We start from the raw sequence: 57,671 nt of genomic DNA, 5'->3' as shown, positions 1-57,671 counted from the left end.
ATATACACTCTTGTGACAGGCGAATTCAACCATGCCGCAAGACGTTCCAGTCACTACTTTTGACGAGCGAGCCCTTGATATTTAAGGCGTTTGCGAGAACTCGGCCTCATCACCTCGTTCTTTTGAAGAGGAGCGGCAGAGTTAACGGAGGCTGCGTCGGCATGTCCCGTTGAAACCTCTTGGAAAGAAAATAAGGTTACCGAAACTTGACCATAGTGGGTCCGAGTCGGCGCCCGCATACCTGAGCGTCACCAACCAAAGTGTTAGAGTGCGCGCGCCCCGCGCGGACCCCGGCCAGGACAGCTGAATGTCGATCTCGAGCCTCTCCGCCGCTCAAATCTCGGCTCTGCCCGCCAGCGCCATCCAGGCGCTGACGACGACCGACATCCAGTCGCTCAGCTCCACCCAGATCGGGGCCATTAATGCCAGTGGCATTGAGGTTCTTGCCGATACCCAGGTCGCGGCGCTCAGCCAGACTCAGATAAAGGCCCTAACCACCACCCAGATCCCGAAGTTCGCGCCAAGCGTGGTCTTTGACGTCAGCCAACTGACAACCCTCAGCGGCCAGCAGGTCTCGGCCCTGACCTCCACCCAACTCGCGGGCCTGGACACCTCCCACATCAGCGCGTTGAGCGCGACCCAGGTGAGCGTCCTGTCGGCCACCAAGTTCTCGGGCCTGGTCGACACCCAGGTCGCCGCCCTTTCGACCACCCAGATCAAGGGCGTCACCGCCACCCAGCTTAAGGGTCTGACGACCACCGACATCGGCGAGTTGGCCAACACCCAGGTCCAGGCGCTGACGGTCTCGCAACTGGGCGCCTTGTCCGGCGCCCAGATCTCGACCTTTGACGTCACCCAGGTGGCTTCACTGTCCACCACTCAGATCGGCAGCCTGACGGCGACGCAGCTGAAGGGCTTCACGACCGCGGACATGGGCGAGCTCTCGACCACGCAGGTCGGTGCTCTGTCGGCCGTACAGATCGGCAGCCTGGCCTCGACCCAGGTTTCGGCTCTCGCCGACACCCAGGTCGCGGCGCTGACCGTCACCCAGGTTCGCGGCCTGACGACCGGCCAGGTCAAGGACATGACCAGCACCGACATCGGCAAGCTGCTCGACACTCAGGTCGGCGCCCTGACGGCGGTGCAGGTCGGCGCCCTGACGGCCACCAACCTCTCGACCCTTAACGCCACCCAGACGGCGGCGCTGAGCGCGACGCAGGTCAAGGCCCTGACGACCACCCAGGTGAAGGGCCTGTCCACCGCCGACATCGCCGAGTTGTCCGAAACCCAGGTCGGCGCCATGACGACCGCGCAGGTCGCGGTGCTGGCCAACACCCAGGTCCAGGCGCTGTCGACCACCCAGACTGGCGCGCTGTCGGCCTCTCAGATCGGCGCCCTGACCGCCACCAACATCTCGGCCCTGGCCGACACCCAGATCGCGACCCTCAACGAGACCCAGATCAAGGGCCTGACCGTAGCCCAACTGGCGGGTCTCAGCGCCGCCGACGTCGGCGAATTGGCTGCAACCCAAGTGGCCGCCCTGACGCCGACCCAGGTTTCGGCGCTCAGCGCCACGGGTGTGTCTGCGCTCGACGCGACCCAGACCGCCGCCCTGAGCACCACCCAGATCAAGGCTCTGACGGCGACCCAGCTGAAGGGCCTGACCACTGCTGACATGGGCGAGCTCGACGCCACCCAGGTAGGGGCGCTGACCCCGACCCAGCTGTCCATCCTGTCGACGACCAATATCTCTGCGCTGGACGCCACCCAGACGGCTGCGCTGAGCGCGACGCAGATCAAGGGTCTGACGGCCACCCAGATCAAGGGCCTGAGCGCCGCCGACATGGGCGAGCTCTCGACCACCCAGATCGGCGCCTTGACGGCTGAGCAGCTCAAGGCTGTGTCCGAGACCAATATCTCGGCGCTGGTCGATACCCAGGTCGCCGCCCTGAGCAACACCCAGGTCCAGGCCCTGACCACGACCCAGCTGAAGGGTCTGTCGACCGCCGACATCGGCGAGCTGTCGGCGACCCAGGTCGGCGCCTTGGCCGCGGCTCAGGTCAGCGCCCTGACGGTCACCAACCTGCAGCAACTGTCGACCACCCAGATCGGCGCTCTCAGCGCCACCCAGATCGGCGGCCTGTCGGCGACCAACGTCACCCTGTTGGCCGATACGCAATTCGCCGCTCTCAATGCGACCCAGATCAAGGGCCTGACGGCCGGCCAGGTCGGCGCCCTGACGACCGCCAATATCGGCTACCTCGCCGACACCCAGGTCCAGGCTCTGACCGCGACCCAGATCGGTTCGCTCAGCGCCACCAACGTCTCGGCGCTCGACGCGACCCAGACGGCGGCTCTCAGCGCCACGCAAATCAAGAGTTTGACGGCCAATCAGCTGAAGGGCCTGTCGGCCGCCGACGTGGGGGACCTGCTCGACACCCAGGTCGCGGCCTTGACCGCGGTCCAGATCGGCTCGCTGTCGGCCATGGGCGTCTCGGCCCTGACCCAGACCCAGACCGCGGCGCTGAGCGCGACTCAGATCAAGGGCCTGACCGGCACTCAACTGGCTGGCTTGTCGACCGCCGACATGGGCGAGCTGGTCGACACCCAGATCCAGGCCCTGACCGTGGTCCAGCTGGGCTCGCTGTCGGCGACCAACATCTCGGCCCTGAACGAGACCCAGACCCAGGCGCTGACGGCGACCCAGATCAAGGGTCTGACGACGACGCAGCTGAAGGGTCTGTCGACGACGGACATCGGCGAACTGACCGCCACTCAGATCGGCGCCCTGACCACCTCGCAGACCACGGCGCTGGGCGTCACCAACCTGCAGGCCCTGACGACGACCCAGATCGGCGCCATGAGCGCCGCACAGATCGGCTCTCTGAGCCCGACGGCCTTCTCAGCCCTGGTCGACACCCAGATCGCCGTGTTGAATGATACCCAGATCAAGGGCCTGACCACCTCGCAACTGACGGCCCTGACCGCCGCCGACATCGGCGAATTCGCAGGAACCCAAGTGGCGGCCCTGACCGCGACGCAAGTTTCGGCGCTCAGCGCCACGAGTGTGTCCGCGCTAGACGCCACCCAGACCGCAGCGCTGAGCACCACACAAATCAAGGCCTTGACGACGACCCAGCTGAAGGGTCTGTCGGCCGCCGACGTCAGCGACCTGGCCGATACTCAAGTCGCGGCCCTGACGCCGACCCAGCTTTCCAGTCTGTCCGCGACGGGCGTCTCGGCCCTCGACGCCACCCAGACGGCCGCGCTGAGCGCGACCCAGATCAAGGGTCTGACGACGACGCAGCTCAAGGGGCTGACCACCGCCGACATGGGCGAACTGCTCGACACCCAGATCGCGGCCCTGACCGGCGACCAGGTCAAGGCGCTGTCGGAAACCAACATCTCTGCCCTGAACCAGACCCAGGTTTCCGCCCTGACCGGTACGCAGGTCGCGGCGTTGTCGACGACCCAGCTGAAGGGCCTTTCGACGGCCGACATCGGCGAACTGTCGGCGACCCAGGTCGGCCAACTCGGCGCGGCCCAGATCACCGCCCTGTCGGTTACCAACCTGCAGGCTCTGTCCACCACCCAGATCGGGGGTCTCTCGGCCACCCAGATCGGTTCGCTGTCGGTGACCAATGTCACCCTGCTGGCCGACACCCAGTTTGCCGCCCTGAGCACTACCCAGATCAAGGGCCTGACCACGGCTCAGGTCGGGGGTCTCACCGCCGGCAACATCGGTGATCTGGCCAACACCCAGGTCGGCGCCCTCAGCGTCGCCCAGATCGGCTCCCTGAGCGCGACCAATGTCTCGGCCCTGGACGCCACCCAGACCGCGGCCCTGGACGCCACCCAGATCAAGGGCCTGACGGCTACCCAACTGAAGGGCCTGAACGCCGCCGATATCGGCGATCTGGCCGACACCCAGGTCGCGGCCCTGACGGCCACGCAGCTGGGCGCCCTGTCGGCCACCGGCGTCTCGGCCTTGGCCGACACCCAGATGGCTGTCCTGAACGGCACCCAGATCAAGGGCCTGACGACCACGCAACTGGGCGCCCTGACCAGCGGCGACATCGGCGAACTGGCCGACACCCAGGTGGCTGCGCTGACCACGTCGCAGTTGGCGGCGCTGAGCGCCACCAACATCTCGGCCCTGAACGCGACCCAGGTCGCCGCGATCTCGACGACCCAGATCAAGGCCCTGACCACGACGCAGCTGAAGGGCTTGTCGACCACCGACATCGGCGAGCTTTCGGCGACCCAGGTCGGCGCTCTGACCACGTCGCAGATCACGGCGCTGGACACCACCAACCTGCAGGCCTTGTCGACCACCCAGATCGGCGCCCTCAGCGCGCCTCAGATCAGCGTCCTGACGGCGACCAACATCTCGGCCCTGGCCGGCACCCAGGTCGCCGCGTTGAACGCCACCCAGATCAAGGGCCTGACAGCTTCGCAACTGTCCGGTCTGAGCGCCGCCGACATTGGCGAGCTGGCTGACACGCAGGTCGCAGCCCTGACGCCGACCCAGGTTGCGTCGCTCAGCGCCACCGGTGTGTCCGCGCTGAACGCCACCCAGACCGCTGCCCTGGACGCCACCCAGATCAAGGCGCTGACGGCCACCCAGCTGAAGGGTCTGAACACCGGCGATATCGGCGAACTGGCCTATACCCAGGTCGCGGCTCTCACGCCGACCCAGCTTTCCAGCCTGTCCGCTACCAACATCTCCGCGCTGGATCAGACCCAGATGGCGGCCCTGAGCGCGACGCAGGTCAAGGGCCTGACGGCCACCCAGATCAAGGGTCTGTCAGTCGCCGATATGGCCGAGCTATCGACCACCCAGGTCGGCGCCCTGACGAGCGACCAGCTGAAGGCTCTGTCGGAAACCAACATCTCGGCCTTGGCCGACACCCAAGTCGCGTCCCTGAGCAACACCCAGGTCCAGGCCCTGACCACGACCCAGCTGAAGGGTCTGTCGACCGCCGACATCACCGAGCTGTCGGCCACCCAGGTCGGCGCCTTGGCCTCGGCCCAGGTTGCGGCCCTGTCGATCACCAACCTGCAGCAGCTCTCGGCCACGCAAATCGGCGGCATGAGCGCCTCGCAGATCGGCGCCCTGGCGGCGACCAGCATCACCCAGCTGGCTGACACGCAACTGGCGGCGCTGAGCACCACCCAGATCAAGGGTCTGACCGCTGGTCAGCTCTCCAACCTGACGGCCGGAAACATCGGCGATCTGGCCGACACCCAGGTCCAGGCGCTCACCGCCACCCAGATCGGCGCCCTCAGCGCCACCGGCGTCTCGGCGCTCGACCAGACCCAGATGACCACGCTGAACGCGACCCAGATCAAGGGGCTGACGGCGACCCAGCTGAAGGGTCTGAGCACCGCAGACATCGGCGAACTGGCCGACACCCAGGTCCAGGCCCTGACGGTCGTCCAGATGAGCGCTCTGACGGCGACCAGCATCTCGGCGCTGAACGAAACCCAGACGGCGGCTCTGTCGACGACCCAGATCAAGGGCCTGACGGCGACCCAGCTGAAGGGCCTGTCGACCACCGACATGGCCGAACTGACGACCACCCAGGTGGCCGCGATGAGCGCCGATCAACTGAAGGCGCTGTCGGAGACCAATGTCTCGGCGCTGAGCGCGACCCAGGTCGGCGCCCTGGTCAACACCCAGATCCAGGCGCTGAGCACCACCCAGCTGAAGGGCCTGTCGGTCTCCGACATCGCCGAGCTTTCGGCCACCCAGGTCGGCGCCCTGAGCGCCGCTCAGGTCGGCGCCCTGTCGGTTACCAACCTGCAGGCTCTGTCCACCACCCAGATCGGCGGTCTCTCGGCCACCCAGATCGGTTCGCTGTCGGTGACCAATGTCACCCTGCTGGCCGACACCCAGTTTGCCGCCCTGAGCACTACCCAGATCAAGGGCCTGACCACGGCTCAGGTCGGGGGTCTCACCGCCGGCAACATCGGTGATCTGGCCAACACCCAGGTCGGCGCCCTCAGCGTCGCCCAGATCGGCTCGCTGAGCGCGACCAATGTCTCGGCCCTGGACGCCACCCAGACTGCGGCCCTGAGCGCCACCCAGATCAAGGGCCTGACGGCTACCCAACTGAAGGGCCTGAACGCCGCCGATATCGGCGATCTGGCCGACACCCAGGTCGCGGCCCTGACGGCCACGCAGCTGGGCGCCCTGTCGGCCACCGGCGTCTCGGCCTTGGCCGACACCCAGATGGCCGTCCTGAACGGCACCCAGATCAAGGGCCTGACGACCACGCAACTGGGCGCCCTGACCAGCGGCGACATCGGCGAACTGGCCGACACCCAGGTGGCCGCCCTGACCACCTCGCAGTTGGCGGCGCTGAGCGCCACCAACATCTCGGCCCTGAACGCGACCCAGGTCGCCGCCATCTCGACGACCCAGATCAAGGCCCTGACCACGACGCAGCTGAAGGGCCTGTCGACCACCGACATCGGCGAGCTTTCGGCTACCCAGGTCGGCGCTCTGACCACGTCGCAGATCACGGCGTTGGACACCACCAACCTGCAGGCCTTGTCGACCACCCAGATCGGCGCCCTCAGCGCGCCTCAGATCAGCGTCCTGACGGCGACCAACATCTCGGCCCTGGCCGACACCCAGGTCGCTGCGCTGAACGCCACCCAGATCAAGGGCCTGACAGCTTCGCAACTGTCCGGCCTGAAGGTCGCAGACATTGGCGAGCTGGCCGACACCCAGATCGCGGCCCTGACGCCGACCCAGCTGACCAGTCTGTCCGCGACCAATATCTCGGCGCTTGACGACACCCAGGTGGCGGCCCTGTCCACGACCCAGATCAAGGGTCTGACGACGACCCAGCTGAAGGGTCTGAACACCGCCGACATGGCGCAGTTCTCCGAGACCCAGGTCGGCGCCCTGACGGCCGATCAACTGAAGGCCCTGTCCGAGACCAACATCTCGGCCCTGGCCGACACCCAGGTCGCGGCCTTGAGCAACACTCAGGTCCAGGCTTTGACGACCACCCAGTTGAAGAGCCTGTCGACCGTTGACATTGGCGAGCTGTCGGCGACCCAGGTCGGGGCCCTGACAGCCGCCCAGGTCGGCGCCCTGACCGGCACCAATGTTCAGCAACTGTCGATCACCCAGGTCGAAGCGCTGAGCGCGACCCAGATCGCGGGCCTGACAACGACCAGCGTCAAGTCGCTGCTGGACACCCAGATCGACGCGCTCAACGCCACTCAGATCAAGGGTCTGACGGCCGCCCAGGTCGGATCCCTAACGGCGGGTCAGACCGCTGGCCTGGCGACCACCCAGGTCGCGGCCCTGGCCACGACCCAGGTCGCGGCGCTGGGAACCAACATCCGGACCCTTGACGCCACCCAGTTCGGGGCGCTGGCGGACACCCAGATCAAGGCCATCACCACGACCCAACTGACGGCGATGGACGATCAGGACATCGGGTCGGACTTCACCACCACCCAGATCGCCGCCCTGTCGGCGGCCCAGGTGGGGGCCTTCAGCCCGAGCATGCTGTTTGGCATGAAGGACACCCAGGTTGCGGCGCTCAGCACGACCCAGGTCAAGGGTCTGACGACGTCGCAAGTGACGGCCCTGAACACGACCCAGGCCGGCGCTCTGGCCGACACCCAACTGGCCGCGCTCAGCATCCTGCAACTGGCCGCTCTGAACACGACCAACCTGTCGGCGCTGAACGAAACCCAGGTGGCGGGCATCTCGGCGACCCAGATCAAGGGCCTGACCAACACCCAGCTGAAGGGTCTGTCGACCACCGACATCACCGAGCTTTCGGCGACCCAGGTCGGCGCCCTGACGACCGGCCAGATCACGGCCTTCGCCGCGACCGCCCTGCAGGCGCTGTCGACCACCCAGGTCGCCGCGCTCAGCACGTCGCAACTCGGCGCGCTGACGGCGACCAGCATCTCGGCCCTGGCCGGGACCCAGGTCGCGGCGCTGAGCACCACCCAGGTCAAGGGCCTGACGACCTCACAACTGGCTGGTCTGTCGGCGGCGGACGTGGGCGAATTGCTCGACACGCAGATCGGCGCGCTGAGCACGACCCAACTGGCCGCGCTTAGCGCCACCGGCATCTCGGCGCTCAACGAGACCCAGACGGCGGCGCTCAGCACCACCCAGGTCAAGGGTCTGACGACGAGCCAGATCAAGGGTCTGTCGAGCACCGACATCGGCGAGCTGTTCGACACCCAGATCGCGGCCCTGACCACCAGTCAGGTCGCGGCCCTGTCGAACACCGTCATCGGCGGCCTGACCGCAACCCAGGTCGGATCGCTGCAGGGCACCCAGCTGGCCAGCCTGACGACAACCCAGCTGGACAACCTGACCACCACCAGCATCTCGGCCCTGACCACTACCCAGGCCGCGGCTCTGACGACCACCCAGGTGCAGAGCCTGTCTGATCCGCAGATCGTCGCCTATCTGGGCGTGAGCTAAGACCCTTTCGTTCGCCGGCGTCGCAAGACGTCGGCGGCCAGATGGGGGCGACGGGCCGGGCTGCGATTGGTGACACTGGCCCAACGTGCGAACATCTGACGAGACGAGTCGGGCGCGCTCCGGCCCGAACCGCGCGCCGAGATGACCATGGTTGAATCCGACGACCTCGCCTTGCTTCAAACGATCACGACACCAGGGCTGCTGCTCGGCGACATGATCAATATCGCCGGCCGCTATACCGACGCCGGACAGCTCGCGATGGCCGAGCAGGTCTACAAGATCTGGATCCAGTTCAACCCGGATCACCCACAGCTCTTCATCGCGCTGTTCAACTGCGCGACCCTGCAGTCAGGAATTGGCGGGGCCGAGGCGGCGATGGCCAATCTGGAACGGGCGATCGCCCTCAATCCCGATTTTCTGCCCGCCTATATCAATCTGGGCGGACTGCAGGAGCGGGCAGGGAGCCTGGAGGTGGCGATCACCACCTGGAACGCCGCCGCCACGCGGCCGCTGGCCGTCACTGGCTCCAACGCCCACTACGTGTTTTCCGCCTACAAGCAGATGGCCCGCGCGCTGCTGGAAGCCCAGCAGGCCGGGCGCGCCGAGACTGCCCTGTGGCGCTGCGCCGACCTGGATCCCACCCAGCTGGACACCGTTGGCCAGCTGGTCGCCGCGCGGCTGGGGCAGTGCAAATGGCCGCCGCTGGAGCCGTGGGAGCGCGTCGACCGGCGCGCCTTGCTCAAGGGGATCAACCCGCTGTCAGTGGCCGCCTATTCCGACGATCCGCTCCTGCAGCTGGGCGCCGCCGCCGCCTTCACCGAGCGAGACGGCAGCTGCCCCCCCGAGGCCATTGTCGCCGAGCGGCGCGATGCGCCTATCGACCTGACCGGCCGTCGCCTGCGGGTGGGCTATGTGTCGTCCGACCTGCGCGACCATGCCGTCGGCTATCTAATGGCCGAGCTGTTCGAGCTGCACGACCGCGAGAAGGTCGAGGTCTTCGCCTATTATTGCGGTCCGCCGGCCACCGACGCCCTCAACGCCCGCACCCGGGCGACGGTCGAGCACTATGCCGACATTCGCGGCATGACCGACGACCAGGCGGCCCGTCTGATCGCCGACGACCAGATCGACATCCTGATCGACGTCAACGGCCACACGCGCGACTCGCGCACCCCGGTCTTCGCGCGCCGTCCGGCCCCGATCCTGGTCAACTGGCTGGGCTATCCCGGCACCATGGGCAGCCCGTTCCACCACTATATCGTCGGCGATCCGTGGATCACGCCGCCGGAGCTGGAGCAGTACTATTCCGAGGCCGTGCGGCGGATACCCTGCTATCAACCCAACGACCGCAAGCGGATCGTGGCCCAGGCCCGGCCAAGCCGCACCGACGCAGGCCTGCCGGAAGACGCCTTCGTCTTCTGCTGCTTCAATGGCCCGCAGAAGATCACGCCCTTCACCTTCGGGCGCTGGATGGAAATCTTGAAGCGCACGCCAGGCAGCGTGCTGTGGCTGCTGGACAGCAATCCCGAGACCAATGCCCGCCTGCGTGAGCAGGCTCGCCTGCGCGGCGTCGAGAGCGAGCGACTGTTCTTTGCGCCCAAGCAGCCCAACCCGATGCACATGGCCCGCTATCCGCTGGCCGACCTGTTTCTGGACACAGCGCCCTACGGCGCCCACACCACGGCGTCCGACGCCCTGTGGATGGCCGTGCCGGTGCTCACCCTGTCAGGGCGGGGCTTCGCCTCGCGGGTCTGCGGCAGCCTGGTGCGTTCGGCGGGACTGCCTGAACTGGTCTGCGCGACCGCCGAGGAATATGTAGAACGTGCTGTGGCTTTTGGGGCCGATCGCGAGGCGACACGGGCTCTCCACGACCGGCTGGAGGCCAATCGATCGACCTGCGTGCTGTTCGACATGGACCTGCTCGTGCGCAGCGTCGAGGACCTGTTCCAGGAGATGGCCGCCGACTATCAGGCGGGCCAGCGTCCCAAGCCGAACACCGCCAATCTCGACGCCTATCTGGAGATCGGCATCGAGTTGGACCGCGACGACCGCGAGATGCTGACGGAGGAGAATTTCGACAGCCTCTACAAGGGCGCTCTGACCCGCCGCCATCAGGCGCGTCCGCTGCGCCCGGACGGGCGGTTCTGGACTGATGAAGATGTGGCCGCGGCCGAGCGCCAATGAGGGGCGGCAGGCAGGATGAGGTGCTGGCCCTGGCCGAGCGCCTGTTCACCGAGGACCGTCCTGAGGACGCCCTGGTGCTGTTCGAACATCTGCTGGGCGGCTCGCACGACTATGCCGCCTGGATCGGGGTGTCGCGCAGCCATCTGGCGGGCGGGCGGGTGCTCGAGGCGTTGCGGGCTCTGGTGAAAGCCAAGGCCCTGACACCGGACATCCACGCTCTGTGGCCCTTGATCCAGCAGCAGACCGCGCTGGGCTCAGAGGCCTTCAATCGGCATCTGAACGGCGGAGACGTGGCCCAGGCCGAGCTCTATGCCTCGGTGATGGCCGAGCTGATGCCCGGCGGCGCCCAGATGGTCGCGGCGGCCATGGGCTGCAACCAGGCTCTGGGGCGCATGGATGTGGCCCTGGACTTCGCGCGGCGACTGATCGTTCTGGAGCCGGGCCATGTGGGGGCGCTGACGCTGCTGGCAGACGAGGCTCGCGCTAGCGGCGACCACGCGACCGAGATCCGCCACCGAGCGGTCCTGGCGGTGTCGCCCGACGAGGACATTCACCCTCTGGTGCGCCTGCGCGACTTCCACGAGGCGATGAGCCTGCTGCTTTGCCGGCCGCTGACGGACAACGACATCGGCCTGCTGACCCATCTGGCGGCCGAGATCCCCAATGCAGCCATGGGCGACCTGCTGGCCGATCCCGAATGGGCCGACTGGGTGCACCACTATCGCGCCTTGCTCGGGTCGCTCGATATCGGCTCGATCACCAGCCTGACGCCCGCGCCGCCGGCCGATCCGCCGGCCCGCTATCTGACCGCGACGGGCGAACCGTTGGATGCCGCGGGTCTGAAGGCCCTGGCCGACCGTCTGGACGTGCAGGCGGTGTTCTTCGCCGCCGCCGACGAGAAATATGTCGATCAGTACGGCCGCTGGTACGGCCTGTCGGTTCTCCGCCACAGCGACGTCTCAAGCCTGGTCGTGATCCACGTGATCGGCGGAGCCGGGCGTCTGGCCGAGGCAGTGAAGGTGGTGGGCGTGAAGGACGAGCGCCTGGTCTTCGTCGGCGATGATTTCGACGCCTCGGCCGTCGCCACCCGCTGCTACGACGCGCCGCCCAAGGGGCTGATCGCCCTGCCTGTGGCCCATTTCCAGTCGGTGCGTTTCCAGCGGTTAGGCGGACTGCTGGAGACCCTGGCGCGGCCGATCTTCGTCTCGGATATCGACCTGCTGCTGCAGCGCGGGGTCAGCGACCTTTTGGAGGAGTGGGCCAAGGCCGACGTCGTCTTCAACGAGAACTGGAAGAACCTGGCCGCCGGTTCGCGGATCACCGCCAACCTGCTGCTGGTCAACCCCACGCCGAACGCCGCGCGGTTGTTCAGCTATCTGCGAGCCTATCTGGACGACCGCCTCGACCGCGAGGTCGTCACCCGCTGGATCGACCAGGTCGCCCTGCTGCTGGGCCGACATCACCTGACGCGGCATGCTCCGGACACGGTGCTGGGCTGTTTCGACACCACCAAGGACATCAACAACATCATGTTCGAGAGCTATCAAGAGCACCCGTTCCGCTTCCTGTCGTTGTACCACGGCTTCGACACGTCGAGCCTGGAGAACGATCCTCGGGTGCTGGGCGCCGAACCGGACTGACCGTCATCGCCCCGGATGGCGATTGATTGATACTATAAATGTGCTCATAAGAGCGCCCTGCGCTTCGCAGCGGCGACTTTGGAGCACGAGCATGACCCGTCCTTTCGGCGCGAGCCTTTTGGCCTGCGCGGCGCTGTTGGCCAGCCAGGCGCGCGCCGAGCAACCGCCGTCCTATCTGGGCGTCGACATCTCCTACGCCAACGAGATGGACGACTGCGGCGCTGTCTATCGCTCGGGCGGGCAGCGGGTGGACCAGTACGCCTTCTTCAAGTCGGCGGGCGCCAACGTGGCGCGGATCCGGATCTGGAACGACCCCGACTGGACGCCCTATTCCAACCTTGCGGACGTCAAGAAAAGTATCGCGCGGGCTCGCGCCGCCGGCCTGCAGGTGCTGCTGGATTTCCACTACTCGGACGACTGGGCCGACGGCGACAAACAGCTTGCGCCCAAGGCCTGGGAGAAGCTCTCCGCCCCCGACCAGGCCAAGGCGCTGTACGCCTTCACCCACGACACCCTGACGACCCTTGACCGCGAGGGACTGATGCCCGAGCTCGTCCAGGTCGGCAACGAGACCAATGGCGAGATCGTCTCCAGTCTGGCCCGCGCCAAGGACCCGATCGACTGGACCCGCAACGCCCTGCTGTTCAACGCCGGCATCAAGGCGGTGCGCGACGCCGGGGCGACCTCGAAGGTCAAGCCACGGATAATGCTGCACATTGCCCAACCCGAGAACGTCGAGCCGTGGTTCGCGGCGGCCGCGAAGGCCGGGGTGACCGACTTCGATCTGGTCGGGATCAGCTATTACAGCAAATGGTCCAAGCGCACGATGGCGCAGTTGGGGCAGACCATGAACCGGATGCGCCACCTCTATCCGGCCGACGTCGTGGTGGTCGAGACGGCCTATCCGTTCACCAACGAGGGCGCCGATTCCTCACCCAATCTGCTGGGCCAGGACTCGTTGATCGCCGGCTATCCGGCCACGCCTGCGGGGCAGAAGAAGTACCTCACCGACCTCACCCAACTGACCTTCGCCAATGGCGGGGTCGGGGTCGTCTATTGGGAACCGTCCTGGGTTTCAACCAAGTGCAAGACCCGCTGGGGTACCGGCTCGAACTGGGAGAACGCCGCCCTGTTCGACTTCAAGGGCGAAGCCGTCGAAGGCGTCGAATGGCTGAAGACGCCTTACGTCCACCCCGTCGATGTGACCTTCCGCGCGCCTGCAGGCGCCGAGACAGAGCGCTTCATCGACGGCGATTTCCTGGGCGGCGCGGGACCTCGGCCCATGATCCGCGAGGGCGGGTTCTGGATCTACAGGACGCGGCTGATGCCGGGCGCTGCGGTTACCGTGGCGACCGCAGCGCAGGGTGACGCCGTCGCCGACGCTCAGGCCCTGACGGCGGACGTAGGGCAGAGCGCAACGGTGATCCCGGTGTCATGACGTACTGAAGCTTGTCAGATGTGATTGATATGATAAATAGCTCTGCCGGTCTGGTTCGAGCCTGAACCGGCAGCGTCCGTAGAGGCGCGGCATAAATTTCGGCGCATTTGTCCGCGCCTGACTGATCCAGCGGGTGCCCGCGCTGGCCATCATCGACGCCACAAATGCCGCTGCGTCCAACGAGACGCGCGCGTTCGACACATTGGGGGAAACCATGACTCGCCACGCCATCCTGCTCGCCGCCGCAAGCGGCCTGACGCTCGCCGCTGCGACGGGCGCCTATGCCCAGGCCACCGACACCGCTCAGGTCGAGGAAGTCGTCGTCACCGGCGCCCGCAAGAGCCTGCGCGACGCCCTGGCCGTGAAGCAGGGCTCAGACAAGGTGGTCGAGGCCATTTCCGCCAAGGACATCGGCGTGCTGCCCGATGTCACCATCGCTGAATCCATCGCTCGCTTGCCGGGCGTCAACGCCACCCGCGACCGGGGCAATGACAGCCAGGCCGTTGTGCGGGGCCTGGGCGCCCGCCTGGTGCTGGGCACCATCAACAACCGCGAAGTCGCCTCCAGCGAGCCCGACCGCAATGTGCGCTGGGAGATCTATCCGTCGGAAGTCGTTACCGGCGTGCAGGTCTACAAGTCGCAGTCGGCCGACCTGATCGCCGGCGGCGTGGCTGCGACGATCAACATCTCGACCCTGGATCCGCTCGACTATACCGGCCCAAGCGTCGTCAGCCGCGCTGGCCCCGTCTATTACAGCGGCGGCAAGGACGTCCCGAACTACGACCGCGTCGGCTATCGAGCCAGCGGCTCGTTCGTGCACAAGTTCAACGACGATCTGGCCATCGTGCTGGGCCTGACTGGTCAGCGGCAGAAGAACGGTTATCCGTCGCTCACGGGCTGGGGCTACAACGACCATCAGGCCCGCCCGCCAGCGGGCGCCAGCGACTTTACCGGCGACCTCAATGGCGACGGCAAGCTGGACGCTACGCCTTGGGGCGCGCAGCTGTCGGTCAGCCGCATCGACCAGAAGCGCACCGGCGTTTCCACTGGCCTGCAATGGAAGCCCACTGACGCCTTCCAGCTGAAGGGCGACGTCCTTTATTCGAAGATCAAGATCGACGAACTTCAGGACCAGACCGTCTGGGGCCGCAACAACTGGGGCAACTGGAACAACGGCAATGCCGGCGACTACAACGCGCCCGGTTCGTCCTACACCATCGTCGACGGCTCGGTGGTCGCGGCGACCTTGCCCTTCAGCTCAGTCACCACGGTGCTGTCGCACTATACCGAGGACAAGGAACTGCTGGTCGGCGGCCTGAACGGCAAATGGACGGCCGGCATGTGGACCGTCGCGGGCGACGCCTCCTATTCAAAGGCCGAGCGCGAAAACACCTGGAAGGCTGTCCGCACCGAGGCCTATCCGACCTCGACCAGCTTCGACACCCGCGCCGGCAAGACCCCGACCATCGTCACCAGCCAGGCGTCCAGCACTTTGCCGCAGTTCGCCAACCAGTGGGGCTCGCATGATGGTCCCGAGCATCTGACCGACGAACTGAAGGCCGCCGCCTTTGATGTCACCCGCGACCTGGGCGAAGGCGCGATCAAGAGCCTGCAGTTCGGCGGCCGCATGTCGGACCGCACCAAGGACCACGACCGCTTCAGCTTCTCGCCCGCTCCGAGCGGCGCCACCGTGCCGGCCAATCTGTTTACCAGCTACACGGTGTCCAGCGTCAATGTTCCGGCGGTCCTGACCGGCAATTTCGACGCCATCGCGGCCGTGGCCTATGGTGCTGGCGCCTTCAATCTGTCCAACGCCACCGAGGACCTGGCCCAGCGCTGGAGCGTCAACGAGAAGGTCACCGAAGGCTACGGCATGGCCAACTTTGGCGCCGATGGCTTTGGCGGCTCGTGGATGAGCGGCAATGTCGGCGTGCGCGTGGTCCACACCAAGACCAGCAGCGACGGCTATCAGCAGGCCACCGGCTCCAGCCCCCTGACAGCGGTGACGGTCGATCACGACTACACCGACATCCTGCCCAGCGCGAACCTGAAGCTGGACTTCCAGGAAGGCCGCGTCCTGCGTCTGGGCCTGGCCAAGGTAGTGGCCCGTCCGCCGCTGGACGAACTGCGCGCCAGTCGCACCCTGACCAGTTGGGCGCCCTTCACGGGCAGCGCCGGCAACCCCAAGCTCGACCCGTTCAAGGCCTTGCAGTTCGACGCCTCGGCCGAGTGGTACTTCCGTCCCGAAGGCCTGATCGCCGCGTCCTACTATTACAAGGACGTCGACTCCTACATCGGCTGGAAGCAGACTCCGGTGACCTTTGCCGGCACCACCTACGCCGTCTCCAGCCCGACCAATGGCGGCTCCGGCCACATCCAAGGCGTCGAACTGGCCTTCCAGACGCCGTTCTTCTTCGCGCCCGGGCTCCTGAGCAATTTCGGGATCTATTCGAACTACGCCTATGTCGACTCCAACCTGAAGGAGTTCTCGCCGGTCAATAATCCGCTCGACATGACGGGCCTGGCCAAGCACACGGCGACGGTCGATCTCTGGTACGCCAACGGTCCGGTCGAGGCCCGCCTGGGCTACAAGTACCACAGCCCGATGACCGTGATTTACGGCTGGAGCGGCGCGGACCTGCAGACCCTGAAGACCGAGAAGACCCTCGACTTCAGCTCGTCCTGGCAGATCAACGAGACCATCGGCGTGCGCTTCCAGGTCAACAACCTGACTAACGAGGCGCTGCGGATGTACCGGGACAACAAGCCCGACCGCATTGGCCGCTACGACGTCTATGGGCGCCGGTATCTGTTTGACGTGACGGTGAAGTTCTAGGGCTCGGCCCTCCCGACGATCCTTGCGCAGGGGAGGAGGGCCGCCGGCTTCCTCCCCCTTTTTCTGATTCCGTGAGAGGCTCCCCGATGGCCCAGATCAACCGACGCCAGGCCCTGGCCGCCACGGCGGGCGCCGCCGCCTTCGCCAACGCCTCCACGGCCCTGGCCCATGTCGCGCCGGTCGCAGCCGTCGATCCCGGCCCGCGCGAGCGGACGTCGCTGGACTTCGACTGGCGGTTCAAGCTGGGCCACGCCCAGGATCCAGCCCGCGACTTTGGCTTCGGAGCCAACCAGCGCACCTTTGCCAAGGCGGGTGCGTCGCACGCCAACTGGCGCGTCGCCGACGTCGCCCAGGCCGAGTTCGACGCCAGCGCCTGGGCGCCGGTGACCTTGCCGCACGACTGGGCCGTCGAGCTGCCGTTCGTTCCGAACCCGGGCTACAAGCCCTCGGGCAAGCCCGACGACGAGGACCTGCGCGCCGCCCATGGCTACAAGCCGCTGGGTCGCGAGTTTCCCGAAACCAGCATCGGCTGGTACCGCAGGACCTTCGCCCTGCCGGCCGGCGACGCGGGCAAGCGCCTGTCCATCGAGTTCGACGGCGCCTTCCGCGACGCGCTGGTGATGGTTAATGGCTACATCCTCGAGCGCGAGGACAGCGGCTACTCGCCCTTCCGTGTGGACATCACCGACATCGCCAATGTCGGCGGCGACAACATCCTGACGGTTCGCGTCGACGCCAGCCTCGGCGAGGGCTGGTTCTATGAAGGCGCGGGCCTTTATCGCCATGTCTGGCTGGTAAAGACCGCGCCGGTCCACGTGCCCCAATGGGGCGTCTTCGTCCGCCCCCGCGTCGACGGGACGCTTCAGATCGACACCGACCTCGTCAATGAGGGCGCCGCCGCGGCGGCGTTCGAGGTCTCGCACGTGGTGCTGGGCGCATCGGGCAAGCCGGCCCTGGCCGTCGCCCCTGCCAGCGGTCGCCTACCGGCCTGGGAGCGTCAAAGCCTGTCCCAGATCGTGCAACTGGCCAATCCCGTTTTGTGGTCACTGGAGAACCCGCACCTCTACAGGCTGGTGACCGAGACCAAGGTCGGCGGCGTTGTTGCAGACAGGTTCGTCACCCGCTTCGGCTTCCGCTCGGTTCGGTTCGACGCCGACAGGGGCTTCTTCCTCAACGACAAGCCGGTGAAGTTGAAGGGGGCCTGCAACCACCAGGACCACGCCGGCGTCGGCGCCGCGATCCCTGACGCCTTGCAGGTCTGGCGGCTGGAGCAGCTGAAGTCGATGGGCTGCAACGCCTATCGCGCCTCGCACAATCCGCCGACGCCGGAACTGCTCGAGGCCTGCGACCGCCTCGGGATTCTGGTGATCGACGAGGTACGCCGCATGTCTAGCGACCCGACCTCGTTGGACGAGATGGACCGCCTGGTGCGGCGCGACCGTAACCACCCTTCTGTCATCCTCTGGTCCATCGGCAACGAGGAGCCGCAGCAGGGCACGGCGCGCGGCGCCAAGGTGGCCCACACCATGAAGCGGCTGGTCAATCGCCTGGACCCGACGCGCGGCGTCACCGCCGCCATGGACTCCGGCTTCGGCGAAGGCATCACCGAGACGCTAGACGTCATCGGCTTCAACTATCGCCACGAGAAGATGGACGACTTCCATGTCCGCTTTCCGAAGATGCCGATCATCGGCAGCGAGAGCGGCAGCGTGGTGACCACGCGCGGCGAGTATGTTCGCGACGAGGCCAAGGGCTACGTTCCGGCCTACGACACCGACCATCCGTGGTGGGCGACCACGGCCGAGAAATGGTGGAGCCACGCAGCCGACCGTCCGTGGATGGCCGGCGGCTTCATCTGGACGGGTTTCGATTATCGCGGCGAGCCGACGCCGTTCAATCGCTGGCCCAGCATCAGCTCGCACTTCGGGGCGCTGGATACCTGCGGCTTCCCGAAGGACAACTATTTCTACTACCGCGCCTGGTGGCGGCCCGAACCGCTGCTGCACCTGTTGCCGCACTGGAACTGGGAAGGCCGCGAGGGCCAACCGGTCTCGGTCTGGGCGCACAGCAATTGCGACAGGGTAGAGCTGTTTCTGAACGGCAAGAGCCAGGGCATGCGCGAGGTGGTCCGCAAACGCCACGTCGAATGGTCGGTCCCCTACGCTCCCGGCGTGATCGAGACGCATGGCTATACGGGTGGCAAGCTGGTTCTGAGGGCGCGTCGCGAGACGGCGGGGCCTGCGGCGGCGTTGCGGTTGACGGCGGATCGCTCGCGCCCTGAAGGCCGACGGTCAGGACGTTGCGGTGTTGAAGGTCGAAGTCCTGGACGCCAGGGGCCGGCCCTTACCGAGAGCGGACGATCTGGTCATGTTCGAGGTGTCAGGCGCGGCCGACGTGATTGGGGTCGGCAACGGCAACCCGACCAGCCACGAGCCAGACGTAGCCAGCCAACGCAAGACGTACAATGGACTGTGCCAGGCCATCGTACGGACACGGCGCGGCAAGGCGGGCGAGGTGCGGGTGACGGTGTCGGCGGAGGGGTTGAAGGCGTCGTCCTTGGTGCTCAAGGCGGAAGCCTGACTCCTTGGCCCGCTCTCCCCGGCGAATGCCGGGGTCCAGATCGAACCCTGTGAGATCGGTGTTCTTGGCTATGCCCAAGGCGCATCATCCCCAAACGCTCAGACTGAATCTGGGCCCCAGCCTTCGCCGGGGAGAGCGGATTTATTGGGACTGTGAAGGTGCGAACTCCACCCGGGCCGTCATCGCCAGATACCCCTCGACCGACCGCGCCCAGAGTTCCACCCCGTCATCCACCAGCTTGCCGCAAGCCTCGAACGGCGCACCGTCGAACAGCGGGCGCACGGCGCGGAACGAGAAGCTTGTGACCAAGCGACCCGGCGGCATGGCCTCCAGCAGGTTCAGCGCAATCAGCGGGCCATGCACCACCAGTCCGGGGTAGCCCTCGACCTCCATTGCATAGGCGCGGTCGTAATGGATGCGGTGCGCGTTGAACGTCGCCGCCGAGAACCGCATCAGCAGGGTTACGTCGGGCGTGATCGCCACGCGCCAGTCAGCGTCATCCGGCGCGGCGACGGGGGAAGGCGCGGCCTCTCCGGGCGCGGGAGGCTGGCGATATACGATGGTCTGGGTCTCGGCCCGGCACAGCGCGCCACCTTGCGAGATCCGTCGCTCGACCTCGACGAAGGTCAACGGCCCGCTCTTGCCGGCCTTTTCCGAAATCGAGGCGATACGCTCGATCCACTCTGTTTCGAGGCCGGCCAACAGCGGGGCCTCGAACCGCATCTCGGCCGCCGCAAACATCCGCCTCGGCGCCTCGATGGGCGGCATGAACCCGCCGCGCAGGGGGTGGCCGTCGGGGCCGATCTCCGACTGCCGAGGGGTCTCGACGGCGCAGGCCCAGTGCCAGGCTGGAGGGACCTCTAAGGGCGTCGCCGACCGGTCCAGCACGGCGGCCAGACGCGCCAGGTCGCCCGGCGCCAGCACTTCGACTCTGCGGCGCTCCCGACCGATCCAGTCCTCCATCCGGGCCATCAGTACGACCTCGGCAGGCCCAGGACGTGCTCGGCGACATAGGCCAGGATCATGTTGGTGGAGATCGGCGCCACCTGGTAGAGCCGCGTCTCGCGGAACTTGCGTTCGACGTCGTATTCCTCGGCGAAGCCAAATCCGCCGTGGGTCTGCAGGCACATGTCGGCGGCGACCCAGCTGGCCTCCGAGGCGAGAAGTTTGGCGATATTGGCGTGCTCGCCGCAGGGCAGGCCCGCCTCATAGCGGGCGGCGGCGTCATAGACCGTTAGGCGGGCGGCGTGGGCCTGGGCGTAGGCGCGGGCGATGGGGAACTGGACGCCCTGGTTCTGGCCGATGGGGCGGTTGAAGACCCGGCGCTCGTTGGCGTAGTCGCGGGCCTTGCCGATCAGCCAGGCGCTGTCGCCCAGGCACTCGGCGGCGATCAGGATGCGCTCGGCGTTCATGCCGTCGAGGATATATTTGAAGCCCTTGCCCTCCTCGCCAATCAGGCTGTCGGCGGGGATCACCAGATTGTCGAAGAAGACCTCGGTCGTGGCGTGGTTCAGCATAGTGGCGATGGGCTTGATCGTCAGGCCACGCCCCTTGGCTTCCCGCATGTCGACCAGGAACACCGACAGGCCTTCGCTCTTCTTTTTCACCTGATCTTTGGGCGTGGTGCGGGCCAGCAGCACCATCAGGTCGGAATGCTCGGCGCGGCTGGTCCACACCTTCTGGCCGTTGACGACATAGGTCTCGCCATCGCGCCGGGCGAAGGTGCTGATCGAGGTGGTGTCAGTTCCAGCCGTCGGCTCGGTGACCCCGAACGCCTGCAGCCGGATCGAGCCGTCGGCCACGGCGGGCAGCCATTTGGCCTTCTGCTCGGTCGAGCCGTGCCGCAGCACCGTGCCCATCGTGTACATCTGGGCGTGCAGGGCCGCAGCGTTGCCGCCGCTGGCGTGGACCTCTTCCAGGATGGCCGCCGCCGCCGTCAGGCCAAGCCCGCTGCCGCCATATTCCTCGGGGATCAGCACGCCCAGTAACCCAGCCCTGGTCATCGCCTGGACGAAGTCGGTGGGATAGGCCTTCTCGCGGTCGAGACCTCGCCAGTAGGTGGGCGGAAAGTCGCGGCAGAGCGCGCGCACCGTGTCGCGCAGGGCTTCCAGAAGCTGAGGGTCGGTCGCTGTCGCAGCGGGAATGGAGCTCATCCTGAGGCCTTGGGCGAATCCATCGCGGATCGGATCGAACGCGCGTTTCGAGCCAAGCTTAGCGGCATTGTGCCAGACCGCGAGAGCCTTGAGATCGGACAGCGGCCGCGCGGCCTTTTCATCCTCGTTCAGAGGGTGTCGTCGCATCTGACCCTTGGAGCCCAGCCCTTGCCGTGCCAGCCTTGGCGTCGGGGAAGGGGCATGTGAATGACTGCAGGCGACGGGACCGTCGAACGGTTCTCCATTTCGCGATTTGCGCGGCTGGGCGCGCGACCTGAAGCTTCTCTCGCCGGGGCTCCAGGCGACCATGGCCGCCACCCTGATGCTGGCCGGGTTGACGCCCTTGGCCGTCGTGCTGGCTCTTTATCTACCGGTGCTGGAGACGCGTCTGCAGCACGGCGTGCTCAAGGAGCACGAGCAACTGGCCATAGAGGTCGGAGCGGTGCTGAACCGCAACCTGTTCGAGCGGAACGGCGACGTGCAGGCCTTTGCGCTCAATCCATCGACGCGAGACCCGACGGCCTGGCGCAGGCCCGGCGCGGGACCGCTGGTCGAGGCGATGAACGGCTATGTCCGCCTCTACGGCATGTAACGGCTGACCCTGCTGGTCTCGCCTCAAGGCGAGGTGCTGGCGGCCAACAGCATCGATGCGGACGGCCATCGGCTGGACACTGCCCCGTTCTATGCCCGCTCGGTCGCCAGAGAGGCCTGGTTTGTTCAGCTGCCCTATTGGGCCGCGGACGCCCGGTCCGTGGTGGAGGTGTCGCCGGCTCAGAAGACCGCCCTGGTGGGCCAGCTTTATCGTGACCAGGGCCATGTCGTGCCGTTCTCGGCGCCGGTCTATGGGGAAGACGGCCGGATCGCGTTGATCGACCATGTCCTGGGCGATGGAGCCGACCTTGGAAAAGTCGAAGAAATTCAGCCAGACCGCGACGCCAGCGCCTTCAGCCCTCCAGCCAGCGATTTCAGGTTGTCGATGCGGACGGAACCCTGATCCACGATTCCCCGCCGACTGCGCCCTTTCGCGTCGAGCCCCAGGTGCTGGATCTGCTGGCGGGACGGGCGCCCGGTGCGGCGGCTGTGTCGGGGATCTGGAATGGCGAGGTCGTGGCCGCCGCGCCGACGCCGACGAAGTTCGGCGTGCATCTATGTCCCAAGGCGGCCCTGGCCCTCTCCACCGCACTTTTCGAGCTGGCCACCAACGCGGCCAAGTACGGCGCGCTCGGCGTCGAGGGCGGACGCATCGACTTGAACTGGACCGTCGCGGGCGATCGTTTCATTCTGGACTGGCGCGAAGGCGGCGGGCCGCCCGTCGTGGTCCCGCAAAGAAAGGGTTTCGGCTTCCGCCTGAGCCAGCACGGCCTGGCGGCGGAACTTGGTGGCAGGGCGACAACCGAGTATCCCGTCGCGGGTTTGAGGTTCAGGTTTGAAGCGTCGCTTTCGGCGTTGCGAGGATCCGCATGAAGTCCGATCTCAGGGTATTCGTGGTCGAGGACGAGATGATGGTGGCCCTGTTGGCCGAGGCCGTCCTGATCGATCTTGGCCATATGCCCGTGGGTCCGGCCCTGCGGCTGGACGACGCCCTGATCATGGCCCGCGACGAGGAGATCGACGTGGCCATGCTGGACGTCAATCTGGGCGAGGCCAAGTCGTTCCCCATCGCCGACCTGCTGCGCGGTCGCGGCATCCCGTTCTTCTTCGCCACGGGATACGGCGTCGATGGGCTGAGCGCGGCCTATCGTGACGAGCTGGTGGTCGACAAGCCGTACTTCATGGCCGACATCAACCGCGCCCTGACCACCGTCATGGCCAGGTCCGAGCCTTCCAGCTAGGGCGTCGGGTTCTCCGGTTCCTGCGTCCAGACCGGATAGCGCGGAAGGGTGATCATCAGAATGCCGGCGCCGACGCAGCCCGCCGCGCCCACGGCCAGGAACAGCGTATAGGCGCCAAAGGCGTCATAGACGACGCCCGCCATCAGCGGCCCTATTCCCGATGCGGCAGCCATCAACGCGGCCATCACGCTATAGATCTTGCCAAAGTTGCGCATGCCGCCGTAGCGCGCGGTCAGGAAACCCGTGATCTGGGTCTTGGTGCCCGCCGCATAGCCGTTGACCAGCATGGCGATGACGATGAGCGTCGGTGAGCCGATCCCCGTCATAAGCAGCAGGAAGGCCAGACCGGCGGCGGCGAGTGTGACTCCGCCGATCCAGTTGGGCCGAAAGCGATCGAGAAGATAGCCGGTCACCAGCTTGCCGACGATGCCCGCCACGCCGCTCAGGCTGAGCAGCCAGGCGGCCTTGGCGCGTGGGATACCCGCGTCGGACAGGATCGCGAACAGATGGATCATCAGGCCCATGGTCAGGGCCATCACCACGAAGTTCGAGACGCCCAGCCGCCACAGGGCGGAGTCTCGCAAGGCCTGGGCGGTGGTGAGGCCTGGCAGTTTGGCGGCGTCGCCCGGCGAGGTCGTGGATGCCCCCGCCTGGCTCGCCTTGGCCTTCCGATCGTGCGCGTCGAACAGGAAGAACAGGCAAAGCAGGAAGGTGAGGCCGCCCCAGCCGATTCCCAGCCACACGAACGCGGCCCGCCAACCGAACGACGTGATCAGCCAGTTGGCCAGCGGCCCCACGACGATCTGCGCTACCGCCGTGCCCGACAGGGTCAGCCCCAGGGCAAGGCCGCGCGATTGCTGAAAGACGCCCAGCACCGCCGCCGTCCACGAGGTCGATTTTATGCTGACGGCGACCAGGCCGAAGATCACCCACAGGGCGATCCACTGGTTCTGCGAGCCGTTGGCCAGGCTGAACAGGGTGATCGCGCCGATGGTGAGAAGGATGCCCGGCAGCACGACCTTGCGTGAGCCATACCGGTCGATGAGCGCGCCGAAGAATGGCCCGATGACCGCCGTCAGCGTGTTGGCGATGGAGGGACCCGACGAGAGCAGGGTCCGGCTCCAGCCGAACTCTTTGGTCAGGGGCTCGAAGAACAGGCCGGTGGCGGAAATCATGATCGAAAAGAAGGAGAAGCCGACCGATGCCGCCAGCACCAGGGTCCAGTTGGCTTTCCATTCCGACGCAGCCGACGTCTTCTGGTCCATGGTGTTCCCCGTCGCGCCCTGGCGCCAGAACTTATCGGGACGGGCCGGCGCTCTAACAAGCTCATGGCCGGCTCTATCCGCCTCGGCGACGGGTTCTCTGGCGATGACAGCTTCAGCCACGTTTCCACATCGCCGCCGGAGGCGGGCGCTCAGGGGTTGAGGAGGCCTCTAGCGCTCTATAGCCCGGCGTCCGGCGCGCACCGCCGCCGCCAGATCGTCGAGCAGGCGCACCGAACTCTCCCAGTCGATACAGGCGTCGGTGACGGACTGGCCATAGGTCAGGGGATGGCCTGAAACGATGTCTTGGCGGCCGGCGACGAGATTACTCTCGATCATCACCCCCATGACCGGCGAGCGGCCGGTCGCCACTTGGGCGCAGAGATCGGCGATCACGTCGGGCTGATTTTCATGGTTCTTGCCGCTGTTGGCGTGGCTGGCGTCGACCATCACCCGCGGCGGCAGACCGGCGGCGGTCAGGGCGTGCGCCACGGCCGCAACGTTGGCGGCGTCGTAATTGGGCGCCTTGCCGCCGCGCAGCACGACATGGGAGTCGGCGTTGCCCGTGGTGGTGGCGATGGCGGCGCGGCCCTCCTTGGTCACGGCCAGGAAATGGTGCGGCTGGGCGGCGGCCAGCACCGCATCGACCGCGACCTTGACGTCGCCATTGGTGCCGTTCTTGAAGCCAACAGGGCACGAAAGACCCGACGCCATCTCGCGGTGGATCTGGCTTTCGGTGGTGCGCGCCCCGATCGCGCCCCAGGCCACCAGGTCGGCGATATATTGCGGGGTGGTGACGTCCAGGAATTCACAGGCCGCCGGCAGGCCTTGGGCGCAGACATCCAGCAACACGCGCCGCGCCAGCCTCAGGCCGTCATTGATCCGGAAGCCGCCGTCCATATCGGGGTCGTTGATCAAACCCTTCCAGCCCACCGTCGTGCGCGGCTTTTCGAAATAGACCCGCATGATCACCTCAAGCTCGCCCGCGTGGCGCTCGCGCTCGGCGGTCAGACGGCGGGCGTAGTCGAGGGCGGCCTTGGGATCGTGGATGGAGCACGGTCCGATCACCACCACCAGTCGATCCTCGCGGCCGTTGAGGATCTCGTGCACGGCGCGACGGGCATTGCCGACCACTTCGGCCATCAATGACGTAGCCGGCGCCTCGCCGATCACCTGGGCGGGCGGACTAAGGGTCTGCAGCTGTCGAATACGCAGGTCGTCGGTGGGGACGGGAAGCGAGGCGAGCCGGGCGGCGGTCGATGAAGGCATGGCGCTATTCCTGGAAAGGTCGGGAGGTCGGCGGCCATGAAAAAAGCCGCCCGGGAAACCCCTGGCGGCTGGTGAAGAACATTCGGCGGCTCTGAACTCAGGCCGAGCGGTCCCCTCCCGGCGCCAGAGGCGTCGGATAGCCAAAATACCAAAACAGCTGTTGGCTGGCGGCGAAGATCATGGCGCTAGCCTAGAGCCAAGTTCGCCGCCTGTCACGCCCGTTTGCGGAGGTTGCAGCCTCTTGTGGTCCGCCATCGGCCTTGGCTTTGAGATGGACAGGTCGGCGGAGACTTCAGGGATCTGCTGGCTTGCGCAGCCCGCCGGTCTTGCCGGCGGCGGCCGCCAGGTCTCGATCCTTGGAGAAGGCTCGCTTCTCTGCCGGCACCGAGGCTCCGCCCTTGGCTGAAACCTCCCGTCGTCGGTCTGCGGACATGCTGGCAAACCCACGCTTGGCTTTTGGTGGCGGGGACTCTGGGGACATGGCTTGCTCCTTTGCAGAGCCTATCGCGGGACCAGACGAAACGTTCCCCTGCGGACAACTCTAGCCAGGACGCCTACACCTCCCAGAACCAGAACCAGAACCAGAGCCGTCCGCCGCCAGCCGAGCGTCGATAAGCAGCCCCCGTGCGGCGGCGACTGTCACCATCATGACGGGGGCCTGATCCTCTGCTGACCGCTCCAGCCATGCGTCATTCGATATCGTGGGGTGTTTCAGGCCCCGCCCCGATCATGCCGAGCTAACCGAAAGCGCTCGCTAAAAGGCCGTGGACCGAGCGGCCAAAGGTCGCGCCACCATGATCGACCTCGCTTTAAATGGGCTTTGCGGCGAAATGGCGGGATCAACTTTGGAGCACCAAATGGATTCCACCGTCATGCTCGGCGCGCTGATCGGCTCGGCGCTCTTCATTGCTCTTGGCCGCGCTCCGGCGGAGCGGCTCATTGCCGAGTTGCAACGTAGCGCTAAACGGCGTCGCTAGGGAACGAACCGGGGCGAGAAGACCTTACTCTTTCAGCCGCGTCGCCGAGGGGCGATGCTGAATTTGGAGAGCAAGATGTCAATTCTAGCTTGGATTGTTCTAGGTCTCGTCGCCGGCTTCATCGCCAGCAAATTGGTCAATCGCAATGGCGGCGGTCTGGTTCTGGACCTGGTCCTGGGCATCGTCGGCGCGGTCGTCGGCGGCTTCGTCTTCAACCAGTTCGGAAGCTCGGGCGTTTCGGGTTTCAACCTCTACAGCCTGCTGGTGGCCACGATCGGCGCCGTCATCGTGCTGGCCATTTATCACATGCTGACCGGTCGTCGCGCAGTCTAGTCCTGCACACTGTTGATTAGCGTAAGGCCCTGGTTCGCTAGGGCCTTTTTTTGTCCCTTTGGCCTGGCGATCACAGCCGCGTCCTGATGTGACCATCTGTCTGGAAACAGGGTGACCCAGACCCTGCCATGCCCCAACAGGCTCTGCGCCATCCGGATGCGAGGCGCCACTGGGGCAGCGTCCAAAGCGGCGGCGCATTTCCAGAATGAAGCTTCATGCGCGCTGTGGCGGATAGTGTCGTAAGATCGGCGGTATCGCGAGCCGCGAAGTTTGCCGTTCTGTTCGTATGGCGCAGATCGAGGCCACAGGGTGTGGATGTTTAAGTTTTGGATTTCTATACGAAAAATGGTGGGCGCAGTAGGATTCGAACCTACGACCCGCTGATTAAGAGTCAGCTGCTCTACCAACTGAGCTATGCGCCCGCCCGGTCCGAAGCGCTTGACTGCCCCGGCGGCGAGGCGCGGAACATACGCAAAGATTCCTGGAACGCAAGGGACTATTTTTTGGCCAGACGAGACATCAGCGGCGCCGTCGATTTCGCCTATCTGGAAGGGTTCGCCGCGGGCGATTCCGGGGTCGTCGACGAGGTGCTGGCCCTGTTCCGCGAGCAGGCGGCGATGTGGACCCCCATGCTCGATCCAGCCCATGACGGCAGGCGCGACGCGGTCCACACCGTCAAGGGCGCGGCGCGGGGTGTAGGAGCGTTTTCCCTCGGGGACGTGTGCGAACTTTGTGAGGCTGGGGAGGCGAGCCTGGAGGACGTAAAGACGGCGCTCGACACGGCGCTCATGGACATAGCGGCCTATGCCCATGAGCAGATGCTGAAGTCGTTGAAGGGCTAGGACTGCAGCGGGCGCGACCGCGCCGGCAGGAACCTGGGATTTCGGAGAAGTGCTGCGCTGACCAGTGTCACCAGCAGGCCGACCGGGAAGATCTCGGCGAAGGTCATCGGCATGCGCAGCAGGGGATTGCGGTACATCTCGACCATGCCTTGCATCTCCTTGACCAGCTTGTCATAGGCGGCGCCGGTGACGCCCGCCGCGCGCTTGGCCTCTAGGGTCGTGGCGACGTAGCGTTCCATGAACGTGTAGTTTGTCAGCGCCAGATAGAGCTCCCAGACCAGCACATAGGCGAGGCCGGCGATCAGGGCGATGCCAGGCCCACCTGGACGGCTCGCCAGAAGCCGATCACGCCGCCCAGGGTCTGGTCGCGGTACTGCTTGATCCCCACCAGGATCGCCGACAGCGCCACCAGCATGATCAGGTAGCCCAGCCACACGTTCGAGTGCGGCGCATCGCCGTTCCACACGATCGTGCCGATAATGCCAGCGATGGTCACAAGGCCGGCGAGGAGTCCGTAGGTCAGGATGATGCGGAGCATTGCGTCAGGTCTTTCGCGTTGTGGAGAACAGACCCTGACCGTGCGGATGCGGCGGGAGCGGCGCCATCACCCAAAAGGGTGAAATCGACCGTCTCACCCCCGCGGCGCGCCGTCCAAGTCTCATGGAATCAGCTGGAGGTCGCGAGCCTTGTGGATCGCCTGGGTCCGACGCTGAACGTCCAGCTTGCCGAACAGGTTGGCCAGATGGGTCTTCACGGTGTTGGGCGACAGGCCCAGGGTGCGCGCGATCTCCTTGGTGGATTGCCCCTCGGCCAGCCGTTCAAGGACCCGCACTTCCTGACCGGTTAGGCCAAGGGATTTAAGCGCAGCGGTGTTGCGCGCAAAGGCCTGCGGCGCATGGCGCTAGGCCAGTTTCCAGCCGAACCAGACGCCGCCGACCGCGAAGGCCGCGCCGATGATCGCTACGTAGATCTCTGCCGAGAAGGCTCGCACCAGATACTGGTATTCAAGCCACTGAAGCGCGAAGGCGCCGGCGGTCAGAAGCAGCGCCCACGGGATGATGGTGCGGATCATGGGCGGATGGTGCGCGATCCGCGCCCAGCGTCAACGGTGACGGTTGAGTGGCCTCAGCCCTTGGTCCTGTCCCAACTGTCGTATTCATAGGCGATGCAGCGGTCGATCAGGGTGCGCCAGACCGGCTCGGCGATGGCTTCCGACAGGCCGGCCTCGCGGGCGGCGGCCTTGACTTTGGTCACGACATCCTCGATCCGCGCGCGGTCGAAGACCTTGGAGCGGTCGGCCTTGATGCGAGCGGCGGCGGTCATGTAGCCCTGACGCTCGGTCAGCAGGGCCACCAAGGCGCGGTCCAAGGCGTCGACCCCCTGACGCACGTCGAGCATGGTCTGGCAGTCGCCGGGAACCAGCCGTTCGCCGACCTCGATATTCGTCTTGACCATGTAGCCCTAGATACCCGCGCCGTTGTCCATCGTGAGGAGGGCCGCCTCGTGCGCGGCAGCCTCGTCCTTTAGCCAGGTGACGAAGGCCTTTACCTGAGGCAGTCGTCCCTTGGCCTTGGGATGGACGACGTAATAGGCAAAGTCGACGGCCGTGGCCATCTCGAAGGGGATCACCAGGCGACCGGCGTCCAGATCGGCCTGGGCCAGGGTGCGCTTGGCCAGGGCGACGCCCCGGCCGTTGGCGGCGGCCTCGATCACCATGCTCGACTGGTTGAAGCGCGGGCCGCGCGAGCCGTCGATGGTGCGCAAGCCGCGCGCCGCCAGCCACATGGCCCAATCGGGGCAGCTGTCATCGGCATCGGGCGAGCCGTCGTGCAGCAGGATGTGGTGCGAGAGGTCCTGGGGCGCGCTCAGTGGGCTCTCGGCCAGCAAGGCGGGGCTGACGACCGGCACGACGGTCTCGCTGAGCAGGCGGATGACCTCCAGGCCCGGATAGCGGCCCGAGCCGTAGCGAATCGCCAAATCGACCTCGCCGGCCGCGAAATCGACGACCTCCATGCCGGCCGACAGCCAGACATCGACCTGGGGCTGGGCCTTCTCGAACTTGCCGAGACGCGGCACCAGCCACTTGGCGGCGAAGGACGGTGCGGCGGTCAGGGTCAGGCGGCGGCCGTCGACGGCGGCGGTGAGCAAGGACGCGGCCTCGGCCAGACGGTCGAAGGCTTCGCGCAGGGCGGGCAGGGCGGTCTGGGCCGCGTCGGTCAGCAGCAAGCCCTTGGGCGTGCGCTTGAACAGGGCCGCGCCTACATAGTCTTCCAGGTTCTGAATCTGCTGGCTGACGGCGCCGGGCGTCACCGACAGCTCGTCAGCGGCGCGGCTGAAGTTCAGATGGCGCGCGGCGGCCTCGAACGCCCGCAGGGCGTTTAGCGGCGGCAACCTGCGGCGCTCGTTCTGTCTTTCCATGAGTTTTACTGAACGCCCCGGCAGAAGTCCTTGTTTGCGAATTGGACCGCCCACGACCAGTTTGCAAGGGCTAGCCGGTGGAATGGCCCTTTTCGCCGGCTTGCGCGCGCGGGGCCGTTCCTTGGGACGGCCCCGTCTTTCCTTCAAGTGAGAGGGGGCGGTCTTTCGGGAGGGCCCCATCCTGCGTTTCACGGTTTTATCCCGACCGCGTTGATAGAGGTTCTGATACCACATGTCTCGGCCCCCGGCCCGTCATCGCAAGTCCAGCCTCGTCGTTCTCGGCGGGGGCGAGACCGCGCGCGCGCCTGGCGTCGTGCATCTGGTGGGGGCAGGGCCGGGCGATCCGGACCTGCTGACCATCCGCGCCTTCAATGCGATCCGCGCCGCCGACGTGATCGTCCATGACGGCTTGGTGTCCGACGAGATCCTGGATCTCGCTCTCACGAAGACTCGCCGGATCAATGTCGCCAAGCGCAAGTCGCGCCATACCCTGCCGCAGGACGACATCAACCAGCTGCTGGTCGCCTTGGCGCTGGAAGGTCTGACCGTCGTGCGCCTGAAGGGCGGCGATCCGTTCCTGTTCGGACGCGGCGGAGAAGAGCTGGCCGCCTGCCGCGAGGCCGGCGTCGTTTGCCATGTGGTCCCCGGGATCACCGCCGCCCTGGCCGCCTCGGCCGGCGCCGGCGCGCCCCTGACCCATCGCGGTAGCGCGCAGGCCGTCACTTTCGTCACTGGCCACGCCGCTCACGGCGACCCTGATCTGGACTGGGCCTCGCTGGCTCGTCCGAATCAGACTGTGATAGTCTATATGGGCGTCTCGACCGCCGGCCTGATCGCCGAGCGCCTGACCGCCGCCGGTCGCGCGCCTTCGACCCCGGCCCTGATCGTCGAGAACGCCAGCCGCGTCGACGAGCGTCGCATCCTCACTACCCTGGCCGGTCTGGCCATCGCCGCCGAGGGCTTGAAAGGCCCCGCGCTGCTGATGGTCGGCGAGGCCATGGCGATGGCCGATGTCGCTCTCGCGACCTCGGACCTGACCGTTTCCAATCCCCTGTTCGAGCGGAGCTCGCGCTCATGAAAGCCATCACCGCCAACCGCCTGCTCGACGGCGAGGTCGTGTTCTGGAAGTCCGGCCAGTGGGTCGAGGCCTTCGGCGACGCCCAGCTGTTCGACAATGACGACGCGGCCGTCGAGGCCGTCGTCGCCACCGGCAAGGGCCAGCCCACCGTGGTGGTCGACGTCTATCCGATCGACCTGACGCAATCGGAAGGCTTGTGGGCCCCGATCAGCTATCGCGAGCGTATCCGGGCGCTTGGCCCCACCAACGAACCCACCCACGGCAAGCAGGCTGACGGCGGCGAATCCATCGACGCTTTGCGCCATGCGGCTGGCGCGGCCCGCTCGACCGGCCGTGTCGATCTGATCCGCAGGAAGTAAGCGATGTACCAGTACGACATCATCGACCGCGAGTTCCTGACCGACCGCTCCAACGAATTTCGCGGCCAGGTCCAGCGCCGCCTGGCCGGCGAAATGACCGAGGACCAGTTCAAGCCGCTGCGGCTGATGAACGGCCTTTATCTGCAACTGCACGCCTACATGCTGCGGGTCGCCGTTCCCTATGGCTCGCTGAACGCCGCCCAGGTGCGCCGCCTGGCCTGGATCGCCCGCACCTATGACAAGGGCTACGGGCACATGACCACGCGTCAGAACATCCAGTTCAACTGGGTGAAGCTGAAGGACGCGCCGGACATCCTCGACGCCCTGGCCCAGGTCGACCTGCACGCCATCCAGACCAGCGGCAACTGCATTCGCAACACCACCTCCGACCCCTATGCCGGCGCCATTGCCGACGAGATCGACGACCCACGCGTGTGGTCCGAAGTGATCCGCCAGTGGTCGACCCTGCACCCGGAATTCAGCTACCTGCCGCGCAAGTTCAAGATCGCCATCACCGGCTCGGTGGTCGATCGTACGGCGGCCAAGGTGCACGATATCGGCCTGATGCTGCGTCGCGCGCGCGACGGTTCGCTGGGCTTTGAGGTGATCGTCGGCGGCGGCCAGGGGCGCACCCCCTATGTCGGCCCGACCATCAAGGAGCATCTGCCCGTCGGCCGCCTGCTTAGCTATCTCGAAGCCGTCCTGCGCGTCTACAACCGCCACGGCCGCCGCGACAACATCTACAAGGCCCGCATCAAGATCCTGGTCGCCGCCCTGGGCGCCGAAGAGTTTGGCCGTCAGGTGGAAGAAGAGTGGGCCAAGATCGACGGCGCCCGCGCCGACCTGCCCGACCACGAACTGGCCCGCATCCGCGGCGCTTTCGCCCAGACCCCGTTCGAGACCCTGCCGGCCGTGTCGGACGCCTTCGAGGCGGCCCGCCTCGCCAGCCCGGCCCTGCAACGCTTTGCCCGCAACAACATCAAGCCGCACAAGAAGCCCGGCTACGCCATCGTCGAGATCTCGCTGAAGGCCCAGGGCCAGACGCCGGGCGACGCCACGGCCGAGCAGCTGGAGCTGATCGCCGATCTCGCCGAAAAGTACGGCCTGAACGATGTGCGGGTCACCCACGCCCAGAACATGGTGCTGCCGCATGTGAAGCTGGATGATGTTCCGGCCGTGCACGCGGCCCTGGCCTCGGCCGGTCTCGCCACCGCCAATATCGATCTGGCCAGCGACATCATCGCCTGCCCGGGTCTGGACTATTGCGCCTTGGCCAATGCCCGCGCCATCGGGGTCGCCCAGAACATCGCCGCCAAGTTCGCCGATGAGGACCACGCCGAGAAGGTCGGCGAGCTGAAGATCAAGATCAGCGGCTGCATCAACGCCTGCGGTCACCACCATGTGGCCCACATCGGCATCCTGGGCGTCGATAAGAAGGGCGAGGAATTCTACCAGCTCTCGCTCGGCGGCTCGGGCGCGGAAGACGCCAGCATCGGCAAGATCCTGGGTCCCGCGCTGCCCGCCCACCGCGTCGCCGGCGCTATCGACACCCTGGTCGAGGCCTATCTGGGCATTCGCACGGGCGAGGAGCGCTTCCTCGACACCTATCGCCGCGTCGGCCTCGAGCCCTTCAAGGAGGCTGTCTATGCCCAGGCTGATTAAGCTCGATAACGGCGCCGCCGCCTTCGCCGACGACAGCTTCGTCAATCTGGCAGACGAGGACGCGATCCCCGAGACGGGCGACGTGATCCTGTCCCTGACCCGCTTCCAGGCTGAGGGCGACGCCCTGCTGTCCTCGAACAGCCGCCGCGTCGGCGTGCGCATCGAGCCCAACGAGGAAATCGAGGCCCTGGCCTATGATCTGCCGCGCATCCCCGTGGTGGCCCTGGCCTTCCCGAAATACCGCGACGGCCGCGCCTATACCTCGGCCCGTCTTCTGCGCGAGCGGTTTAATTACGAGGGCGAAGTGCGAGCGGTCGGCGACGTGCTGCAGGAGCAGGCCGGCTTCATGGTCCGCTGCGGTTTCGACGCCTTCGAGCCGCTGGACGATGTCACGCCGGAGGTCTGGAACAAGGCCGCCAACCGCTTCCGCCACGTCTATCAACGCGCCGCCGACGACCGCCCGGTGGCGTTCGAGGAAAGACCAGTTCTTCAAAGGGGGAATGGGTGATGGCCTACGACCAGACCGATGCTACGCCCCTGTCTGGTACGATGGGCCTGGCAGCTCGGCTGGACGCCGAGCTGCGCGACGCCCATCCGCTGACCATCGTGCGCAAGGCCTTCGAGACCTTTGGCGACAAGCTGGCCCTGGTTTCGTCCTTCGGGGCGGAGTCGGCCGTGCTGCTGCACCTGGCCTCGCGGGTGTCGCCCAAGATCAGCGTGCTGTTCCTCGACACCGGCATGCTGTTTGGCCAGACCCTGGACTACCGCAAGCAATTGGCCGCCCAGCTGGGCCTGACCGACGTGCGTGACCTGCGCCCGGCCTTTGCCGATCTGGCCATCAACGACCCCAAATCGGACCTGTGGCGCACCGATATCGACGGTTGCTGCCACATCCGCAAGGTGTTGCCGCTGGACCGCGCCTTGGGCGGTTTCGACGGCTGGATCACCGGCCGCAAGCGCTTCCACGGCGGCGACCGCCTGCGTTTGGCGGTGGTCGAGGAGGCCGACGGCAAGATCAAGTTCAACCCACTGGCCAACTGGTCCAAGGCCGAGCTTGACGCCTATATCGCCGAATACGACCTGCCGGCCCATCCGCTGGTGGCCCAGGGCTTCCCGTCGGTCGGCTGCTGGCCCTGCACCAAGCCCGCCGAAGCCGGCGATGACGTCCGCGCCGGTCGTTGGGCCGGTCAGGACAAGACCGAATGCGGCATCCATGTCGCCCGCGCGCCAGGCTTGGCGTCGAACGTCGGCGGCGATATCTAGCCCCGAGGGCTTGCGAACCTGAGGGAGGATGCGGTCTTTGCGTCCGTGGCCCTTGACGCGAAGCATCAGCCATATCCATTCCACCGTTGTGGCGTGCTCGCGCCGCGACCGATCTTCTCGAGCGAGAGCCAAGCGCCACATGACCTCAGCCGCCACCTCTTCGTTCGCGCACGTTACGCATCCCAAGCCGACCTCCGCCGAGCAGCGCGCCGCGCTTCTGGCCGATCCGGGCTTTGGCCGGGTGTTCACCGACCACATGGTCACCATCCGCTATTCCCAGGCCGCCGGCTGGCATGACGCCAAGGTCGAGCCGCGCGGTCCCATCCCGATGGATCCGGCCTCCTCGGTGCTGCACTACGCCCAGGAAATCTTCGAGGGCATGAAGGCCTATCGCACGGCGGACGGCGGCACGGCCCTGTTCCGGCCCGAGGAAAACGCCCGCCGCTTCCAGGACTCGGCCCGCCGCATGGCCATGGCCGAGCTGCCTGAGGCCCTGTTCGTCGAAGCCGTCGAAAAGCTGATCGACATCGACCGCGAGTGGATCCCGGAAGGCGAGGGCAGCCTCTATCTGCGGCCCTTCATGTTCGCCACCGAGGTGTTCCTGGGCGTCAAGCCGGCGAGCGAATACCTGTTCGTGGTTCTGGCCTCGCCGGTCGGGGCCTATTTCAAGAACAAGGCCTCAGCGATCTCGGTCTGGGTCTCGGAGACCTATACCCGCGCGGCCATGGGCGGCACGGGCGCGGCCAAGTGCGGCGGCAACTACGCCGCCAGCCTGCTGGCCCAGTCCGAGGCCATCGCCCACGGCTGCGACCAGGTGGTGTTCCTCGACGCGGTCGAGCGCCGCTGGGTCGAGGAACTGGGCGGCATGAACGTCTTCTTCCGGATGGACGACGGCGGCCTGATCACCCCGCCGCTGGGCGGCACCATCCTGCCCGGCATCACCCGCAACTCGATCATCACCCTGGCCCGCGACCAGGGTATAGAAGTGCGCGAGGAGCCCTATTCGCTGGATCAGTGGCGCGCCGACGCCGCCAGCGGCCGGCTGCGCGAGGTCTTCGCCTGCGGCACCGCCGCGGTGCTGACGGGTATCGGCACAGTGCGCACCACCTCTGGCGATTTCACCATCGGCAACGGCGCCGAGGGCGAGACGACCGAGCAGCTGCGCAACGCCCTGATCGGCATCCAGCGTGGGCGCACGGCCGACCCTTACGGCTGGGTTCACCCGGTCTAGGGTGTTCGCTCCAGCAGCATGATCGGCGCGTCTTTGTAGGATGTGTGGGTCACGACCTTGAAGCCGGTCTTGCGGGCCAGGGCCAGGGACGCGGCGTTGCCTGGATCGATGATGCAGGGCACGCGTGGCGGGGCCAGGGTCTGGTCAATCCAGGCTAGGCCCGCCGTCACTGCCTCAGTTCCAAAGCCCTGGCCGTGCGACCAGGCCGCGAGCACCCAGCCCATCTCCGGCTGGCCGAAGAAGCTGGGCTCGATCTCGCGGTGGAAGTCGGCAAAGCCGACCTCGCCGACATACCGGCCCGTCGCCGTCTCGCGCACCGCCCAATAGCCATAGCCCAGCAGCGGCCACAGGCCGCGCGAGCGCAGCAGCCGCGCCCAGCTCTCCTCCGGCGTCGAGGGGCGACCGCCGACGAACTGGGTGACGATGGGGTCCGACCACATGGCGACGCTGTCTTCGAAGTCGGACACCTCCGAGGCTTTCAGGGTCAGACGTTCAGTGACGATCACGGGCGGGTACGACGACATGGCGACTCTGTTTGCGGCGCGGTGAGCCGACACGCTACACCGCCGAAGCCGTTTTGCGAGACCTAGCCCATGACCACGCCTCAAGACGCCATCGCCGCCCGCCGCAAGCTGACCAACAAGCTGATCGCCGGGAAGACCGCCGCGCGGCTGACGCCGTTCTTCGACCCGCAGGTCCGGCTGATCGCCGGCGACGGCTCGCTGCTGATGGGCGCGGCCGAGGTGATCGCCGCCTTTGACGGCCAGTTCCGCGATCCGAACTTCATCGCCTATGTCCGCACCGGCCAGAGCGTCGAGCTCGACAGCGCCGGCCTGCGCGCCGCCGAGCAGGGACGCTGGGTCGGCTCCTGGAAGGGCGCGGCGGACCAGTCGGGGACCTATCTGGCCGTCTGGAAAAAGGTCATCGGCCAGTGGGTGATCGAGAGCGAGCTCTATGTGACCCTGGATCGCGGCGACTGACTTTTTCGACGTCAGCGGCTTGGCCAGACCGCGCATTAACAGAAATTAATTTACGGGCATCGGGCTCTGGGCCTACGCATTCGCCCAACAAAACGTTCTTTAGGGGTCTCGCCTTGCAAAATCGTCGTCAGATGCTGTTCTCGACCGTCGCCGCCGGCTTCGCCGCTTCGGCACCGTCGCTCGCCTTCGCCCAGGCCGCCGCGCCCGCCAATGGCGAAGTGGCCAAGATGAACGCCCTGTTCGACGACGCGATGGCCAAGCTGATGCGCCAGGCGCCGGAGCTGACCACCAGCCTGGGCCTGGACAAGGGCGACCTGGCCTGGACCAAGGGCATGCTCAGCGACCGCTCGTTCGAGGCGATCGCCGCCGGCGCCGCCCAGACCCGCGAACAGCTGAAGGCCCTGCGCGCCATCGACCGCAAGTCGATGTCAGGCATGGACGCCGTCAATTACGACACCGTCGAGTTCACCCTGGCGGTGCAGGACGAAGGCAGCAAGTTCACCTATGCCGGCGGCGGTTCGGGCGCACCCTATGTGCTGTCGCAGCTGACGGGCAGCTACCAGCAGATGCCAGACTTCCTCGACACCCAACACGCCATCGAAACCAAGGCCGACGCCGACGCTTACCTGCAGCGGATGGAAGGCTTTGCCCGTCTGATGGACCAGGAAACCCTGATCGCCAAGCGCGACTACGCCGACGGCGTTATCCCGCCGGACTTCGTGATCGACAAGGCCCTGATCCAGATGAAGTCCTTCGCCGACACGCCCACGGCCGAGGCGCCGTTGATCAAGTCGATCGTGCGGCGCACCACGGAAAAGAAGATCGAAGGCGACTGGGCCGGCGAGGCGACCAAGGTCTATCTCAACTCGGTCCTGCCCGCCCTGAAGCGCCAGATCGCCCTGCTGGAAAGCGTGCGGCCCAAGGCCACCCATGACGCCGGCGTATGGCGCCTGAAGAACGGCGGCGACTACTACGCCACTTCGCTGAAGAACTACACGACCTCAACCCTGACCCCCGACGAGATCCATCAGCTGGGTCTGGACATGGTCAAGTCGATCGAGGCCCAGGCCGACAAGATCTTCAAGATCATGGGCATGTCCAAGGGCACGGTCGGCGAGCGCATGGCCGAGCTGGGCAAGGACATCTACGAGAATACCGACGCGGCCAAGGAACAGCTGATCGCTGACCTGAACGTCAAGGCCAAGTGGATCGAAAAGCAGTTGCCGGCCTATTTCGGTCAACTGCCCAAGGCCCCGCTGGAAATTCGCCGTGTGCCCAAGGCCATCGAGGCCGGCGCGCCGGGCGGTTACTACAATTCGCCTTCGCTCGACGGCAAGCGCCCGGGGATCTACTGGATCAACCTGCGCGACACCAAGGAACAGGCCAAATACACCCTCACCACCCTGACGGTGCATGAAGGCGTTCCCGGCCACCACCTGCAGCTGACCCTCTCGAACGAGGCGCAGGGCCTGCCGCTGATCCGCAAGGTGATCGGTTTCTCCGGCTATGCCGAGGGCTGGGCGCTCTATTCGGAAGAGCTGGCCGTCGAGATGGGCATCTACAAAACCGATCCGCGCGGCCACATCGGCATGCTGCACGACGCACTGTTCCGCGCCGTGCGCCTGGTCGTCGACAGCGGCATGCACCACAAGAAGTGGAGCCGCGAACAGGCCGTCAAGTACATGGCCGAGACCATGGGCGACGAGGAAAGCGGCGCGATCACCGAGATCGAGCGCTACTGCGTGTGGCCGGGCCAGGCCTGCAGCTACATGATCGGCAAGATCGTCTGGCTGCGTGCGCGCGAGAAGGCCAGGAAGGCGCTTGGCAAGAAGTTCGACATCCGCCAGTTCCACGACGCGGGCCTGCTGTCGGGCATGACCCCGCTGACCGTGCTGGAAACCGTGGTCGACAACTACATCGCGACCAAGAAGGCCGGCAAGTAACCTACAGGACGAGCAGGAGAGTTGGGGCCTAGCCCCAGCTCTCCGACGCCCCGGCGCGGCGCGCCGCGGGCTTGACCGGGCTGGCGGGCTTGAGGGCCGGTTGCGGCTGGTCCGCCGGACGGCCAAACAGCCACCCTTGGGCGAAGTCGACGCCGGCGGCGCGCACCACGTCCTCGACCTCGACGGTCTCGACCATTTCGGCGACCGTGCGGATCTTCAGGTCGCGGCACATCTCGACCAGGCGTCGCACCATGACGCCGTCGCGACCGTTGCCGGCCAGTTCCCGGACATAGCGGCCGTCGATCTTGACGATGTCGAGGTCGAGTTCCTGCAGATAGGCGAACGAGGCGGCCCCCGCGCCAAAGTCGTCCAGGCAGACCAGCGATCCAAGGCTCCGCAGCGCCTGGATGTGGCGATTGGCGCGCGGCAGGTCGTCGACCGCGGCGCTCTCGGTGATCTCGAAGATCAGGCGACCCTTGGCTTGGTCGAACCTGGCCAGAATGCGAGAGACGTTGTCGACGAAGCTCTCGTTGACGATGGTCCGGCCCGAGACATTGACCGCCAGCTTCAGTTCGCCAGACCGATCCTGCACCAGGCGCTTGACGGCCTGCTCGACGATGGCGTGATCGAGTTCCTCGATCAGATCGAACTCCTCGGCCATGCGGATCAGGGCGAACGGGCTGACGCCGTCCTCGAAACGCACCAGCGCCTCGTGGTGGTGCGCCAGGCCGGTCGCCAGATTGACGACGGGCTGAAAGGCCAGATTGAACCGGCGCTGGGTTACGGCGACACCGAGGGCGCCTGCGCGGGCCAGGGTGCGCTTGACCGAGCGGTTCATCGCCTCGGACAGGTTCATCGGCGGCGCGTCTTTCAGGCCTTCGCGCAGAAAGTCGTCCATGGCGTAGCGCAGCGCGCGCATGGCGCGGGCCGAAGCGGTTCCGACCTCCAGCGACACGACATGGGCGGTGGTTTCCAACGCCAGCATATGGCTGAGGCGTCGGGTCAGGGCCTCGGTGTTGTCGTCCTTGGCGCGCAAAATGGCAAAGCGGTCGCTCGACAGTCGCGTGGCCGCCGCGCCGCCGTGGGACTCGGCGCGCACCGCGCCAGCCACCTGAGAGTCAAGCATCTCGGCTTCGGCGGAGGGCAGGGCGCCGCGTCGGTCGCCGAGGCCGGCGAATTCGATCATGGCCAGTTCCAGCTCGAGGCCGGTGACCCGCGCCGCCTCAAACAGGCCCTTGGCGATGTCTTCGAATGAGTTGCGCGGGTGCAGGCCCTCGGGGCCGACGGCCGGGATTGGCGCCTGGCTGGAGGTCAGGGCGCAGGATATGCGACCCTCGTTCTCCGGCAGGGCGCGCATCATCACGCTGACATGGCGTTCCACAGGTCCGGCCAGGCGAACCACCACCGGCCCCCGCCGGGCGCCGTCGTCGGCGCAGGACAGGAGGGCGTCCATCAGGTTCTGATCGGCGGCCCAGAACAGGTCTCGCCAGACCTTGCCGGTCAGGGCTGCTTCGCCCTGGCCGACAATGCGCTGGGCAGCGCCCAGGGCCATGTCGATCTTGCCGTCACGAATCTCGACAAGGAGGTCGGCGCTGGCGAACGCCAGGCCAAGAAGGCGACGCGGATCAATCGACAAGGCGGATTCCCCTATACGACCGAAACCGTCGCACGGGGGTCTTAAGGACGTGTTTCTGCGAACGAAAAAGACGCGCGGCCACGGCCGGCGTCCTGTTCGGAAAGAATGGAACACCAAACGCCTGTCGAAAAGAACATCTTGCGAACACAGAACAAAGCCGGTACGACTTTGAGTGTTCTCCGATCGATGGGCGCGCGTAACGCGAAGCCCGGCTTGGCCGGGTGGAATCATGAAATAAGGGCGCATCTCCAATGAACCAGGCGGCTTTGAAACTCGTGGGCAAGGAAGACGGCGACAAGCAGCGCGCGCTCGAAGCGGCGCTCGCTCAGATCGATCGGGCGTTCGGCAAGGGCTCGGTGATGAAGTTGGGCGAAAAGGGCAAGGTCGAGATGGAGTCGGTCTCCACCGGCTCGCTCGGCCTGGATATCGCCCTTGGCATCGGCGGCCTGCCCAAGGGGCGGGTGATCGAGATCTATGGTCCGGAAAGCTCGGGCAAGACGACCCTGGCCCTGCACGTGGTGGCCGAGGTCCAGAAGGCTGGCGGCACCGCTGCCTTCGTCGACGCCGAACACGCGCTCGATCCGGGCTATGCCTTCAAGCTGGGCGTCAATCTCGACAACCTGCTGGTCTCTCAGCCTGACAACGGCGAACAGGCCCTGGAAATCACCGACACCCTGGTGCGTTCGGGCGCTGTCGACGTGGTCGTCATCGACTCGGTCGCAGCCCTGACGCCCAAGGCGGAAATCGAAGGCGAGATGGGCGACAGCTTGCCTGGCCTTCAGGCCCGCCTGATGAGCCAGGCCCTGCGCAAGCTGACCGGCTCGATCAACAAGACCAACACCATCGTCATCTTCATCAACCAGATCCGTCACAAGATCGGCGTGATGTACGGCAGCCCGGAAACTACCACGGGCGGCAACGCCCTGAAGTTCTACGCTTCGGTGCGCCTGGACATTCGCCGCACCGGCTCGGTGAAGAACCGCGACGAGATCATCGGCAACAATGTCCGCGTGAAGGTGGTCAAGAACAAGGTCGCCCCCCCGTTCCGCGAGGTCGAATTCGACATCATGTACGGCGAGGGCATTTCCAAGTTGGGCGAGATCATCGACCTAGGCGTCAAGGCCGGGGTCATCGACAAGGCCGGCTCGTGGTTCTCCTACAACAGCCAGCGCATCGGTCAGGGCCGCGACAACGTCCGCGAGTTCCTGAAAGCCAACAAGGATCTGGCCAACGAGATCGAGGCGGCCGTCCGCAAGTCTTCCCAGAAGATCGAGGAAGAGCTGCTGGTCGGCGGTCCCGAGGACGGCGACGAATAGGACCAGGAACGCTCGTGAAAAGGAGCGGCCCTACAGGTTTCGCGACCTTCGTTTAGCTCGGGCGCACCCCGCCAATACTTGACGCCCGTGGCTTCCCGCCACGAAGGCCGCGATCCCCCGGACGCCTGGACCCCAAACCAGGCGTCCGACTTCGTTTGGGGGGGGGCACAAACCCTCCCCCCAGCGGGGGAGGTGTCGGCGAAGCCGACGGAGGGGGAAGTGCTGCTGAGTTGGTGCGGTCTTCCCCCACCGGCCTGACGGCCGCCTCCCCCTTCAGGGAGAGGATCTTCGCGCTCTATCCTCTGCGGATAGGGAATGGAGTTGAGCGAAATCAATGACTTCGAATTTTCTCGCCCTTCTGTATCCCCCGCACCGAAACCTGATGGATACTGCTTCTTGTCCCCGTCGCAGGGGGAGGGCGCTTGGTACCGGCCTGATGCGGCGACGGGTGATGAAGCTGAGCGGGGCCGCGCGGTCACGCGGCGGGTACGATGGTGGTCTGTTCGTTGGATTGATCCGGGACCACCGGACCACTCGCAGGTGAGACAGCGCGGAATAAAGGAGGGCGGGGGTCAGAAGCCGCCTATCGCACATCGTCGGCGTCGAGACGGATAGCCGATCGACGAGATGCGCGCCCGTCCGGGGGTTAATTGGGAATCAGAGCTGAAACTCACGCTCGTGTGCCCCGATCCTCACGGTCAAGAACAGCTTGGCGAAGCGGACAGGTCGAACCGAAACGCACAAAACACATCACGGTCATCCGGGTTCGCCCCGGCCGCTTCGCGCCTCCCCACCCACTTGCAGCCAGTTTGGCGCGGGGCCGAAAAGCCGTGTCCACCAGACCCGCCCCCACCTGACCGCTTCGCGGTCGTCCGCCCCCGGAGGGGGCAGATGAGATCGTCTTCCCCCTCCGGGGGAGGAACGCCGCAGGCGCGGAGAGGGCTAGTGGTCAGTCAAGACTGTCCTTTGGAACGCACCAACGCGTCCCCACATCCAACTCGGTTTCCACTCCGCCGAAAACCGCGCTATGCAGCGCCAACCTCCGGACAGCCGGACTCTATCGAGATCCTAGAGACGCCCATGCCCAGCCTGAACGAGATCCGCGGAACCTTCCTCGACTATTTCGGCAAGGCCGACCACGCGATCACGCCGTCGGCGCCGCTGGTGCCGCAGAACGATCCGACCCTGCTGTTCGTCAATGCCGGCATGGTGCCGTTCAAGAACGCCTTCACCGGCGCCGAGACGCCGGCTTATCCGCGCGCGGTCAGCTCGCAAAAGTGCGTTCGCGCCGGCGGCAAGCACAACGACCTGGACAATGTCGGCTACACCGCCCGCCACCACACCTTCTTCGAGATGCTGGGCAATTTCTCGTTCGGCGACTATTTCAAGGAACAGGCGATCACCCACGCCTGGACCCTGCTGACCCGCGACTACGCCCTGCCCAAGGACAAGCTGCTGGTCACGGTCTATCACACCGACACCGAAGCCGCCGACCTGTGGAAGAAGATCGCCGGCCTGACCGACGACCGCATCATCCGCATCGCCACCAACGACAATTTCTGGTCGATGGGCGACACCGGTCCGTGCGGTCCGTGCTCGGAAATCTTCTTCGACCACGGCGCCCACATCGCTGGCGGCCCTCCGGGCAGCCCGGATGAGGATGGCGACCGGTTCATCGAGATCTGGAACCTGGTCTTCATGCAGTTCGAGCAGATGGCCGGTGGCGAGCGCCTGTCGCTGCCCAAGCCGTCCATCGACACCGGCATGGGCCTGGAACGCGTCGCCGCCGTCCTGCAGGGCGTGCACGACAACTATGACATCGACATCTTCAAGGCCCTGATCGCCGCCAGCGTCGAGCTGACCGGCGTCAAGGCCGAGGGCGCGCAAGCCCCGTCGCACCGGGTGATCGCCGACCACCTGCGCTCGTCCTCGTTCCTGCTCGCCGATGGCGTCACGCCGTCGAACGAAGGCCGCGGCTATGTCCTGCGCCGGATCATGCGCCGGGCCATGCGCCACGCCTATCTGCTGGGCGCCAATGAGCCCCTGATGCACCGTCTGGCTCCGACCCTGGTGGCCGAGATGGGCCAAGCCTATCCCGAACTGCGCCGCGCCGAGGCCTCCATCGTCGAAACCCTGCGCCAGGAGGAAGAGCGTTTCCGCATCACCCTGGGTCGGGGCATGGGCCTGCTCGACGAGGCCACCGCCAACCTGTCAGCCGGTGGCGTGCTGGATGGCGACGTCGCCTTCAAGCTCTACGACACCTACGGCTTCCCGCTGGACCTGACCCAGGACGCCGTGCGCGCCAAGGGCATCACGGTCGATACCGACGGTTTCGACGTGGCCATGGACAAGCAGCGCACCATGGCGCGCGCCAACTGGGCTGGTTCGGGTCAGACTGGCTCGGCTGCCGCCTGGTTCGCGATCAAGGAGCGAGCCGGCGCCACTGCGTTCGTCGGCTATGAGACCACCGAGACCACCGGGGTGGTGAAGGCCATCCTCATCGACGGCGCGGAGGTCGAAACCGCTTCAGATGGTCAGACCGTCGAGGTCTTGCTGGACCGCACCAGCTTCTATGCCGAGAGTGGCGGTCAGGCCGGTGACACCGGCGTCATCGAAGCCGGCGGTCGTGAGAGCCGCGTGCTCGACACCCAGAAGCAGGCCGGCGAGCTTTATGTGCACCGCGTCGAGCTGGCCGGCGACCTGAAGGTCGGCGACAGCGTCGTGGCCTCGGTCGACGCCGCCCGTCGCACCACCACCCGCTCCAACCACTCGGCTGCCCATCTCGTGCATGCCGCCCTGCACCATGTGCTGGGTCCGCACGTCGCCCAGAAGGGCCAGATGGTCGATGGCGAGCGCATGCGCTTCGACTTCAGCCACGGCGGCCCGCTGTCGCCCAACGAGATCGAGCGCATCGAAGCGGAGGTTAATGAGGTCATTCGCCAGAACGCCCTCGCCGAGACCAAGGAGATGGCGCCGCAGGAGGCCATCGAGGCCGGCGCCGTGGCGCTGTTTGGCGAAAAGTACGGCGACAGCGTCCGGGTGCTAACCTTGGGCAATTCGCTGACCGAGGCTGGCAAGTACTATTCGGTCGAGCTGTGCGGCGGCACCCACGTGGCCCGCACCGGCGACATCGCCCTGTTCAAGATCGTCTCCGAGCAGGGCGTCGCCGCTGGCATCCGTCGCATCGAGGCCCTGACCGGCGAGGCGGCCCGCCGCTTCCTGCTGGACCAGGCCGGCGTCGCCAAGGCCTTGGCCGACCAGTTCAAGACCCCGGTCAGCGAGGTCGTCGCCCGCGTCGACGCCCTGATCGCCGAGCGCAAGTCGCTGGAAAAGCAGCTGGCCGAGGCCAAGAAGCAGCTGGCCCTGGGCGGCGGTGGCGGCGCGGCCTCGGGTCCTGAAGACATCGCCGGCACCGCCCTGATCGCCAAGGTGCTGGACGGCGTCGGCGGCAAGGAACTGCGCGGCGTGGCCGAGGAGTTCAAGAAACAGCTGACCAACGGCGGCGTGGTGGCCTTGGTCGGGACTAGCGAGGGCAAGGCCGCTGTCACCGTGGCCGTCACCGCCGACCTTGCGGCCAAGTTCAGCGCCGCTGACCTCGCCAAGGTCGCTGTGCTGGCCATGGGCGGCCAAGGCGCGGGCGGCAAGGCCGACTTCGCCCAAGGCGGCGCGCCCGACGCATCCAAGGCCCAGGACGGCCTGGACGCCATCAAGGCGGCGCTCGCCGGCTAGCTCTTCAGGAACGCCGAGAGTTTGTTGCCGTCCGGGTCGCGGACATAGGCCAGGTAGTAGCCCTCGCCAAAGGTGGGGCGCGGGCCGGGTGGTCCCTCGCATGTACCGCCATTGGCCATGGCGGCGGCGTGGAAGGCATCGACCTGTTCCGTGGTCTGCGCTTTCAGCCCGACCATGATGCCGTTGCCGGCCTTGGCCGGTTGGCCGTTCTGGGGCGGGCAGATCATGACGGTGGCGTGCTCGGGGTCTGGACCGTAGCCGATCCAGTCGCCTTGCCGCCACTGCCGCGCGCTGCCCAGAGCGTGGAGCACTGCGTCGTAAAAGGTCCCGGACCGGTCGATGTCGCTGGCACCGATGGTGATGTAGCTGATCATGTCGATGTCCTCCGTGCAGCGAACCTAGTCAGACCAACGATGTTCGTCGAGAACGAGGCGGGAACTAGTTGACGCTGGATGTCAGCAGTATCGCGGCGCCGGACAGGGTCACGACTGCGGCGGCCGTGGTCAGGGCCACCGTTCGGGCCGCGCCTCGGGCGAAGACGCCCAGGGCGCGGGTCTGGATGAAGACGTTGACGGCCGTCGGCGTCGCCGCCAGCAGTGTGGCCCCCAGGCGGAAGGTGGGCGGAGCACCGACTAGACCCAAGCCGAACCAGGTCAAGACGGGCAGGACCAGCAGCTTGGCGACCGCCGCCGCCATAACAGGTCCGGAGCGGGGAGCGGCCTCGTCGTCGGTCCCGCGCAAAGCCAATGCCGCGCCCAGCGCCACCAGCGCTACCGGGCTTCCCGACATCGCCGCAGCGGCGACCGCGCGGTCCAGCACGCCGGGCAGGGCCAGGCCCATCAGCGCCATGCCCACGCCGATCAGCGAGGCGGCGACGATCGGGTTGGCAAGCGCTCGCGCCATCGATCCCGGGACGGAGCGCCCCGCCGCCCAGCCCAGCAAGGCGATGCCGGTCGCGGCCACGATCACGAAGTCTACCGCCACGAGGCCGGCGGCCAGACGGGCGGCCTCGGGGCCGAGCACGGCGGCGACGACGGGCAGGCCCAGAAATGCGCTGTTGCCCAGCCCGCCGGCCATGGCCGCGCCGGCCCGCTCCTCGCGCGTCCAGCCCAGGACGAGACCCAGGACCAGCAGTCCAGCCATCACCGCCAGCGCCGCTCCCGCGAAGGCCGCAAGTCCCCAGGCCAAGGTCGGTCCCGGCGTTCCGATCCGCGACAGGGAGTGGATCAGCAGGGCCGGAAAGCCGATCCAGAACACATAGGCTGACAGGCCACGCGACATGCCCTCGTCCAGCAGACGCAACCGGACCAGGACGACGCCAGCGCCGATCAGCAGGAAGAACGGCAGCACCCGCGACAGGACGCCGAACACAAGGTCGATCACGGGGCGCTGGCTCGCGGTTGGAGGACGCCCCGCTCTATCACCGGGCGGCGGGCGCCGACCAGCCCGGCAGGGTCAGGCGGTAGACCAGGATCAGGTTGTCGTTGTCGCCCGCAGGGCTTCCATCGGCCGCCTTGATCCCGGCGTCGAAGGTCGCGCCGCCGACCACACCCTGGCTGGTCTGGAAGTCGTTGTCCGAGCCGATGAACAGGAACGCATCGTTCGGCGCCTTGGGATCGAGGGCAGGAACCAGAGCCAGAGCCTCGAACTTTTCGGACAGGGTGAAGCCGTTGGTGGCGGCGTTGTCGAGGTTGAGGCCCAGGCGCGCCAGCTGTGTCGGGTTGATCAGATTGACCAGCTCGACCTGTTTGACCGGAACGATGCCCGCCTCGAGCACGCCGTTCGGCGCGATGGGCTTGGCCGAGGTCTCGTAGGGCGTTCCGGCGATGTTGGTGGCGCCGGTCGTGTCGATCAGCAGCACGCTGCGATAGACCGCCGGACGGGTCGCGCCGCCGCCGCGGCCGTTGCCGTCGCGGGCCAGCACCAGGAACTGGCGGTCGCTCAGCGCCAGGATCTCGGACTGGGCCGCGGTCTTGTCCGGCGCGGCGCCGTCGCCCTTGTTGCGGAACACCGGCAGCTGGACGACGTATTCGGCGACCGGCGCGGCCGGGGTCGCGGACTTGCTGATGTCATAGAGAAACAGCCGGGTATTGGCCCGCGTGTGATCGGTATCCTTGGCCGAGGCGGCGTCCTGCACCGTCGCGCTTTGCAGCAGGGCCGCAAGGCGCTTGCCGTTCGGCGTGATGCTGACGCCCTCGATACCCTGATTGTTGCGGCGGCCGGTTTCCGGAGCCTTGGCCCCTGTCAGCATCGGCGCGCCGGCGTTCATCGGCGCCACGGCGGCGACGGGCGCGATCACGCCTTTCAGCGCCCCGGCCTTGTCGAAGCGATAGATGGCCGCCGCATATTCGTCGGAGACGTAGAAGCCGCCATCGGCCGTCATGGCCAGGCCCTCGCTGTCCAGGCTGGTGCGGCCGGCGGCCTTGGGCTCGGAGGGGTCCAGGCCGGTGAAGGTCTGGCCCTTGGCGTCCTTCAGCAGCTGGCCGCCGGCCGGGGTCAGCACGACCTGATCGGGCGCCGCCACCGCTGTCCCGGCATGGGGCGCGAAGGTGAAGTCGAACCGGTGCAGACGGTTGGCGTAGTCCGAGGTACCGACGATCGTGCCCACCCCGTTGGGGCCACGGTCGGGCAGGGTGGTCAGGCGTCCGGTGTAGGTCCCGTCGGCCAGACGTCGCCAGCCGGTGATCGCCATAGCCGAGAACGAGCCCAGGGTGTCGCCGTGGAAGTCATGGAGCGAAGCCGACAGCCGGCCGGCCCCGACCAGGCCGTGATTGACCAGCTTCACGCCGCCGAACTCGACCGTGACCGGCCCTTCGACCGTGCTGACATTGGGCCGCGACCAAGCCGTCGGCTGGGCGAGGGCGGCCGTTGACAGAGCCAGCAGCGAAACAGCGGCCACGAGGGGCAGGCGGGCCAAGAGGGGCAGGCGGGCCAAGAGGGGCAGGCGGGCCAAGAGGGGCAGGCGGGCCAAGAGGGGCAGGCGGGGAAGGCGGGTCATGGGCGCGGCGCTCCGGGAAAGGTTCCCAGCGCGGTTAGCAGTCTTGCTTGACGCTTCGGTGACAGCACCGGCTTCGGCCCCTAGCGATCCTCGCGCGGCAGCTTGATATGCACCAGCTTCCAGGTGAACAGCGCCCGTCGCTGGAAGGTGAACACCGTTACCCGCACGGGATCGCCGGGCCGCTTCATCGCCACTCGCACCCGGTTGGGATCCCAGTAGGCGATGGTCGGATAAGGGCCCTGGACGGCGGCCTTAAGCTTGCCGGAGGCCGTCTCGGGCCGGGCCGGCCCGGCCGGCGCCGCGCCGGGCGCATAGCCCCGGGTCAGGGCCGAGATCCCGGCTATGGTCAGGAAGCGGTCGACCTTGGGCTCGGGCGGCGCCATCGGCTCGATGGCGCGGCGCATGGCGCCCAGCGGATTGCGCCAGATCGAGGGCGGCTCGGCCGCGGCCACGGGCACGTCCTCGTTCAGCTGGCCGGTCAGGCTGCGGCGCACGGCCGGGAAGTCGATCAGCTCGCCGATGGCCTGCACGTCCTCGTACTGGGCCGCCGCCTTCAGGGCCCGGAACGCGAACCACGGCGCCGAGGCGAAAGCCGCCGCGAACACGAAAATGGCCAGGACGATCAGGTCCCAGATCCGCTTCTGCAAACTCATGGCAGTCCTTGAGCGAGAGGGGCCGAAAAGGTTAACGCGGCATAGAAGGGGTATTCGCCGTCTCGTCGCAAGGGTCTTCGCGCGAGGCGGGACCGGAAGGTCGATCCCGGAACGGAGGCCCGGCCGTCTCGTCCGCGTCGTCCTGGACACGCTTGCGCTCCAGCAGGCCGGCGAGGCCGCCAATCTTCGCCAACAGGCGCGCGTCGAGCCAGGCCCTGTCGCGGTCGCGGCGGCGGTTCGAGCGGCACGCCCTCGTGCAGATCGGACGGGCGGGGCGGGGATGAGGCATGGGCTTGTTCCATCGCTAGAGCCCTTTCCGACCTGATGGCTTCATCAGGGTTGGGCGAAAAAGGCAATAAATCAAAAGTTTAGAGCATTTTTTGATCCGATAACCGTTTCATACTTATCGGAAAATGCTCTTGACGGGACGCACGGCTTCGCCGCCCCGCGCTGTCGCTGCGAAGATCGGGGGAGGGTTGCGGGGCGCCGGGCGACGCCCGGATGAAGGAATAGAATTACCGTTTCGACGAAGCTCGGACGCCCCGCGCGGTCGTTATCCGTCAGCGTCCCGTCGGGTGGCCCTGTTCGGGCCTTACCGGGACCCGCTTCCCCCGGTTTCCCGGGCGAAACGGCGGTCGAGGCGGGCGAGCCAGAAGGCTAAGTCACACCCGTTTATCCTCGTCCACGCCGACGGCGGGCGGGCCTGGCCAGCAACCAGGTCCCGGACCGCCCGAGTATCCCCCTCGGACCTGTCCCCGCTCGACCACACCCCAAGGCCGCGAAGGTCGCTGGCCGCGCGCCCTCCCCATCGCCTTGAGATGAAGACAGTATACGGCGGCGTCGATCCCGGAGGAGTTGGGGCGATCCCGGTCAGGGATTTCAAACGGTTAGGCGCGGGAAGCGGTGGGGATACAGCGCCTGCTGACAGGTTTCGGCCCTCCGGCGCGCTAAGCCGTGTCCAGCTGAGGAGCCGCCATGTCCGTCCCAAGCCCCGCCCCCAACTCCACAGTCGTCGAGCTTCGCCAGTACACCCTGCATCCGGGCCGGCGCGACACCCTGATCGCTCTGTTCGAGCGCGAATTCGTCGAGAGTCAGGAGGCGGCGGGCATCACCCTGATCGGCCTGTTCCGCGATCTGGACGATCCCGACCGCTTCGTCTGGCTGCGCGGCTTTGCCGACATGGAACAGCGCCGTCAGGCCTTGACCGCCTTCTATGACGGCCCTGTCTGGGCGGCCCATTGCGAGGCCGCCAATGCGACCATGATCGACAGCGACGACGTCCTGCTGCTGCAGCCGCACGGCTCGCCCCGGCCGGGCGGCAAGCCGTGGGCCGGCGGCGACCGCCTGCTGACCCTCACCGTCCAGGCCCTCGACACCGCGCTAGACCCGCCCGCCCTCGACCACGACGGCGCCGAGATCCTCGCCGCCTGGGTCACCAATCCGGCGGAAAACACCTTCCCCCGCCTGCCGGTTCGCGAGGGCGAGCGGGTGCTGGTCTGGATGACGGCCTATGCGGACGAGGCGGCCCTGGCGGCGGTCGCGGCCGGGGTTTCGGACGCGGGGGTGATGCAGAGGCTGCGGCTGGCTCCCACGGCGCGGTCACGGGTTCGGTGAAGTTGGAGCACCCTTCTCCCCTTGCGGGAGAAGGTGGCCCGCGCCAGCGGGTCGGATGAGGGGATGAAAGTCCTGTCCGCCGCGACGGACGGATCGTCGGGATGAGGCGCCACCCGCGCGACCCCTCATCCGGCGCTTCGCGCCACCTTCTCCCGCAAGGGGAGAAGGGAAGCCCAGTGGTATTGACGCGTTAAATCTACCACTGGTAGAATTATCCGTGCCTACAATCCTGCGCATCAACGGTTATCGGTTCTACTTCTACAGCCATGAACCGAACGAGCCGCCACACGTCCATGTGGATAAGGGCGAAGCGTCCTTGAAGGCGTGGCTTGCGCCCGTGGCCTTGGCGCGGAACCTCGGCTACCGGGCGCATGAGTTGAATGTTATCCTGACCTTGGTGCGCGAGCACAGGGTCACCCTCGTGGAGGCAAGGCATGAGCATTTTGGCGACGGCCGCTGACGAGCGCGTGCGCGACGTTCGGTGCGATGATGAGCGACTGGTGGTCGAACTCATGGACGGCCGCAGCATCGCCGCGCCTCTGGCCTGGTATCCGCGCCTTCTGGCGGCCACGCCGGCTCAGCGCGCGAATTGGGAAATCGCGGGCGGCGGTTACGGCGTTCATTGGCCAGAACTGGACGAGGACCTCAGCACCGAAGGGCTGCTGCGCGGGGCTCCGGCGGTGGGGTGATCGACTTTCGAGAAGGTTGGGATGGAAACGCGGCCCTTTGGCCCGGCGGAATATCTCGACAGCGAGGAGGTTATTGCCGCTTATCTCGCTGACGCGCGTGCCGACGGCGCCGAGGAACTCATCGACGCGGTCGAGGTCGAGCTTCACTCCGGTCGACCCGCGTGACTTCTCAATCCGTCATCTTTGCTACCTCTGGAAGTGTGGCCCGTATCGTGGCCTTCAATCTGTTGGATGCATCATTCAAATCAGCTGGATCCCAGATGATTGTGACTAGGTGGCTAGTATCAAAATGCACAGGCTCACTATCCCAGCGAGCCTTCTTGCATGTGTAGATCACAGGCTTTCCAAGACCCTCCGCAAACCCGGCCTCCCAGTATGCACCCCTGTTGTCATGCGTCAGGTCCGCCAGCACGAAGCGACAGGTGCGAATGGCGACGCGCAACTGATCGTCAATGCAGCCGGCCCCCTGCCCATCGGTTAGAAGGTTCAGCTTGAAGCCTGTGGAAGCGACTGCAGGCTTGAAACAGTCCGCTATAACCCGATTGAGTTCGGGGTCACCGAACTGCATCGCCATGAAGGCCACTTCCGAAGGGGGCTCTTCGCGCTTCAGCTCATTGTAAGCTGCCCACCCATCCCAAGTCAGACGATAGTATCGCCCATCTCCCGCTGGCTGCGCGACGACCAAACGATTTAGTTGATCCTGATCTAGTAGCCACTTCAGGCCAACAGCTGGATTGTCTTCCGAGAGGCCCGCCCCGATCCAAGCGCTCATGAATAAATCGTCTACTGGAACTTGATGCGCACCAGTTGGGAGCCTGTCCCCCACATATCGAATTAGATCGCTGGCCTGCTGTATGGGTTGCGGAAGCGGATCGTTCAAGCCCCACTGCTCTAGGTCATCTAGGGGCACACCAACGTGTGCGCCATCCCGCTCCATGCGTCGAACTTTATGACTAAGATTAGCGCGCCTAATCCCTTCATTGCCGGACTGGGCAAGCTGATCATGAAGTGGCCTGGCCCGACCATCCTTCGAGGGAATGATTTGCCAGCGCCCACATCGGCGGCAGCCGCTAACATGCAGCACATTATCCGGCTCACTCAGCAACGGCACATGGCAGATCATGCACTTAGTCATTTGCGCTCTTTCTCAAGCGTGCGGCGAAGTGATGGAAAGAATTATCCACTAATATTCAATGCTACTGCAATCTGCTGTAATGCCGCCTTTAATAATCTCCCCTAGTCCCTATCGTGACTATGGCTCTCCGTCGCCGCCGCCTCCACGCTCAGCGCCTCGCCATCCCCGCTCTGGAACCAGAACGGCGGGCGTTCGGGTTTGCCGGCTTCGTTCATCTTGCCGTCGAACACCCGGCCGTTGGCGATGGTGTAGGCGATGGTCGCGGTGTTGCGGATGTCGGTCAGGGGGTTGGCGTCGAACACCACCAGGTCGGCCAGTTTGCCGGGCTCCAGCGAGCCCAGGTCCTTGTCCATGCCCAGGGCGCGGGCGCCGTTGATCGTGCCGGTTCGCAGGGCTTCCATCGGGGTCATGCCGCCCTGGACGAAACTCCATAGCTCCCAGTGCGCGCCCAGGCCCTCGCGCTGGCCGTGGGCCCCGATCTGCACCGAGACGCCAAGGCGGCTCAGGCGCGTGGCCTCGCGGGCCACGGCGATGTGGTTCAGCTCATTGTCCGGGGTCAGGACCGGCCGGCGGGCGCGATTGTCGAGCAGGCGGCGCGGGACGTACTGCTGCAGGCGCGGATCGTCCCAGACCTTGGTGGCCTGGTACCAGTAATTGTCGCCGGCATTGCCGCCGAAGGCCACGACCAGGGTCGGGGTGTAGCCGACCTTGGTTTGCGGCCACAGCTGCAGCACGTCGGCATACAGACGATCCAGCGGGACCGAGTGCTCGATGGTGGTGTGGCCGTCGACGATCATCGACATGTTGGCCTGATACAGCGAGCCGCCCTCGGGCACGACCATCAGGCCCAGCTGGTTGGCGGCCTCGATGATCTGCTGGCGCTGGTCGCGGCGAGGCTGGTTGTAGCTCTTCACGCTCCAGGCCCCGACCGCCTTCATGCGGCGCAGGTTCGAGAGGGCGTCGTCCAGGCTGTCGACCTTGGCGGTGAAAGGGGTGGCGGCGCCGTACAGGATCGCGCCGGTCGAGAAGATGCGCGGGCCGACCACCTCGCCGGCCCGCTGCAGTTCCGAGTGGGCGAAGATCTCGCTGGTGTCGTTGGACGGGTCGTGGATCGTGGTGACGCCGAAGGCCAGGGCGGCGTAGTTCACCCAGCTGCGCTGCGGGATGATCTCGTCGGAGCCCATCGAGCCGTGCCAGTGGGCGTCGATCAGGCCGGGCGCGATGGTCTTGCCGGTCATGTCCATGACCCTGGCGTCGGCCGGCGGGGTGACCGAGCCCTTGGGGCCGATGGCGACGATGCGATTGCCGTCCAGCACCACGACGCCGTCCTCGATGACCTCGTCACCCTTCATGGTGATCAGGCGGGCCCCGGTCAGGGCCAGCTTGCCGGTCGGCTTGAAGGCGGCCTGCTTGAAGCCCAGATCGATCCCGGTCTCGGCGGGCTTGGGAAGTTCGGCGGGGGCGCCTTCGACGAAGCTGAAGCTGTCCTTCAGGTCCCGGCTGAAGAGCTGCGGACCCAGGGCCCAGTTCAGGGTGGCGCTGTCGCCCGACCAGTGGATCCAGTCGCCGGCGTCGCGGGTGACCTTGGTCTGGGGCAGGGCCTTGCCGTCGGTGGCGACGCTGACCGGACGGCCGGTTTTTGTGAAGGGCGCGACATAGGCGTTGAAGCGCTCGGTCCAGGCGATCCAGGCCTCGTTGGGCGACACGGCGAACTCGGCGGCGAATTCCGAGGTCAGGTGGGTGCGGGGCTCGTGGCCGTTCAGGTCGACGGACTTCAGGGCGGCCAGCTTGTCCTGGCGGCCGGTCAGGTAGACGCGGTCGTTGGCGGCCCCGAACTGTGGCGCGGTCCCCTTGTCGGTGATCAAAGTGGCTTCGCCGCCGGCGGTCGGCACGCGGTACAGGCCCGGGTCGCGGGTCCACAGGGTGCTGAGCAGCACGCCGTCGGTCGAGGCGCGGTAGACGATGGTCTTGCCGTCCGGCGAGAACACCGGCTCGACGAAGCGGCCGGGGTTCTTGTTGACCTTGCGGCCCTCGCCGCCGGTCGCCGGGATCACCCGGATCGAGCCCAGGTCCTCGTCGTCCCAGGTGGTGTAGACGATCGACTTTCCGTCGCGCGACCAGGCCGGATAGAGCTCGAAATGGTCGCTCTGTTTGGTCAGGCGACGCGGCGCGCCGCTCGGCAGGTCGCGGATCCACAGATTGCCCAGAGCCTCGAACACCACCTTCTTGCCGTCGGGCGAGGTGCGGGCCCAGCGGATCATCTTCACATCGAAGCTGTCGGGGGCCACATCGACCGGGAAGCGCACGGCCTCGCGGGCCTTGCGGGTGTCGGCGACGTGGAAGGGGATGTCGGACACCGCGTGGGACTTGGCGTCGACTTTACGGATCTTGCCGCCGGCCCAGACCACCAGAGAGCCGCCGTCGGGCGTCCAGCTGATCGCCGGATAGACGCCGTGGATGGCCCAGGTCTCCTGCATGTCGCGGTCGAGGGCGTCATAGACCCTGGTCTCGCGGCCCGAGGCGATGTCCATCACATAGAGCACCGACTGGAACCGGACGCGGCGGATGAAGGCCAGCGACTTGCCGTCGGGCGAGGGGGTGGGGCGGATCGCGCCGCCGGGGCCGCCCAGAAACTTCTTCACCTCGCCGCTGTCGCGGTCCAGGCGCTGGATGGCGTAGATCTCGGTATTGGGGTCCTTGCTGTAGGCAAACACCTGGCCTTCGGTGACGTCGTCGCTGAAATACAGATAGCGGCCGTCGGGCGAGAAGGCCGGCTCGCCGGTGTCCTTCTGCTGGGTGCGGCGCTCGGTCAGCTGCACGCCATTGCCGCCGGAGCGGTGATAGAGCCACATCTCGCCGGCCCCCAGCGAGCGGCCCGAGGTGAAGTGCTTGCGGCCGACGATGAACTGGCCGTCGGGCGTCCAGTCGGGCTGGGACAGCAGGCGGAAGCTCTCGCTGGAGACGGCCTTGGTATTGCTCCCGTCGCGATCCATCACCCAGATATTGTCGCCGCCGCCCCGGTCGGAGGTGAAGGCGATCTGCTTGCCGTCGGGCGAGTATTTCGGCTGCATGTCCCAGGAAATGCCGCTGGCGATGTTCCTGGCCTCGCCACCGGTGATGGGCAGGACGTAGAGGTCGCCCATCAGGTCGAAGACGATCTCCTTGCCGTCGGGGCTGACGTCCAGCGACATCCACGAGCCTTCGGTGACGTCGAGCTTGAGGTCTTTGGTGTAGCCGGCCGGCGGGTTGCGCACGTCCCACTTGGGCTTTTCGGGCTTGGCGTCGGTCTTGGCGTCGGTCTGGCCTTCGGTCTTGGCGTCGGCCCGGGCGGCCGCTTCGGGCGCGGGGACGGGCGTCTGGGCCAGGGCTGGAGCGGAGAAAACCAGAAAGGCCGCAGTGGCCAGCAACGCACGCTTCATGTCTTGATTCTCCACTCGATCGCGGTGGAGCTTAGCGAAGCGCGGACCAAAGAAAACGCCCCCCGGTTTCCCGAGGGGCGCTGTTGGTCTTCGAAGGGTTTGAAGCCTTAGACGGCCATGGCCAGCTTCAGGTTCTCGTCGATCTTGTCGAGGAAGCCTTCGGTGGTCAGCCACGACTGCTTGTCGCCGACCAGCAGGGCCAGGTCCTTGGTCATGAAGCCGCTTTCGACCGTGTCGACGCAGACCTTCTCAAGGGTAAGAGCAAAGCTCGCCAGTTCGGCGTTGTTGTCCAGCTTGGCGCGGTGGGCCAGGCCACGCGTCCAGGCGAAGATCGAGGCGATCGAGTTGGTCGAGGTGCTCTGGCCCTTCTGATGCTGGCGATAGTGGCGGGTCACGGTGCCGTGGGCGGCTTCGGCTTCCACCGTCTTGCCGTCCGGGGTCATCAGCACCGAAGTCATCAGGCCCAGCGAGCCGAAGCCTTGCGCCACGATGTCGGACTGCACGTCGCCGTCGTAGTTCTTGCAGGCCCAGACATAGCCGCCCGACCACTTGATGGCCGAGGCCACCATGTCGTCGATCAGGCGGTGCTCGTAGTGGATGCCCTTGGCCTTGAACTGCTCGGCGTAGTGGGCGTCAAAGATCTCCTGGAAGATGTCCTTGAAGCGACCGTCATAGTATTTGAGGATCGTGTTCTTGGTCGACAGATAGACCGGATAGTTGCGGTTCAAACCGTAGGCGAACGAGGCGTGCGCGAAATCGCGGATCGAGTCGTCGAGGTTGTACATGCCCATGGCCACACCGGCGCCCGGGGCCTTGAACACTTCGTGCTCGATGGTCTCGCCGTCTTCGCCGACGAACTTGATCGACAGCGTGCCCTTGCCGGGGAACAGGAAGTCGGTGGCCTTGTACTGGTCGCCGAAGGCGTGACGGCCGACGATGATCGGCTGGGTCCAGCCGGGCACCAGACGCGGCACGTTCTGGCAGATGATCGGCTCGCGGAAGATCACGCCGCCCAGGATGTTGCGGATCGTGCCGTTGGGCGACTTCCACATCTTCTTGAGCTTGAATTCCTCGACCCGTTGTTCGTCGGGGGTGATGGTGGCGCACTTGACGGCGACGCCATGCTTCTTGGTGGCCTCGGCGGCGTCGATCGTCACCTGATCGTTGGTCGCGTCGCGGTTCTCGACCGACAGGTCGTAATAGTCCAGGTCGAGGTCCAGATAGGGGAAGATCAGCTTATCCTTGATAAGCTTCCAGATGATCCGGGTCATTTCATCGCCGTCCATGTCGACGACGGGGTTGGCGACTTTGATCTTGGCCATTGCGGGGTCTTCCTCTCGCGGTGGCGCGCCTGAGGCAATCTGGCGCACAGGACCAGATCGCGGCGCGGACGCGCTGCCTATAGACTGTTGCGCGTGAAGGGAAAAGCCGAACGGTGGAATGGGGCTTTTTCTTCAGGCGATATTGGGCTTGGCCGACTTTGATGGATGATCAGGGTCTCCGCCAGGAGACCGAGGGACCGAACAGGGCGTGCGAAGCCTTCTGCCCAAGACCCAGATGACCTCGCCGCTGGCGCGTCGCCTGCTGGCGATCGTCGCAGTATTGTCGATCGCCGTCACCGGCGTGGCGACGGCGGTCGCCTTTGTGTTCGTGCAGCACAGCGCCGCCGACACCCAGATGCGGCATCTGGTTGAATATGTCGGCGAGCGTGTGGAGACCGAGGATCGCCTGT

At 66.3% G+C, this 57,671-nt stretch carries 45 protein-coding genes, 1 tRNA gene and 3 pseudogenes (1 of these 49 running past the window's edge); 28 read left to right on the top strand and 21 right to left on the bottom strand.

Going from position 1 to position 57,671, the window contains the following annotated elements:
- Positions 1 to 307: 307 nt before the first annotated feature.
- The 6 genes and pseudogenes from ACP69S_RS01665 to galA all read left to right on the top strand — a co-directional run bounded on the left by ACP69S_RS01665 (position 308) and on the right by galA (position 19,148).
- A complete protein-coding gene (locus ACP69S_RS01665) occupies positions 308 to 8,470 on the top strand; it encodes a beta strand repeat-containing protein (RefSeq protein WP_425994216.1) in 8,163 nt (2,720 codons plus the stop codon).
- A 147-nt stretch (positions 8,471 to 8,617) separates the two neighbouring features.
- The gene (locus ACP69S_RS01660) at positions 8,618 to 10,654 is read left to right on the top strand and encodes an N-acetylglucosamine transferase (protein ID WP_425994214.1); all 2,037 of its coding nucleotides are present in this window, start codon (positions 8,618 to 8,620) and stop codon (positions 10,652 to 10,654) included.
- A complete protein-coding gene (locus tag ACP69S_RS01655; RefSeq protein ID WP_425994212.1) occupies positions 10,651 to 12,294 on the top strand; it encodes a tetratricopeptide repeat protein in 1,644 nt (547 codons plus the stop codon). Before ACP69S_RS01660 ends, ACP69S_RS01655 begins: the two co-directional genes overlap by 4 nt.
- A 91-nt stretch (positions 12,295 to 12,385) precedes the next feature.
- Positions 12,386 to 13,732 carry a glycoside hydrolase family 53 protein gene (locus ACP69S_RS01650; protein ID WP_425994210.1) on the top strand — a complete coding sequence of 449 codons (1,347 nt, stop codon included), beginning with the start codon at positions 12,386 to 12,388 and terminating at the stop codon, positions 13,730 to 13,732.
- A 214-nt stretch (positions 13,733 to 13,946) separates the two neighbouring features.
- Positions 13,947 to 16,568 (top strand): TonB-dependent receptor, encoded by a 2,622-nt coding sequence (locus ACP69S_RS01645; RefSeq protein WP_425994209.1) that lies wholly within the window; start codon positions 13,947 to 13,949, stop codon positions 16,566 to 16,568.
- Positions 16,569 to 16,654: 86 nt separating this feature from the next.
- Positions 16,655 to 19,148, top strand: a pseudogene (gene galA, locus ACP69S_RS01640) (beta-galactosidase GalA).
- Between the two features lie 141 nt (positions 19,149 to 19,289).
- Here the strand turns inward: galA and ACP69S_RS01635 are convergent.
- Together ACP69S_RS01635 and ACP69S_RS01630 are read right to left on the bottom strand one after the other, a co-directional pair.
- The gene (locus ACP69S_RS01635; RefSeq protein WP_425994207.1) at positions 19,290 to 20,120 is read right to left on the bottom strand and encodes an FAS1-like dehydratase domain-containing protein; all 831 of its coding nucleotides are present in this window, start codon (positions 20,118 to 20,120) and stop codon (positions 19,290 to 19,292) included.
- A complete protein-coding gene (locus tag ACP69S_RS01630; RefSeq protein WP_425994306.1) occupies positions 20,120 to 21,301 on the bottom strand; it encodes an acyl-CoA dehydrogenase family protein in 1,182 nt (393 codons plus the stop codon). The genes ACP69S_RS01635 and ACP69S_RS01630 overlap by 1 nt, the downstream gene beginning before the upstream one ends.
- 307 nt (positions 21,302 to 21,608) lie before the next feature.
- Here ACP69S_RS01630 and ACP69S_RS01625 point away from each other — a divergent pair, with 307 nt between their 5' ends.
- From ACP69S_RS01625 to ACP69S_RS01610, 4 genes are read left to right on the top strand one after another with little or no spacing between them, the layout of a single operon-like run.
- Positions 21,609 to 21,893 (top strand): hypothetical protein, encoded by a 285-nt coding sequence (locus ACP69S_RS01625; protein WP_425994205.1) that lies wholly within the window; start codon positions 21,609 to 21,611, stop codon positions 21,891 to 21,893.
- Between the two features lie 33 nt (positions 21,894 to 21,926).
- On the top strand, positions 21,927 to 22,295 hold the full coding sequence (locus ACP69S_RS01620) for a hypothetical protein (protein ID WP_425994203.1): 369 nt from the start codon (positions 21,927 to 21,929) through the stop codon (positions 22,293 to 22,295).
- Positions 22,296 to 22,339: 44 nt separating this feature from the next.
- Entirely contained in the window at positions 22,340 to 22,765 is a 426-nt protein-coding gene (locus ACP69S_RS01615) for a hypothetical protein (RefSeq protein WP_425994201.1), read from the top strand.
- The gene (locus ACP69S_RS01610) at positions 22,762 to 23,133 is read left to right on the top strand and encodes a response regulator (RefSeq protein WP_425994199.1); all 372 of its coding nucleotides are present in this window, start codon (positions 22,762 to 22,764) and stop codon (positions 23,131 to 23,133) included. Before ACP69S_RS01615 ends, ACP69S_RS01610 begins: the two co-directional genes overlap by 4 nt.
- On the opposite strand, the gene ACP69S_RS01605 is transcribed toward ACP69S_RS01610, so the two are convergent.
- The 3 genes from ACP69S_RS01605 to ACP69S_RS01595 form a co-directional block, all read right to left on the bottom strand.
- Positions 23,130 to 24,398, bottom strand: a complete 1,269-nt coding sequence (locus ACP69S_RS01605) for an MFS transporter (protein WP_425994197.1) — start codon at positions 24,396 to 24,398, stop codon at positions 23,130 to 23,132. The genes ACP69S_RS01610 and ACP69S_RS01605 overlap by 4 nt on opposite strands.
- A gap of 168 nt (positions 24,399 to 24,566) precedes the next feature.
- Entirely contained in the window at positions 24,567 to 25,664 is a 1,098-nt protein-coding gene (locus ACP69S_RS01600) for a 3-deoxy-7-phosphoheptulonate synthase (RefSeq protein WP_425994195.1), read from the bottom strand.
- Between the two features lie 292 nt (positions 25,665 to 25,956).
- Positions 25,957 to 26,145, bottom strand: coding sequence for a stress-induced protein (locus tag ACP69S_RS01595; protein WP_425994193.1), 189 nt, complete (start codon positions 26,143 to 26,145; stop codon positions 25,957 to 25,959).
- Positions 26,146 to 26,458: 313 nt separating this feature from the next.
- Between ACP69S_RS01595 and ACP69S_RS01590 the strand changes: the two genes are divergently transcribed.
- Together ACP69S_RS01590 and ACP69S_RS01585 are read left to right on the top strand one after the other, a co-directional pair.
- Positions 26,459 to 26,641 carry a hypothetical protein gene (locus tag ACP69S_RS01590; protein WP_425994191.1) on the top strand — a complete coding sequence of 61 codons (183 nt, stop codon included), beginning with the start codon at positions 26,459 to 26,461 and terminating at the stop codon, positions 26,639 to 26,641.
- A 75-nt stretch (positions 26,642 to 26,716) separates the two neighbouring features.
- Positions 26,717 to 26,974 carry a GlsB/YeaQ/YmgE family stress response membrane protein gene (locus ACP69S_RS01585; RefSeq protein ID WP_425994189.1) on the top strand — a complete coding sequence of 86 codons (258 nt, stop codon included), beginning with the start codon at positions 26,717 to 26,719 and terminating at the stop codon, positions 26,972 to 26,974.
- Positions 26,975 to 27,320: 346 nt separating this feature from the next.
- Here the strand turns inward: ACP69S_RS01585 and ACP69S_RS01580 are convergent.
- Positions 27,321 to 27,396, bottom strand: a tRNA-Lys gene (locus tag ACP69S_RS01580).
- 81 nt (positions 27,397 to 27,477) lie between these two features.
- On the opposite strand from ACP69S_RS01580, the gene ACP69S_RS01575 reads away from it, so the two are divergent.
- Complete coding sequence (locus ACP69S_RS01575) at positions 27,478 to 27,816, top strand: Hpt domain-containing protein (protein WP_425994187.1); 339 nt, start codon at positions 27,478 to 27,480, stop codon at positions 27,814 to 27,816.
- Here ACP69S_RS01575 and ACP69S_RS01570 read toward each other — a convergent pair.
- The 5 genes and pseudogenes from ACP69S_RS01570 to gcvA form a co-directional block, all read right to left on the bottom strand.
- Positions 27,813 to 28,354: pseudogene (locus tag ACP69S_RS01570) on the bottom strand (DUF4199 domain-containing protein). The gene ACP69S_RS01575 and the pseudogene ACP69S_RS01570 overlap by 4 nt on opposite strands.
- Positions 28,355 to 28,474: 120 nt before the next feature.
- Positions 28,475 to 28,651: pseudogene (locus ACP69S_RS01565) on the bottom strand (response regulator transcription factor); the annotation flags it as partial.
- Positions 28,652 to 28,717: 66 nt separating this feature from the next.
- Positions 28,718 to 28,888: a hypothetical protein gene (locus ACP69S_RS01560; protein WP_425994185.1), complete on the bottom strand. Its 171-nt coding sequence runs from the start codon at positions 28,886 to 28,888 to the stop codon at positions 28,718 to 28,720.
- 53 nt (positions 28,889 to 28,941) lie between these two features.
- Positions 28,942 to 29,271, bottom strand: a complete 330-nt coding sequence (locus ACP69S_RS01555) for a chorismate mutase (RefSeq protein ID WP_425994183.1) — start codon at positions 29,269 to 29,271, stop codon at positions 28,942 to 28,944.
- Positions 29,272 to 29,277: 6 nt separating this feature from the next.
- Positions 29,278 to 30,234: a transcriptional regulator GcvA gene (gcvA, locus tag ACP69S_RS01550; protein ID WP_425994181.1), complete on the bottom strand. Its 957-nt coding sequence runs from the start codon at positions 30,232 to 30,234 to the stop codon at positions 29,278 to 29,280.
- Between the two features lie 232 nt (positions 30,235 to 30,466).
- Here gcvA and cobA point away from each other — a divergent pair, with 232 nt between their 5' ends.
- The 6 genes from cobA (at position 30,467) to ACP69S_RS01520 (ending at position 35,827) form a co-directional block, all read left to right on the top strand.
- Positions 30,467 to 31,312, top strand: a complete 846-nt coding sequence (gene cobA / locus ACP69S_RS01545) for a uroporphyrinogen-III C-methyltransferase (RefSeq protein ID WP_425994179.1) — start codon at positions 30,467 to 30,469, stop codon at positions 31,310 to 31,312.
- Positions 31,309 to 31,671: a DUF2849 domain-containing protein gene (locus ACP69S_RS01540; protein ID WP_425994177.1), complete on the top strand. Its 363-nt coding sequence runs from the start codon at positions 31,309 to 31,311 to the stop codon at positions 31,669 to 31,671. The genes cobA and ACP69S_RS01540 overlap by 4 nt, the downstream gene beginning before the upstream one ends.
- A 3-nt stretch (positions 31,672 to 31,674) precedes the next feature.
- Positions 31,675 to 33,333 carry a nitrite/sulfite reductase gene (locus ACP69S_RS01535; RefSeq protein ID WP_425994176.1) on the top strand — a complete coding sequence of 553 codons (1,659 nt, stop codon included), beginning with the start codon at positions 31,675 to 31,677 and terminating at the stop codon, positions 33,331 to 33,333.
- The gene (locus ACP69S_RS01530) at positions 33,317 to 33,841 is read left to right on the top strand and encodes a DUF934 domain-containing protein (RefSeq protein ID WP_425994174.1); all 525 of its coding nucleotides are present in this window, start codon (positions 33,317 to 33,319) and stop codon (positions 33,839 to 33,841) included. The genes ACP69S_RS01535 and ACP69S_RS01530 overlap by 17 nt, the downstream gene beginning before the upstream one ends.
- Entirely contained in the window at positions 33,841 to 34,596 is a 756-nt protein-coding gene (locus ACP69S_RS01525) for a phosphoadenylyl-sulfate reductase (protein WP_425994172.1), read from the top strand. The genes ACP69S_RS01530 and ACP69S_RS01525 overlap by 1 nt, the downstream gene beginning before the upstream one ends.
- A 139-nt stretch (positions 34,597 to 34,735) precedes the next feature.
- Positions 34,736 to 35,827, top strand: a complete 1,092-nt coding sequence (locus ACP69S_RS01520) for a branched-chain amino acid aminotransferase (RefSeq protein WP_425994170.1) — start codon at positions 34,736 to 34,738, stop codon at positions 35,825 to 35,827.
- On the opposite strand, the gene ACP69S_RS01515 is transcribed toward ACP69S_RS01520, so the two are convergent.
- Positions 35,824 to 36,351 (bottom strand): GNAT family N-acetyltransferase, encoded by a 528-nt coding sequence (locus ACP69S_RS01515; RefSeq protein WP_425994168.1) that lies wholly within the window; start codon positions 36,349 to 36,351, stop codon positions 35,824 to 35,826. The genes ACP69S_RS01520 and ACP69S_RS01515 overlap by 4 nt on opposite strands.
- Before the next feature lie 69 nt (positions 36,352 to 36,420).
- Here ACP69S_RS01515 and ACP69S_RS01510 point away from each other — a divergent pair, with 69 nt between their 5' ends.
- Together ACP69S_RS01510 and ACP69S_RS01505 are read left to right on the top strand one after the other, a co-directional pair.
- Positions 36,421 to 36,807, top strand: coding sequence for a DUF4440 domain-containing protein (locus tag ACP69S_RS01510; protein ID WP_425994166.1), 387 nt, complete (start codon positions 36,421 to 36,423; stop codon positions 36,805 to 36,807).
- A 113-nt stretch (positions 36,808 to 36,920) separates the two neighbouring features.
- Positions 36,921 to 38,750 carry a DUF885 domain-containing protein gene (locus ACP69S_RS01505; protein WP_425994164.1) on the top strand — a complete coding sequence of 610 codons (1,830 nt, stop codon included), beginning with the start codon at positions 36,921 to 36,923 and terminating at the stop codon, positions 38,748 to 38,750.
- Positions 38,751 to 38,778: 28 nt separating this feature from the next.
- Here ACP69S_RS01505 and ACP69S_RS01500 read toward each other — a convergent pair whose 3' ends face one another.
- Complete coding sequence (locus ACP69S_RS01500) at positions 38,779 to 40,386, bottom strand: EAL domain-containing protein (RefSeq protein ID WP_425994162.1); 1,608 nt, start codon at positions 40,384 to 40,386, stop codon at positions 38,779 to 38,781.
- 251 nt (positions 40,387 to 40,637) lie between these two features.
- Between ACP69S_RS01500 and recA the strand changes: the two genes are divergently transcribed.
- Positions 40,638 to 41,702: a recombinase RecA gene (gene recA / locus ACP69S_RS01495; protein WP_419251958.1), complete on the top strand. Its 1,065-nt coding sequence runs from the start codon at positions 40,638 to 40,640 to the stop codon at positions 41,700 to 41,702.
- A gap of 1,080 nt (positions 41,703 to 42,782) precedes the next feature.
- Positions 42,783 to 45,431: an alanine--tRNA ligase gene (gene alaS / locus ACP69S_RS01490; RefSeq protein WP_425994159.1), complete on the top strand. Its 2,649-nt coding sequence runs from the start codon at positions 42,783 to 42,785 to the stop codon at positions 45,429 to 45,431.
- Here alaS and ACP69S_RS01485 read toward each other — a convergent pair.
- From ACP69S_RS01485 to ACP69S_RS01465, 5 genes are all read right to left on the bottom strand, one after another.
- Positions 45,428 to 45,805: a VOC family protein gene (locus ACP69S_RS01485; protein WP_425994157.1), complete on the bottom strand. Its 378-nt coding sequence runs from the start codon at positions 45,803 to 45,805 to the stop codon at positions 45,428 to 45,430. The two genes, alaS and ACP69S_RS01485, sit on opposite strands and share 4 nt — an antisense overlap.
- Before the next feature lie 64 nt (positions 45,806 to 45,869).
- Positions 45,870 to 46,814, bottom strand: coding sequence for an AEC family transporter (locus tag ACP69S_RS01480; protein ID WP_425994156.1), 945 nt, complete (start codon positions 46,812 to 46,814; stop codon positions 45,870 to 45,872).
- A 37-nt stretch (positions 46,815 to 46,851) separates the two neighbouring features.
- Positions 46,852 to 48,429 carry an esterase-like activity of phytase family protein gene (locus ACP69S_RS01475; protein ID WP_425994154.1) on the bottom strand — a complete coding sequence of 526 codons (1,578 nt, stop codon included), beginning with the start codon at positions 48,427 to 48,429 and terminating at the stop codon, positions 46,852 to 46,854.
- 80 nt (positions 48,430 to 48,509) lie between these two features.
- Complete coding sequence (locus ACP69S_RS01470; protein WP_425994152.1) at positions 48,510 to 49,082, bottom strand: DUF2939 domain-containing protein; 573 nt, start codon at positions 49,080 to 49,082, stop codon at positions 48,510 to 48,512.
- A 31-nt stretch (positions 49,083 to 49,113) separates the two neighbouring features.
- Positions 49,114 to 49,371, bottom strand: coding sequence for a hypothetical protein (locus tag ACP69S_RS01465; protein ID WP_425994150.1), 258 nt, complete (start codon positions 49,369 to 49,371; stop codon positions 49,114 to 49,116).
- 686 nt (positions 49,372 to 50,057) lie between these two features.
- Here ACP69S_RS01465 and ACP69S_RS01460 point away from each other — a divergent pair.
- From ACP69S_RS01460 to ACP69S_RS01445, 4 genes are all read left to right on the top strand, one after another.
- Positions 50,058 to 50,696 carry an NIPSNAP family protein gene (locus tag ACP69S_RS01460; RefSeq protein WP_425994148.1) on the top strand — a complete coding sequence of 213 codons (639 nt, stop codon included), beginning with the start codon at positions 50,058 to 50,060 and terminating at the stop codon, positions 50,694 to 50,696.
- A 217-nt stretch (positions 50,697 to 50,913) separates the two neighbouring features.
- Positions 50,914 to 51,156, top strand: a complete 243-nt coding sequence (locus ACP69S_RS01455) for a DUF4160 domain-containing protein (RefSeq protein ID WP_425994146.1) — start codon at positions 50,914 to 50,916, stop codon at positions 51,154 to 51,156.
- Positions 51,131 to 51,385, top strand: coding sequence for a DUF2442 domain-containing protein (locus tag ACP69S_RS01450; protein WP_425994144.1), 255 nt, complete (start codon positions 51,131 to 51,133; stop codon positions 51,383 to 51,385). Before ACP69S_RS01455 ends, ACP69S_RS01450 begins: the two co-directional genes overlap by 26 nt.
- Before the next feature lie 21 nt (positions 51,386 to 51,406).
- Positions 51,407 to 51,550, top strand: coding sequence for a hypothetical protein (locus tag ACP69S_RS01445; protein ID WP_425994142.1), 144 nt, complete (start codon positions 51,407 to 51,409; stop codon positions 51,548 to 51,550).
- Positions 51,551 to 51,554: 4 nt separating this feature from the next.
- Here ACP69S_RS01445 and ACP69S_RS01440 read toward each other — a convergent pair whose 3' ends face one another.
- From ACP69S_RS01440 to ACP69S_RS01430, 3 genes are all read right to left on the bottom strand, one after another.
- Entirely contained in the window at positions 51,555 to 52,265 is a 711-nt protein-coding gene (locus ACP69S_RS01440; RefSeq protein WP_425994140.1) for a hypothetical protein, read from the bottom strand.
- Positions 52,266 to 52,621: 356 nt separating this feature from the next.
- Complete coding sequence (locus ACP69S_RS01435; protein ID WP_425994139.1) at positions 52,622 to 55,939, bottom strand: amidohydrolase family protein; 3,318 nt, start codon at positions 55,937 to 55,939, stop codon at positions 52,622 to 52,624.
- Between the two features lie 107 nt (positions 55,940 to 56,046).
- Positions 56,047 to 57,261 carry an NADP-dependent isocitrate dehydrogenase gene (locus ACP69S_RS01430; RefSeq protein ID WP_425994137.1) on the bottom strand — a complete coding sequence of 405 codons (1,215 nt, stop codon included), beginning with the start codon at positions 57,259 to 57,261 and terminating at the stop codon, positions 56,047 to 56,049.
- Positions 57,262 to 57,496: 235 nt separating this feature from the next.
- Between ACP69S_RS01430 and ACP69S_RS01425 the strand changes: the two genes are divergently transcribed.
- Positions 57,497 to 57,671: the beginning of an ATP-binding protein gene (locus ACP69S_RS01425; protein WP_425994304.1), read on the top strand. The gene runs 2,315 nt beyond the window's last position; only the first 175 of its 2,490 coding nucleotides appear in the window; it begins with the start codon at positions 57,497 to 57,499; its stop codon lies off the right edge, out of view.

Origin of the sequence: Caulobacter sp. DWR1-3-2b1 (assembly GCF_049895765.1) — a bacterium.
Taxonomy (GTDB): Bacteria; Pseudomonadota; Alphaproteobacteria; order Caulobacterales; family Caulobacteraceae; genus Caulobacter.
The sequence above is the reverse complement of the archived record's forward strand: the minus strand, read 5'-3'. Positions and strand labels throughout refer to the sequence as shown.

What these genes read in the sequence shown, in the direction of transcription:
- gcvA (WP_425994181.1), bottom strand. Translation starts at nt 30,234, where the DNA reads ATGGAAAGACAGAACGAGCGCCGCAGGTTGCCGCCGCTAAACGCCCTG.
- ACP69S_RS01600 (WP_425994195.1), bottom strand. Translation starts at nt 25,664, where the DNA reads ATGCCTTCATCGACCGCCGCCCGGCTCGCCTCGCTTCCCGTCCCCACC.
- ACP69S_RS01635 (WP_425994207.1), bottom strand. Translation starts at nt 20,120, where the DNA reads ATGGCCCGGATGGAGGACTGGATCGGTCGGGAGCGCCGCAGAGTCGAA.
- ACP69S_RS01590 (WP_425994191.1), top strand. Translation starts at nt 26,459, where the DNA reads ATGATCGACCTCGCTTTAAATGGGCTTTGCGGCGAAATGGCGGGATCA.
- ACP69S_RS01660 (WP_425994214.1), top strand. Translation starts at nt 8,618, where the DNA reads ATGGTTGAATCCGACGACCTCGCCTTGCTTCAAACGATCACGACACCA.
- ACP69S_RS01665 (WP_425994216.1), top strand. Translation starts at nt 308, where the DNA reads ATGTCGATCTCGAGCCTCTCCGCCGCTCAAATCTCGGCTCTGCCCGCC.
- ACP69S_RS01525 (WP_425994172.1), top strand. Translation starts at nt 33,841, where the DNA reads ATGGCCTACGACCAGACCGATGCTACGCCCCTGTCTGGTACGATGGGC.
- ACP69S_RS01605 (WP_425994197.1), bottom strand. Translation starts at nt 24,398, where the DNA reads ATGGACCAGAAGACGTCGGCTGCGTCGGAATGGAAAGCCAACTGGACC.
- ACP69S_RS01435 (WP_425994139.1), bottom strand. Translation starts at nt 55,939, where the DNA reads ATGAAGCGTGCGTTGCTGGCCACTGCGGCCTTTCTGGTTTTCTCCGCT.
- ACP69S_RS01560 (WP_425994185.1), bottom strand. Translation starts at nt 28,888, where the DNA reads ATGATCCGCACCATCATCCCGTGGGCGCTGCTTCTGACCGCCGGCGCC.
- alaS (WP_425994159.1), top strand. Translation starts at nt 42,783, where the DNA reads ATGCCCAGCCTGAACGAGATCCGCGGAACCTTCCTCGACTATTTCGGC.
- ACP69S_RS01630 (WP_425994306.1), bottom strand. Translation starts at nt 21,301, where the DNA reads ATGAGCTCCATTCCCGCTGCGACAGCGACCGACCCTCAGCTTCTGGAA.
- ACP69S_RS01510 (WP_425994166.1), top strand. Translation starts at nt 36,421, where the DNA reads ATGACCACGCCTCAAGACGCCATCGCCGCCCGCCGCAAGCTGACCAAC.
- ACP69S_RS01650 (WP_425994210.1), top strand. Translation starts at nt 12,386, where the DNA reads ATGACCCGTCCTTTCGGCGCGAGCCTTTTGGCCTGCGCGGCGCTGTTG.
- ACP69S_RS01610 (WP_425994199.1), top strand. Translation starts at nt 22,762, where the DNA reads ATGAAGTCCGATCTCAGGGTATTCGTGGTCGAGGACGAGATGATGGTG.
- ACP69S_RS01445 (WP_425994142.1), top strand. Translation starts at nt 51,407, where the DNA reads ATGGAAACGCGGCCCTTTGGCCCGGCGGAATATCTCGACAGCGAGGAG.
- ACP69S_RS01475 (WP_425994154.1), bottom strand. Translation starts at nt 48,429, where the DNA reads ATGACCCGCCTTCCCCGCCTGCCCCTCTTGGCCCGCCTGCCCCTCTTG.
- ACP69S_RS01535 (WP_425994176.1), top strand. Translation starts at nt 31,675, where the DNA reads ATGTACCAGTACGACATCATCGACCGCGAGTTCCTGACCGACCGCTCC.
- ACP69S_RS01450 (WP_425994144.1), top strand. Translation starts at nt 51,131, where the DNA reads ATGAGCATTTTGGCGACGGCCGCTGACGAGCGCGTGCGCGACGTTCGG.
- ACP69S_RS01585 (WP_425994189.1), top strand. Translation starts at nt 26,717, where the DNA reads ATGTCAATTCTAGCTTGGATTGTTCTAGGTCTCGTCGCCGGCTTCATC.
- ACP69S_RS01540 (WP_425994177.1), top strand. Translation starts at nt 31,309, where the DNA reads ATGAAAGCCATCACCGCCAACCGCCTGCTCGACGGCGAGGTCGTGTTC.
- ACP69S_RS01460 (WP_425994148.1), top strand. Translation starts at nt 50,058, where the DNA reads ATGTCCGTCCCAAGCCCCGCCCCCAACTCCACAGTCGTCGAGCTTCGC.
- cobA (WP_425994179.1), top strand. Translation starts at nt 30,467, where the DNA reads ATGTCTCGGCCCCCGGCCCGTCATCGCAAGTCCAGCCTCGTCGTTCTC.
- ACP69S_RS01645 (WP_425994209.1), top strand. Translation starts at nt 13,947, where the DNA reads ATGACTCGCCACGCCATCCTGCTCGCCGCCGCAAGCGGCCTGACGCTC.
- ACP69S_RS01515 (WP_425994168.1), bottom strand. Translation starts at nt 36,351, where the DNA reads ATGTCGTCGTACCCGCCCGTGATCGTCACTGAACGTCTGACCCTGAAA.
- ACP69S_RS01520 (WP_425994170.1), top strand. Translation starts at nt 34,736, where the DNA reads ATGACCTCAGCCGCCACCTCTTCGTTCGCGCACGTTACGCATCCCAAG.
- ACP69S_RS01430 (WP_425994137.1), bottom strand. Translation starts at nt 57,261, where the DNA reads ATGGCCAAGATCAAAGTCGCCAACCCCGTCGTCGACATGGACGGCGAT.
- ACP69S_RS01625 (WP_425994205.1), top strand. Translation starts at nt 21,609, where the DNA reads ATGGCCGCCACCCTGATGCTGGCCGGGTTGACGCCCTTGGCCGTCGTG.
- ACP69S_RS01485 (WP_425994157.1), bottom strand. Translation starts at nt 45,805, where the DNA reads ATGATCAGCTACATCACCATCGGTGCCAGCGACATCGACCGGTCCGGG.
- ACP69S_RS01465 (WP_425994150.1), bottom strand. Translation starts at nt 49,371, where the DNA reads ATGCCTCATCCCCGCCCCGCCCGTCCGATCTGCACGAGGGCGTGCCGC.
- ACP69S_RS01555 (WP_425994183.1), bottom strand. Translation starts at nt 29,271, where the DNA reads ATGGTCAAGACGAATATCGAGGTCGGCGAACGGCTGGTTCCCGGCGAC.
- ACP69S_RS01530 (WP_425994174.1), top strand. Translation starts at nt 33,317, where the DNA reads ATGCCCAGGCTGATTAAGCTCGATAACGGCGCCGCCGCCTTCGCCGAC.
- ACP69S_RS01655 (WP_425994212.1), top strand. Translation starts at nt 10,651, where the DNA reads ATGAGGGGCGGCAGGCAGGATGAGGTGCTGGCCCTGGCCGAGCGCCTG.
- ACP69S_RS01470 (WP_425994152.1), bottom strand. Translation starts at nt 49,082, where the DNA reads ATGAGTTTGCAGAAGCGGATCTGGGACCTGATCGTCCTGGCCATTTTC.
- recA (WP_419251958.1), top strand. Translation starts at nt 40,638, where the DNA reads ATGAACCAGGCGGCTTTGAAACTCGTGGGCAAGGAAGACGGCGACAAG.
- ACP69S_RS01595 (WP_425994193.1), bottom strand. Translation starts at nt 26,145, where the DNA reads ATGTCCCCAGAGTCCCCGCCACCAAAAGCCAAGCGTGGGTTTGCCAGC.